The organism is Flavobacterium frigidum, from assembly GCF_048286795.2.
In genome coordinates this window covers 1-57671 of the sequence record NZ_JBLVPT020000010.1, presented here as the reverse complement: position 1 = coordinate 57671, position 57671 = coordinate 1, and the positions used below count along the sequence as shown (strand labels likewise).

General features: G+C 34.1%; 42 protein-coding genes and 1 pseudogene (1 of these 43 running past the window's edge). 17 read left to right on the top strand and 26 right to left on the bottom strand.

The features are described 5' to 3' along the window. Nucleotides 1-2096: the 5' portion of an ATP-dependent helicase gene (locus tag ACNQGB_RS11025; RefSeq protein ID WP_417943885.1), read on the bottom strand. The gene continues 241 nt to the left of window position 1, outside the view; only the first 2096 of its 2337 coding nucleotides appear in the window; it begins with the start codon at nucleotides 2094-2096; the stop codon falls past the left edge of the window. Nucleotides 2097-2221: 125 nt separating this feature from the next. Then, nucleotides 2222-2992, bottom strand: a complete 771-nt coding sequence (locus tag ACNQGB_RS11020) for a sulfite exporter TauE/SafE family protein (protein WP_417943925.1) — start codon at nucleotides 2990-2992, stop codon at nucleotides 2222-2224. 131 nt (nucleotides 2993-3123) lie between these two features. Between ACNQGB_RS11020 and ACNQGB_RS11015 the strand changes: the two genes are divergently transcribed. Continuing rightward, on the top strand, nucleotides 3124-3645 hold the full coding sequence (locus ACNQGB_RS11015; RefSeq protein WP_417943886.1) for a DUF7935 family protein: 522 nt from the start codon (nucleotides 3124-3126) through the stop codon (nucleotides 3643-3645). Nucleotides 3646-3748: 103 nt separating this feature from the next. Here the strand turns inward: ACNQGB_RS11015 and ACNQGB_RS11010 are convergent, their stop codons facing one another. Then, nucleotides 3749-5812 carry a M1 family metallopeptidase gene (locus tag ACNQGB_RS11010; protein WP_417943887.1) on the bottom strand — a complete coding sequence of 688 codons (2064 nt, stop codon included), beginning with the start codon at nucleotides 5810-5812 and terminating at the stop codon, nucleotides 3749-3751. A gap of 103 nt (nucleotides 5813-5915) precedes the next feature. Between ACNQGB_RS11010 and ACNQGB_RS11005 the strand changes: the two genes are divergently transcribed. Beyond that, complete coding sequence (locus tag ACNQGB_RS11005) at nucleotides 5916-6686, top strand: Dph6-related ATP pyrophosphatase (RefSeq protein ID WP_417943926.1); 771 nt, start codon at nucleotides 5916-5918, stop codon at nucleotides 6684-6686. Between the two features lie 13 nt (nucleotides 6687-6699). On the opposite strand, the gene ACNQGB_RS11000 is transcribed toward ACNQGB_RS11005, so the two are convergent. From ACNQGB_RS11000 to ACNQGB_RS10985, 4 genes are all read right to left on the bottom strand, one after another. Beyond that, the gene (locus ACNQGB_RS11000) at nucleotides 6700-7902 is read right to left on the bottom strand and encodes a sensor histidine kinase (protein WP_417943888.1); all 1203 of its coding nucleotides are present in this window, start codon (nucleotides 7900-7902) and stop codon (nucleotides 6700-6702) included. A 292-nt stretch (nucleotides 7903-8194) separates the two neighbouring features. Further along, entirely contained in the window at nucleotides 8195-9679 is a 1485-nt protein-coding gene (locus tag ACNQGB_RS10995) for an aminopeptidase P N-terminal domain-containing protein (RefSeq protein ID WP_417943889.1), read from the bottom strand. A gap of 251 nt (nucleotides 9680-9930) precedes the next feature. Next, a complete protein-coding gene (locus tag ACNQGB_RS10990) occupies nucleotides 9931-10356 on the bottom strand; it encodes a hypothetical protein (RefSeq protein WP_417943890.1) in 426 nt (141 codons plus the stop codon). 209 nt (nucleotides 10357-10565) lie between these two features. Next, on the bottom strand, nucleotides 10566-11111 hold the full coding sequence (locus tag ACNQGB_RS10985) for a DUF1697 domain-containing protein (RefSeq protein ID WP_417943891.1): 546 nt from the start codon (nucleotides 11109-11111) through the stop codon (nucleotides 10566-10568). A gap of 219 nt (nucleotides 11112-11330) precedes the next feature. On the opposite strand from ACNQGB_RS10985, the pseudogene ACNQGB_RS10980 reads away from it, so the two are divergent. Continuing rightward, nucleotides 11331-11540, top strand: a pseudogene (locus ACNQGB_RS10980) (ATP-dependent DNA helicase RecG); the annotation flags it as partial. Nucleotides 11541-11888: 348 nt separating this feature from the next. Here ACNQGB_RS10980 and ACNQGB_RS10975 read toward each other — a convergent pair. Genes ACNQGB_RS10975 through ACNQGB_RS10965 form a run of 3 tightly spaced genes read right to left on the bottom strand, consistent with a single transcriptional unit; the run spans nucleotide 11889 to nucleotide 13401 of the window. Further along, nucleotides 11889-12524 (bottom strand): nitroreductase family protein, encoded by a 636-nt coding sequence (locus ACNQGB_RS10975; protein WP_417943892.1) that lies wholly within the window; start codon nucleotides 12522-12524, stop codon nucleotides 11889-11891. A gap of 14 nt (nucleotides 12525-12538) precedes the next feature. Then, a complete protein-coding gene (locus tag ACNQGB_RS10970; RefSeq protein ID WP_417943893.1) occupies nucleotides 12539-12973 on the bottom strand; it encodes an organic hydroperoxide resistance protein in 435 nt (144 codons plus the stop codon). Continuing rightward, on the bottom strand, nucleotides 12970-13401 hold the full coding sequence (locus ACNQGB_RS10965; protein WP_309756573.1) for a MarR family winged helix-turn-helix transcriptional regulator: 432 nt from the start codon (nucleotides 13399-13401) through the stop codon (nucleotides 12970-12972). Before ACNQGB_RS10965 ends, ACNQGB_RS10970 begins: the two co-directional genes overlap by 4 nt. Nucleotides 13402-13917: 516 nt before the next feature. Here ACNQGB_RS10965 and recG point away from each other — a divergent pair. The 6 genes from recG to pheT all read left to right on the top strand — a co-directional run bounded on the left by recG (nucleotide 13918) and on the right by pheT (nucleotide 25375). Continuing rightward, nucleotides 13918-16050 (top strand): ATP-dependent DNA helicase RecG, encoded by a 2133-nt coding sequence (recG, locus tag ACNQGB_RS10960; RefSeq protein ID WP_417943894.1) that lies wholly within the window; start codon nucleotides 13918-13920, stop codon nucleotides 16048-16050. A gap of 253 nt (nucleotides 16051-16303) precedes the next feature. Next, nucleotides 16304-17362, top strand: a complete 1059-nt coding sequence (locus ACNQGB_RS10955) for an efflux RND transporter periplasmic adaptor subunit (RefSeq protein WP_417943896.1) — start codon at nucleotides 16304-16306, stop codon at nucleotides 17360-17362. A gap of 67 nt (nucleotides 17363-17429) precedes the next feature. After that, a complete protein-coding gene (locus ACNQGB_RS10950) occupies nucleotides 17430-20525 on the top strand; it encodes an efflux RND transporter permease subunit (RefSeq protein WP_417943897.1) in 3096 nt (1031 codons plus the stop codon). A gap of 90 nt (nucleotides 20526-20615) precedes the next feature. Further along, a complete protein-coding gene (locus ACNQGB_RS10945; protein ID WP_417943898.1) occupies nucleotides 20616-21929 on the top strand; it encodes a TolC family protein in 1314 nt (437 codons plus the stop codon). A 28-nt stretch (nucleotides 21930-21957) separates the two neighbouring features. Beyond that, entirely contained in the window at nucleotides 21958-22821 is an 864-nt protein-coding gene (locus tag ACNQGB_RS10940) for a bestrophin family protein (protein WP_417943899.1), read from the top strand. A 133-nt stretch (nucleotides 22822-22954) separates the two neighbouring features. Continuing rightward, entirely contained in the window at nucleotides 22955-25375 is a 2421-nt protein-coding gene (gene pheT, locus ACNQGB_RS10935) for a phenylalanine--tRNA ligase subunit beta (protein ID WP_417943900.1), read from the top strand. 56 nt (nucleotides 25376-25431) lie between these two features. On the opposite strand, the gene ACNQGB_RS10930 is transcribed toward pheT, so the two are convergent. The 4 genes from ACNQGB_RS10930 to ACNQGB_RS10915 form a co-directional block, all read right to left on the bottom strand. Beyond that, complete coding sequence (locus tag ACNQGB_RS10930; RefSeq protein ID WP_417943901.1) at nucleotides 25432-27561, bottom strand: OmpA family protein; 2130 nt, start codon at nucleotides 27559-27561, stop codon at nucleotides 25432-25434. Between the two features lie 10 nt (nucleotides 27562-27571). After that, entirely contained in the window at nucleotides 27572-28507 is a 936-nt protein-coding gene (locus ACNQGB_RS10925) for a PorP/SprF family type IX secretion system membrane protein (protein ID WP_417943902.1), read from the bottom strand. A 28-nt stretch (nucleotides 28508-28535) separates the two neighbouring features. Further along, the gene (locus tag ACNQGB_RS10920) at nucleotides 28536-31178 is read right to left on the bottom strand and encodes a gliding motility-associated C-terminal domain-containing protein (RefSeq protein WP_417943903.1); all 2643 of its coding nucleotides are present in this window, start codon (nucleotides 31176-31178) and stop codon (nucleotides 28536-28538) included. Between the two features lie 177 nt (nucleotides 31179-31355). Beyond that, nucleotides 31356-31910 (bottom strand): fasciclin domain-containing protein, encoded by a 555-nt coding sequence (locus ACNQGB_RS10915; protein WP_417943904.1) that lies wholly within the window; start codon nucleotides 31908-31910, stop codon nucleotides 31356-31358. A 199-nt stretch (nucleotides 31911-32109) separates the two neighbouring features. Between ACNQGB_RS10915 and ACNQGB_RS10910 the strand changes: the two genes are divergently transcribed. After that, a complete protein-coding gene (locus ACNQGB_RS10910) occupies nucleotides 32110-32634 on the top strand; it encodes an ExbD/TolR family protein (RefSeq protein ID WP_417943905.1) in 525 nt (174 codons plus the stop codon). Nucleotides 32635-32908: 274 nt separating this feature from the next. Here ACNQGB_RS10910 and rpsA read toward each other — a convergent pair whose 3' ends face one another. The 5 genes from rpsA to lon all read right to left on the bottom strand — a co-directional run bounded on the left by rpsA (nucleotide 32909) and on the right by lon (nucleotide 40874). After that, a complete protein-coding gene (gene rpsA / locus ACNQGB_RS10905) occupies nucleotides 32909-34687 on the bottom strand; it encodes a 30S ribosomal protein S1 (protein WP_417943906.1) in 1779 nt (592 codons plus the stop codon). Between the two features lie 359 nt (nucleotides 34688-35046). Beyond that, nucleotides 35047-36423, bottom strand: coding sequence for a nucleoside permease (locus ACNQGB_RS10900; RefSeq protein ID WP_417943927.1), 1377 nt, complete (start codon nucleotides 36421-36423; stop codon nucleotides 35047-35049). Between the two features lie 75 nt (nucleotides 36424-36498). Next, nucleotides 36499-37191, bottom strand: a complete 693-nt coding sequence (gene cmk, locus ACNQGB_RS10895) for a (d)CMP kinase (RefSeq protein WP_417943907.1) — start codon at nucleotides 37189-37191, stop codon at nucleotides 36499-36501. A gap of 61 nt (nucleotides 37192-37252) precedes the next feature. Further along, nucleotides 37253-38275, bottom strand: coding sequence for a type IX secretion system protein PorQ (gene porQ, locus ACNQGB_RS10890; RefSeq protein WP_417943908.1), 1023 nt, complete (start codon nucleotides 38273-38275; stop codon nucleotides 37253-37255). Nucleotides 38276-38423: 148 nt separating this feature from the next. Next, complete coding sequence (gene lon, locus ACNQGB_RS10885) at nucleotides 38424-40874, bottom strand: endopeptidase La (RefSeq protein ID WP_417943909.1); 2451 nt, start codon at nucleotides 40872-40874, stop codon at nucleotides 38424-38426. Nucleotides 40875-41183: 309 nt separating this feature from the next. On the opposite strand from lon, the gene ACNQGB_RS10880 reads away from it, so the two are divergent. From ACNQGB_RS10880 to ACNQGB_RS10860, 5 genes are read left to right on the top strand one after another with little or no spacing between them, the layout of a single operon-like run. Next, on the top strand, nucleotides 41184-41738 hold the full coding sequence (locus tag ACNQGB_RS10880) for an RNA polymerase sigma factor (protein WP_417943910.1): 555 nt from the start codon (nucleotides 41184-41186) through the stop codon (nucleotides 41736-41738). Next, a complete protein-coding gene (locus ACNQGB_RS10875; protein WP_417943911.1) occupies nucleotides 41735-42271 on the top strand; it encodes an anti-sigma factor in 537 nt (178 codons plus the stop codon). Before ACNQGB_RS10880 ends, ACNQGB_RS10875 begins: the two co-directional genes overlap by 4 nt. Beyond that, nucleotides 42255-43319 carry a hypothetical protein gene (locus ACNQGB_RS10870; RefSeq protein ID WP_417943912.1) on the top strand — a complete coding sequence of 355 codons (1065 nt, stop codon included), beginning with the start codon at nucleotides 42255-42257 and terminating at the stop codon, nucleotides 43317-43319. The genes ACNQGB_RS10875 and ACNQGB_RS10870 overlap by 17 nt, the downstream gene beginning before the upstream one ends. A 16-nt stretch (nucleotides 43320-43335) precedes the next feature. Next, complete coding sequence (locus ACNQGB_RS10865; protein WP_417943913.1) at nucleotides 43336-43503, top strand: hypothetical protein; 168 nt, start codon at nucleotides 43336-43338, stop codon at nucleotides 43501-43503. Continuing rightward, nucleotides 43491-44069 (top strand): head GIN domain-containing protein, encoded by a 579-nt coding sequence (locus ACNQGB_RS10860; protein WP_472777114.1) that lies wholly within the window; start codon nucleotides 43491-43493, stop codon nucleotides 44067-44069. Before ACNQGB_RS10865 ends, ACNQGB_RS10860 begins: the two co-directional genes overlap by 13 nt. Nucleotides 44070-44105: 36 nt before the next feature. Here ACNQGB_RS10860 and ACNQGB_RS10855 read toward each other — a convergent pair whose 3' ends face one another. From ACNQGB_RS10855 to ACNQGB_RS10830, 6 genes are all read right to left on the bottom strand, one after another. Continuing rightward, nucleotides 44106-45431, bottom strand: a complete 1326-nt coding sequence (locus ACNQGB_RS10855; RefSeq protein ID WP_417943914.1) for an MFS transporter — start codon at nucleotides 45429-45431, stop codon at nucleotides 44106-44108. Nucleotides 45432-45605: 174 nt separating this feature from the next. Further along, nucleotides 45606-46421 (bottom strand): M48 family metallopeptidase, encoded by an 816-nt coding sequence (locus tag ACNQGB_RS10850; protein ID WP_417943915.1) that lies wholly within the window; start codon nucleotides 46419-46421, stop codon nucleotides 45606-45608. Nucleotides 46422-46509: 88 nt separating this feature from the next. Next, nucleotides 46510-48909 carry a glycoside hydrolase family 31 protein gene (locus tag ACNQGB_RS10845; RefSeq protein WP_417943916.1) on the bottom strand — a complete coding sequence of 800 codons (2400 nt, stop codon included), beginning with the start codon at nucleotides 48907-48909 and terminating at the stop codon, nucleotides 46510-46512. A gap of 188 nt (nucleotides 48910-49097) precedes the next feature. Then, nucleotides 49098-51005, bottom strand: a complete 1908-nt coding sequence (glgB, locus tag ACNQGB_RS10840; RefSeq protein ID WP_417943917.1) for a 1,4-alpha-glucan branching protein GlgB — start codon at nucleotides 51003-51005, stop codon at nucleotides 49098-49100. A gap of 63 nt (nucleotides 51006-51068) precedes the next feature. Continuing rightward, nucleotides 51069-52349: a glucose-1-phosphate adenylyltransferase gene (locus ACNQGB_RS10835; protein WP_417943918.1), complete on the bottom strand. Its 1281-nt coding sequence runs from the start codon at nucleotides 52347-52349 to the stop codon at nucleotides 51069-51071. Beyond that, nucleotides 52346-53767, bottom strand: coding sequence for a glycogen synthase (locus ACNQGB_RS10830; RefSeq protein WP_417943919.1), 1422 nt, complete (start codon nucleotides 53765-53767; stop codon nucleotides 52346-52348). The genes ACNQGB_RS10835 and ACNQGB_RS10830 overlap by 4 nt, the downstream gene beginning before the upstream one ends. A 163-nt stretch (nucleotides 53768-53930) precedes the next feature. On the opposite strand from ACNQGB_RS10830, the gene ACNQGB_RS10825 reads away from it, so the two are divergent. Together ACNQGB_RS10825 and msrB are read left to right on the top strand one after the other, a co-directional pair. Beyond that, nucleotides 53931-54797 carry an alpha/beta fold hydrolase gene (locus ACNQGB_RS10825; protein ID WP_417943920.1) on the top strand — a complete coding sequence of 289 codons (867 nt, stop codon included), beginning with the start codon at nucleotides 53931-53933 and terminating at the stop codon, nucleotides 54795-54797. A 23-nt stretch (nucleotides 54798-54820) separates the two neighbouring features. Beyond that, nucleotides 54821-55210, top strand: a complete 390-nt coding sequence (gene msrB, locus ACNQGB_RS10820; protein ID WP_417943921.1) for a peptide-methionine (R)-S-oxide reductase MsrB — start codon at nucleotides 54821-54823, stop codon at nucleotides 55208-55210. 279 nt (nucleotides 55211-55489) lie between these two features. On the opposite strand, the gene ACNQGB_RS10815 is transcribed toward msrB, so the two are convergent. Then, entirely contained in the window at nucleotides 55490-57115 is a 1626-nt protein-coding gene (locus ACNQGB_RS10815) for an amidase (RefSeq protein WP_417943922.1), read from the bottom strand. Nucleotides 57116-57671 lie beyond the last annotated feature (556 nt).

The window sequence follows — 57671 nt, the reverse complement described above, 5'->3', positions numbered from 1 at the left end:
GGTTCATTATCTGAACTATATTTGGTCGGCGGCGTTCCGTTGGCCGGTTTTGCCAGACGCAATTTAGATTTGTCCACATCTCCAAAAATATCACTATCAATCATTGGCTTAAACCGGTAATTGGACTCGGCTGGCGTTAGATATTCTAAATACTGTGCGTCAATTTCCTCAATAAATCGCGAAGGTTCGCTATCAGTCAATTTGCCCCAACGGTAACGTGATTGTGCATATGTCAAATACGCCTGATGCTCCGCACGCGTCAAAGCCACATAGAACAAACGACGCTCTTCTTCGAGTTCACTTCTTGTACTCATACTCATTGCGCTCGGGAACAAATCTTCTTCCATTCCCACCACAAAAACATGAGGAAATTCCAATCCTTTTGCTAAGTGAATCGTCATTAAAGCCACGCGGTCTTCATCACTAGTGTCTTTATCTAAATCTGTAGCCAATGCCACATCTTCCATAAACTCAGACAAGGCGCCTCGAGCACCATCAATTTCTTTTTGACCTTCGGTAAAATCTTTGATACCGTTCAATAATTCTTCTATATTTTGAATTTTTGCCATTCCTTCCGGAGTAGCATCCTTCTTTAATTCTTGAACCAATCCTGTTTTTTTGGCCACATGATCGGTGATATAAAACGCATCTTGATTTTGATCAATAACCTGAAAACTCTGAATCATCGTTACAAAATCTTGCAATTTTTGTTTGGTTCCCGAATTCAGTTTTAGGTCAATTTTATCAATATTTTGCATCACTTCCCAAATGGAACGTTTGTAGTGATTGGCAGCAATCGTAAGTTTTTCGACTGTTGTATCTCCAATTCCACGAGCCGGATAATTGATGACACGCACCAAAGCTTCTTCATCTTTTGGATTGATAACCAATCGCAAGTAACACAATACATCCTTGATTTCTTTCCTTTGATAAAAAGACAAACCACCATAAATGCGATACGGAATATCTCTTTTTCTAAGTGCATCTTCCATAGCACGGGATTGCGCATTGGTACGATATAAAATAGCAAAAGAGCCGTTACTAAGCTGGTTCTGCATTTTTTGTTCGAAAATCGTACTGGCTACAAAACGCCCTTCTTCGGCATCGGTCATGCTGCGGTGCACTTTTATTTTTGGACCAAAATCATTCGCAGTCCAAACTATTTTATCCAGCTTTACCTTATTCTTATCGATAATGGTATTTGCTGCTTCTACAATATTTTTTGTTGATCGGTAATTTTGTTCCAGTCTAAAGGTTTTCACACCATCATAATCTTTTTGAAAATTCAAAATGTTATTGATATTCGCACCTCGAAAAGCGTAAATACTTTGCGCATCATCACCCACCACACAAATATTCTGAAATTTATCAGACAATGCACGAACAATCAAATATTGAGAGTGGTTCGTATCTTGGTACTCATCGACCAATATATAACGAAAACGGTTTTGGTATTTAGCTAAAACTTCTGGAAAACGAGTCAACAATTCATTGGTTTTCAACAACAAATCATCAAAATCCATGGCACCAGATTTAAAGCATTTATCAACATAATTTTGATAAATTTCTCCTAATCTTGGCTTTTTAGCCATTGCATCCGCTTCTTGTAATTCAGGATTATTAAAATAGGCTTTTACGGTAATCAAGCTATTTTTATAACTGGAAATTCTGCTTAAAACCTGTTTTGGTTTATAGACATCACGATCGAGTTGCATTTCTTTGATAATGCCCGAGATACAACGCAATGAATCTTGGGAATCATAAATTGTAAAATTCGAAGGATAACCCAAATGATCGGCTTCGGAACGTAAAATTCTGGCAAAAACCGAGTGAAATGTCCCCATCCAAAGGTTTTTGGCCTCACTTGCTCCTACAATTTGGGAGATTCGGGTTTTCATTTCCCGTGCCGCTTTATTGGTAAACGTAAGCGATAAAATATTAAAGGCATCAACGCCTTGATTCATCAAATAAGCAATTCTAATAGTCAACACACGCGTTTTCCCAGAGCCCGCACCAGCGATGATAATCATTGGCCCGTCTTTTTGAAGAACAGGTTCACGTTGGGCTTCGTTAAGTTGATCGATATATTTATGCATGGAAAAATTTAAAATTTATTATGCAAAAATAAGAATTTAAGATTTAGAAACAGGTTTAAATTACAATCATAATGAGTTCTGATTTAACCAAAAATTCACTTGCTACAGAGCCATTAGCAAAGTTGCTAATCTTTAAAAAATACATCGTATGCAAAACGGATTAAAGTCCCCACAACTACGACCAAAAAGAAAATTCGGATAAAACTATTTCCTTTATTGATGGCCAGTTTAGCGCCAATCCAACCGCCAAGAGCATTACTGGCAGCCATTGGAATAGCAATTGCCCAAATGATTTTACCTTTCAATATAAAAAGGCAGATAGAGCCAAAATTAGTCGATAAGTTTACCATTTTGGCATTTGCGGAAGCATGTAAAAAATCGAATCCCATGATGGCTATAAAAGCCACTACCAAAAAGCTTCCCGTTCCTGGACCAATAAACCCATCATACAAACCAACAACAAAACTGATTGCAATCGCATTCCAAATTTGAGTTCTTGGAGAATGATTTTTTTCAATGTGTTGCCCAAAATTTTTCTTGGCGTAGGTATAAATCACTAAAAAAGAAAGAACAACCAGTAATAACGGTTTCATGAAATCATTGCTCACATACGTCAATAAAGTAGAGCCTAAAAATGCCGATGGAAAGGCCAAAAGCATCATAATCGACAATAGTTTCCAGTTCATATCTACCTTTTTCAAATACTGATACGCTGCAAAAGATGTCCCACTAAAAGCAGGAACTTTCAAGGTTCCTATAACTGTTGAAACAGGCAAATTAGGTAATAAGATCAATCCCATGGGGGTTTGTATCAGTCCTCCACCGCCAACAATAGCATCAATAAATCCTGCCGCAAAGGCAGCCAAACAAAGTAAAACTAGAACATAAGTCTCCATTATGGTATTCAATTTTAAATAGTGCTATTACAAGGGACAAAAATACTATTCAGTTTGATTTATTGCTAGTAAATAGAAATTGATTTGTTCCTAAAAAAGTATATTTTTGCGCCTATAATTTTTATAATAAAATGGATTCAACAAAAATCATAGAAATTCTCGCTTACACGCTTCCTTCAATAATTACGGGCGGCGTAGCCTACTATTTATTTAACTCTTATTTCAAAGATCAGCAAAATACAAGGCGCTGGTTGTTACAAAAAGAGGTTCAAAAAGAGGCCTTACCACTACGTTTACAGGCATATGAACGAATGTCTCTGTATTTGGAACGCATTAATCCCACTAAGTTATTAATTCGGATTGCTCCAATTTCTAACGATAAAAACGATTATGAAAATCTGATAATTGCGCATGTCGAACAAGAATTTGAACATAATTTAACACAACAAATATACATGTCAGATGAATGTTGGACAATTATTGTTACAGCAAAAAATGCAACAATCCAAATGATTAGAAAAGCGAATATGAGTGATCGTGTTGACAATGCTGATAAATTGCGTGAAGTAGTTTTAAGCGATTTGATGGAAAAACAATCGCCTAGCAACGCTGCTTTAGCTTATATCAAAAATGAAGTGAGTATGATGTGGTAAAACATTGTACAGCCATAAAAAATGCTCAAATTCACTAATTTCTAAAAGAATTATCGATTGAAATTAGTGAATTTGCGTTTTTAAATCCCTGTTGATTTATGACTTATTCTTTCAATAATCGATTCAATTGAAATTGTTCCGCTTCATCTAAATCAGGAACTATTCTTTCCAAAGAAACTCTCATTACCGGGTTTGTCAATAATTTTCTTAAGTTATCTCTACCAAATTTAGTGAATTGCCACATGTGATGCGTAGTAGCATTTACGAGATTTTTCAAAACAACGTCATTTATTATTTTGAAAGCGATTAATTTCTCTAAAGCATTTTGTCTGGTATTCGCTTCATAATTTATGGATGAATAGTGTATTAATTCGGTTTCCAAAGCTTGTCTGTCATCCGTATAATTTAGTGTCGAAAGTGCTAAAGTTAGCCACATAGTCCTTAAATTATAATCATTAAAACCTATCCAAATTTTTGATTTATCCAAATACTGACTGCGTTGCTCTGGAAAATTATTCCATAAATTATACAGCGCCAGTTCTTGTGTTTGATATGATTTATCGTCTAATAAAGTTTCATATTGCGTTCTGAAACTTTCCGGAATTTCATTCAATGTTGCTACAACTGTTTGGCGCAATTGCACATTTTTAGTTTCTAAAGCTAAAATAAAAAGACTCTTTTTATCTTCCCATTTTTCATTTATCAATTGATTCAGAATCGCTTCTTTTACCGAAAAATAAACGTCAGATTGCATTATTTTTTCAAGAAAATCTCTTTTCTCTGATAACGATTTGTTTTTTAACTTATCAACTTCAAACAGAATCTGAATCGCTTTGTTTTTAAGCAATAACCTATTGGCTTGTAGCGTATTAAAAACACTAGATTCAAGCCATACTTTACTAAAATTATTCAAATCATAGTTCGATTTTTTTTCGATTTCAATAAAGAAAACCTCTGTATTCACATTCTGAAATGCATGTTTTTTCAAATAGTTTGATACCGCTTTTTTAAATGCCTTATCTCCTATTTCTTCGTGTAAAACAAAAAGTGCCCATGCGCCTTTTTGATAGAAAGTCAATGAACTGGCTTTGGCATTCAAAACTGGAATGGTATCCGTTTGAGAAGCAAATTTTAATTGTGAAGCCGACTCATATAATTTTGAATAAAAATGATCTTCACCATAGATTTCCTTTTCGGCCAGCAACGCATAATAGGTAGCGAAACCTTCCTGCAACCAATGGTGTTTTCCGCTTTCGGCAGTGACTAAATTCCCAAACCACTGATGTGCTAATTCATGTGCATTGACATTTGTGTAACTTCTGTCTTCAAAACCTATAGAATCGACCACATAGCGCGTGTTGAAAAGTGTTGCCGATGTGTTTTCCATTCCGGCATACAAGAAATCTCGAACTGGCGCTTGTTTATAAATTCCCCAAGGAAACTTCACTCCTATTTCCTTTTCTAAAAAATCAAACATCCGTTTTGAATCCCTATATGTTGGTTCAACTTTAGTTGCGTCTTTTGGTTCCAAATACATTTCTAAGGAAATTCCTGATTTTGATTTTTGACTGATTTTTTCAAATTTTCCGATGGCAAGCATCAATAAATACGAACTCATTGGTTTTTGCATTTGGTATTGCCAAACCGAAAGTCCATCAATTGTAGATTTAAATTTCAAAATTCCATTCGAAATTACCTGATAGTCTTTATTATATTTTACATTTAAATTAAAAATCACTTTCTCATTCACATCATCAAAACTCGGAAACCAATAACTGGTATATTTTCCTTGTCCTTGCGTCCAAATTTGAACATTGTCATTTGATTCTGAACCAACGAAATACATGGTTTGTTTTGGCTTAGCCAAATAGTGAAAAGTCAGGTTATTTTTTCCTTTTTTGAACGGAAATATGATTTGTAATTGTTTTTGAGTATTGATATAATTAATCGGTTTTCCGTCTAATTTCAAATCCGAAAACTCCATATTTTGTGCATCAATTTTAATCGTGTCAATAGATTTCAAAACATCAAAATCATAATTAACATCTCCTGAAACTGTTTTTTCAATTGAATTTACGGTAATTTTTCCCTGAACCGATTTAAAATCAACAAATTGGGTTTGTTGGGCAAATGTGAACGTAGAAATAAAAAAGAAGAGGTATTTCATTATCATGGCATTTAATGCTGCAATTCTCAAAGTTACAAAGGTTTCCCAAACTAATCCGACTAATTTTGTAAGTTTACCTCCAGATAATCAGAAGATAATTACATTGAAAAAGAAAGCCTTATTTAATTGGAGCAGCGGAAAAGATTCGGCACTCGCCTTATACAAAACCCTACAAAATCCAGAAATTGAAATTGCCTGTTTACTGACTAATGTAAATGAGCAATATCAGCGTATTTCGATGCATGGCGTGCGAGTGGAATTATTGCAACAACAGGCCGAAAGCATTGGATTACCACTTGAAATTATGCAAATTCCTGAAATGCCCACGATGGAAGTCTATGAAAATGTAATGCGCGAAACATTGGCCAAACTAAAAAAACAAGGTGTCACGCATTCTATTTTTGGAGATATCTTCCTCGAAGATCTGCGTAAATACCGTGAAGATAAATTAACCGAAATAGGTTTTGAAAGCATTTTTCCGCTATGGAAAATACCAACTCACGAACTCATTCAAGAATTTATTAGTTTAGAATTTAAAACGATTGTGGTTTGTGTCAACGAACGATTTTTAGATCAAAGCTTCGTTGGTCGCGTTATCGACCAAGATTTCATCAATGATTTACCTGAAAATGTTAATGTTTGTGGCGAAAACGGCGAATTTCATACTTTCACTTTTGATGGGCCCATATTCTCAAAACCAATAACTTTCGAAATAGGAGAAGTCGTATACCGTAAATATGAAAAACCCGAGAAAGAAGACGCCTCAGATACCGCTTGCGATAGTAGTGCAACTGATGCTTTTGATTATGGATTTTGGTATTGTGATTTACTACCACTTCCTGAACCTAAAATTTATGGAAGGCAACAACACTAATTGCGCATTTTTATTAGTGTGCAAGTGTCATAATAAATTTTGTTCCTATACCCATTTCCGACTCAACTTTGATAGTGCCATGAAGCGCTTCAACTAACTTTTTAACAGTAGCTAAACCAATGCCAGTTCCGCGATCTCCAAATTTATCTGTTGCCGTTGCTACCTCAAATAGCTCAAAAATAGATTCTTGGTGTTCCTTTAATATCCCAGGTCCATTATCAATTACGGTGATGGTATAGAATTTCTCTTTGTCTAGAATTTCAATTTTTATATTCGTTTTTTCTTTATCGTTGTATTTTATTGCGTTTGAAACTAGATTAATTAACATCTGTTCAAAAGCTGTTTTGTTAATATTTAAAGCAGTACCATTCGAATTGATAACAATAGAAACATCAGTATTAAAAGCAAAAAGTTGTTTCAATTCATGCTCTAAAACTGAAATATTTAGTAGGCTAGTTTTTACTTTTTCAATTGTATTTGATTTACTGAAAGTTAGCAAACTATCGATCATTTCTTTCAACTTGTCTGAAGAACTCTTAATCAAGTTTAAAATTTCGTTTACTTCATGATTCATTGCATCACTATAATCAGAAATTAAAAGGTCACTTAATCCACTTATGTTCGCCAATGGTGATTTGAGATCATGAGCTGCTATGTACGCAAAACGTTCCAACTCTGTATTCGTTTTTTCTAACGATTCTAAAGTTTTTTCTAGATTTAATTTATTCAGTCGCAATTCTAATAACTTCATCGTTTGTTGAGACAATGCTTTTAAGGAAGCTATTTGGACATCTGTCAATGTTTTGGGCTTGTTATCTATTACGCACAAGGTTCCTAGCGGTATTCCCTTATCATTTACGAGTGGTACACCAGCGTAAAAAACCACGTTAGCTTCACCAGTAACTGCTGGATTGTCAAAAAACCGAACATCATTTCTAGTATCTGGTACAACCATAACATTTGAAGGATCATTTATGGCGTGACCACACATAGACAAATCACGCTCTACTTCTGTCATATTTAAACCCATCAATGATTTAAACCATTGTCTTTCAGTATCGATAAAACTAATAAAAGCAATGGGTGTATTGCATATTTGTGAAGCTATCATCGTCAAATTATCATATTCCTCCTCAGGCAAAGTATCCAAAATTGCATATGATTCAAGTAGATTTAATCTTTCTTCTTCATTTAGGGATTTTTCAGGTTTGATCATTTTTGGGGTATTTTTGTGCTTTATTTCTGAAAATTTAATTTTAGATATTTTCTGTATTACATCATAAGGAATGTTCGATTATAATGATGCGAAAAGGAAATAACAGTACAATAGTACAAATTTTAGTATCCATAAATTTTATACCCTTTTTATTTTATGGAAACTTTAATAATCGATAGGAAGCTGTCATTATTATTTTGTCATTCAACAAACAATATTATGATGTTTCAAATTATTATCAACAACATAAAAAAAATTCATAATTATTCACTGACAAAAACAATTAACACTCTTAGTCTAAAGAAGGTAACGTAAATCCATCCAACATACTTTTTTCTTGCATAAGCTGTTCAATAGCGTCTGATTTTCTGGGTGCTTCTGCCGACAAATTTACGGGGCCATTTGCAGTAATCAGAATATCATCTTCGATTCGAACCGCAATTCCCCACCATTTTTTATCACAATCACTACCAATTGGTATGTAAATTCCAGGCTCAACTGTCACAACCATATCGGCTTCAAAAGCATTATACAAACCTGAATCGTGAACATCTAACCCAATGTGATGCGAAGTTCCGTGCGGAAAGTATTTTCGAGATTCGTTTTCATTTTTAACAATTCCTAGTTTAACTAAACCAACACTTATTATTTTTCGTGCTACAGCATCAGGAGCATTAAAATTATTACCAATTTTTGCGGCAGCAATTCCCGCTTCTTGAGCTTCGTAAACCAAATCATAAATTAGTTTTTGCTCCATGGAAAATTTTCCGTTAGCAGGAATGGTTCGAGTTACATCAGCAGTATAGCCATGATATTCAGCTCCTAGGTCCATTAGAACCAATTCGTTTTCGACTTTCATTTTGCTGTTTTCAATGTAATGTAACACACAACCGTTGTTCCCTGCGCCTACGATGGAAGGATATCCCTCAAACTCGCTACCGTATTTTTTGTATACAAATTCGTGAATACCTTGGATTTCTGATTCAGACATTCCCGGATGCATTGCTTTCATAATTTCACGTTGTCCCATTGCCGAAATTCGAATCGCTTTTGTTAACAAAACCAACTCCTCTTTGGTTTTTTTCTCACGCAAACTCGCCATGTACGTCAAAATCGATTTGGTATTTATTGTTGCTTTTTTTGAAGTAATGCTTTTTTTACCATTAAGTTCTTTTTGCACATTCGAATCTATTTGAGACTTTACTTTTTCGTTGTAGCCGATTTGGGATTTAAACGCTCCAATTAATTTGTATAAATCCGCTTTATCATTTTTTAAATTTCGGGTATCCTCTTCAAATTCCTTAAAGCAAACAGTATCAAAACTGGCATAATCAATCCCCGAATTTAAAAACGCTGATCCATTAAATACATTTTCAAAACCCAGCTCTTTTTTGGCGCCTTCCGTTCCTAAACGCACTCCTGTCCATTGCTCCGCTCTAGGATTTTTCTCCTGAACATATAATAATTCGTTGTAAAACTTTCCATCACTTTTTTGTTGATTGTTCGAAAAGAGTACTAAAACTGCATTTGGTTCTTTATATCCTGTCAAATAATAAAAATCAGGATCTTGGTGAAAAATAAAGTCTACATCATTGGCTCGATTTCGAATGGGATTGCTAAAAAATAGTACAACACTATTTTGAGGTAATTTGGTACGCAATGCCGCTCTTCGCTCTTTATGAAACTGAGCCGATAAATAATCGTTTGGATTTCCGTTTTGCGCCATTGAAACACAAACAAAAAACACCGTAAAAACAAAAGAAAGTTTTAAATTCATAGCACAAGATATTTGAGGTTTTACATCCTAAACCCGAGGTTGTATTTGCATTAATCAGTAAGTAAATATAATTTTTTTTGTACTTATCCTTCAACTTTTATTGCTGGAGCACTTATCTTTTAGACTAGAAATAGAAAAAGAGCATCAAAAGTTTTTCAACTTCAGACTACTCTTTAGCAAAAGTGCTTTATCATTCTATAATTAACCAAAACTAAATTTTATGAAAATGCTTTTCAATAACCACTTATGATTTACTTTTTATATTTTAACACGGGACCATCGCAATAACTCCATGTACTGGACAAGGAATTATTGGCATCTAAAAACAGTCCTTCTTTACGATTTCCGTAACAACTGCCTATAATTTCGCTGTCATTGGGATATGTTAATTCAAAAGATGTTCCGTCAGATTGAGTTGTTGTCGTGTAGGTTCCCGAAATGGAAGTTTTAACCGAATTTCTTTCTCTGGATTTTGTAAATGTTCCATTAGTGTTGAACAAATAAAATTCCTGCCATTCCATTGCTGCGCCCGTAGTTTCAGAATTTGGAATAGAACCCGACATTGAGACCAAAGTCCATTTTCCGTAATAACCAGTACTATCTATTTTTACAGCATCACCCTTTGAACAAGAACTTAAAAAAGAAAAAAAAGCAACAAGAATAATTAGTTTTTTCATATACCAGATTTTAAACCTACTTTTTAGATGCTACTTCTTGCAAAAGGTTGCGTAAAAGTATAATTATTTTTTTCTAAAGTTAAAAATTGATTCTGAAACATTGTTCTTTTGACTATAAAAAAAAATAACGCTAATTCTCAAATTTAAAATGAGTTAACCCAATTAAAAAAAATACGCAAATTATCGGTTAAACCAGACCTAAAGCCTTATTATCTTTCCTCGTACATTTTTAGCAATTGCGTGACTGTATTCCAATTGCGAATTGTTGCTATTACATTCAATTTTTTCTCTATATATTTTTGATCAAATCGAGTTTTTCCGGCACCAACAGCATATTTTATAAAGATTTTATTGCCGTCGATACTGGCTTCGTCTGGTTTGAATTGGCTAATTTTCAAATCATTCATACTGGTACTTTGAAGGGCAGTAGAAATAAATGCTACATACAATTTTTTAGTGTCAATTTCCTTTTCCTTCAAGAAAGGATTGTTCTTGAAACATGCTTCTAAATCAGCGGAACCAATAACCACAACAGGTACTTCATGACCAAATACCTTAAAAATTTCCTGCTTAATTTTGAATCCAACAGCAGCCGCATTTTCCTCCTCTGAATCTACAAAAACATTTCCGGATTGAATATAGGTTTGCACATTTTGAAAACCAATGGCTTCCAAAGTCGTTTTTAGCGCGTCCATTTTTATCATACTGTGACCGGAAACATTAATACCACGGAGTAATGCGAGATGAGTTGTCATTGTTTAAGCTTTTTATTTTTGCGAAGATATTGTGTTTGATAGTAATTTCACAATTTACTTAAATTTTAACTTTACATTTTTAATAAAGCATTTTAGAATCAACCACAGTTTTATAATTTCCAAACAAAAAACTATATTCGCTTTATCAAATTAAAAACCTGTCTCAATCCGCGTTTTTGCTTTAGCAAATCCGTGTTATCCGTGTCCAACAATATCTAAATTCAAAGCTTCCTACTCACTCCCATCGAATACCTCAAAGGCGTTGGTCCCAATCGGGGCGATTTGCAGCGTAAAGAACTGGGGATTTATAAGTATGTGGATTTGGTAAATTCTTTTCCAAGCAGATACATTGACTGCACACAGTATTATAAGATTAATGAACTGCAAAATAATAGTGCCGAAGTTCAGATTATTAGTAAAATCATCAATAACTGCTTTGTGACTCGAAACTGTACTATTGGTTACATTGAAAAAATTAAAAAAATAAAATAATGATTGCTTCATCTTTTTTATAACATGAATTTAAATTATTATCCTTATTGAAGTTTCTTTTAATTTCGACCAATGCAGACCTCTAAAGTCAATATATAAAGAGCTATTAGCAAGATAATTTATGTCGCACGGAATTTAAAATGAACGATTCCAAATATACTAATTCATAAAGAATACCCCATTCGGTATCGCGTGAATACCAAAAAACCTAAAACAAAATATGATTTTGATTTAGGCTTTTTGTTAGTAGCCATAGTATTGTATGACTGAACTTGATGCATAATTTTACTTGTATGTTACTACAAACTCTTCTGTTGGTACTCTAACTTTTTTCATTGGAGCAATCCAGTCGTTTGGAGTATCAGCATAACCAACATACATTAGAGAAACACTTTTTAGCCCTAATTTATCTAGTTCTAGTATGTCATCTACTACACTGTTTTCAAATCCTTCAACAGGTGTACTATCAACTTTTAGCTCTGCTGCTTGAGCCAACGCCAAGCCTAATGCAATATAAGTTTGTCTGGCAATGTGCACAAAGTTCTCTTCAGCTGCTTGTCCCAAATAAATTTTCTTTAACATATCGGTATAACTATTAAATCGACCTTGTGACAATCCTCGCTCAGTGGTAGTAAAATCGTATACTTTATCAATTCGTTCTGCTGTGTAACGATCCCATCCTGCAAAAATAATTACATGAGAACAATTGCGCATGCACTCTGGATTAAGCGCACCTGGTACTAATTTTTCTTTCAACTCTTGATTTTCAACAACCAAAACCTGAAACGGTTGCAATCCTGATGAAGTTGGTGCCAAACGAGCCGCCTCGATAATCTTATCAATTTTGTCCTTGCTTACTTTTTTTGTAGGATCATATGCTTTTACAGCATGTCTCCAATTTAAATCCTCTATTAAAGCCATTTTTTTATCTTTTTTTAGTATTGAACTTCTTCATTTGATACTGTTAATATCACTTCCATATTTCCTCTTGTAACATTAGAATAAGGACAAACCTGATGTGCTTTTTCTATTAAGTCCTGAGCAATCTCTAGTGTCACACCCGGAATATTGGCGTGCAAAGCAGCTTCGAGAGCAAATCCTCCAGTTGTATTTGGACCAATTCCTATCGTGGCGCTTACGCTTGTTTCACCAGTTTCGATTTTTTCTTTTTTGATTACTAAATTTAGAGCACTATCAAAACAAGCGGCATAGCCTGCTGCGAATAACATTTCGGGATTCGCAAAATCATCGTTTGCTCCGCCTAAGGCCTTTGGATATTGAACCGCCAAGTCTAAAATTCCGTTTTCGCTTTTTACTTGTCCATTTCTGCCTCCTAGAGCAGTTGCTTTAGTGTTGTATATTGTTTTCATTTTTTATTATTTTTATTTGAAATTTTTGAAATAATGTTTTTTAACTCTTGTAATTCCTCAACTGTTACATTCATGGCTTCGATGAGTTGTGTGGGGATATTTGATGCTTTTATTTGCAAAGCTTTACCATTTTGCGTCAAGGCAATGTTTACAATACGCTCATCACTGCTACTTCTAGTGCGTGTTAATAATAATTTTGCTTCCATACGTTTTAGCAAAGGTGTGAGTGTACCACTGTCTAGTTTTAATTTTTCGCCTAATTGATTTACGGTTTGCGACTCAAATTCCCACAAGACTAGCATTACTAAATACTGGGGATAGGTCAATTCAATCGCATCTAATAAAGGGCGGTATTGGTTGATAATTTCCTTTGCAAAAGCATAAATAGGAAAGCAAACTTGCTGACTTAAAATTTGTAGCTTTTTCATGTTTTAGTTTTAATGATACAAAGATATAAGTTAAATAAATTGTACACAATTTAATTGTATGCAATTAATATTAATTTAACATTTGAGTAATAATGCACAAGAATCTGCTTTTGAAGAGTATGATTGTAGAAGGTTCTGAAAATAACAAGCAGCGGGATATTCAAAGTATACTTTTACGCAAATATCTTTTAGACTTGACAGCAATGAAAAGCCTTTGTGAGCAAAAACCATTTTTTTAGACTTGTGATAACGCTATCAAAAAAAGCTACTGAGACAAGCTCGTAAAAGGTTTTGCCGTAAAACTTGTTATGCATAGCTGGAACGGCTCCTAAACAGATAGGAAAGCACCACGTTGCGAATCCAGCTGCGAATGAAACTTCATAGAGTATTTTTGCCCGTCCTATTTTGTCAATTTTCCAAACAAAAAACTATCTTCGCTCTATCAAATTAAAAATCCGTTTCAATCCGCGTTTCTGCTTTAGCAAATCGGTTTTATACGTGTCCAACAATATCTAAATGCAAAACCTCCTACTCACTCCCATCGAATACTTGAAAGGCGTTGGTCCCAATCGGGGCGATTTGCTGCGGAAAGAACTGGGGATTTATAAGTATGTGGATTTGGTTAATTTTTTTCCAAACAGATACATTGACCGCACACGGTATTACAAAATTAATGAACTGCAGAACAACATTGCCGAAGTTCAGATTATTGGTAAAATTATCAACATTAAAACAGTCGAATTTGGCAGAAACCAAAAACGATTGGTGGCGACTTTTGTAGATGATACGGGACAAATGGAACTCGTTTGGTTTCAAGGCCACAAATGGATTCGGGAGAGTTTAAAGCTGAATGAAATATGTGTAGTTTTCGGGAAATGCACCTCTTTTGCAAGTACTTTCAACATGGCACATCCTGAAATTGAACTGATGAGCGAACACGAACAAAGTTTGCGCTCAGCGATGCAACCCGTTTATCCTTCGACCGAAACCTTAACGAATCGCGGGATTTCAAACCGAGTTATTAATAAATTGATGCAACAATTGTTTCTGGAAACGCAAGCGTTGTTCACCGAAACTCTGCCAGATTATTTACTTCAAGAATTAAAGTTGATTCCAAAGAAAGTAGCTTTATTTAACATTCATTTTCCTACGAGCGCTGAAGTTTTGGCAAAAGCCAAATTCCGTCTAATATTCGAAGAATTGTTCTTTATTCAGTTGCAATTAATCACGAAAAACAGGATTCGAAAACACAAAATAAAGGGATATCCATTTGCAACTGTGGGCGAAAATTTCAATGATTTTTATCAGCATCATTTGCCTTTTCAATTGACCAATGCTCAAAAAAGAGTGATCAAAGAAATACGAACGGACATGGGCAGCAACGCCCAAATGAACCGTTTACTTCAGGGCGATGTAGGTTCTGGGAAAACAATTGTGGCTTTTATGAGCATGCTTTTGGCACTTGATAATGGTTTTCAAGCCTGTTTGATGGCACCAACGGAAATCCTTGCCAATCAGCATTTTATTGGATTGTCTGAATTGGCTCAAACTTTAAATATAAATATCAGAATTCTAACGGGTTCTACAAAAATAGCACAACGCAGAATTATCCATGAAGAACTGGAAAACGGTACGTTACATATTCTCATCGGAACGCATGCTTTATTGGAAGACAAAGTAAAATTCAAGAATTTAGGACTGGCAGTGATTGATGAACAACATCGTTTTGGCGTAGAACAACGGTCAAAATTATGGAAGAAATCCACCCCTGACCCCTCCAAGGGAGGGGAAATAATTCCGCCACACGTTTTGGTAATGACCGCCACACCTATTCCGCGAACATTGGCGATGAGTTTATATGGCGATCTAGACATTTCAGTAATTGATGAATTGCCTCCGGGACGAAAACCAATTCAGACCGTTCATCGTTTTGACAGCAACAGATTAAAAGTTTGGAAATTCTTACGAGATGAAATCGCTTTGGGACGCCAAATTTATATTGTTTATCCGTTGATTCAGGAATCGGAGAAAATGGATTTTAAGGATTTAATGGACGGTTACGAAAGCATTTCAAGAGATTTTCCGCTGCCTCAGTATTCCATATCTATTTTGCATGGTAAGATGAAACCTGCTGACAAAGATGCCGAAATGAAACGCTTTTCAGAAGGAAAAACCAATATTATGGTCGCTACAACCGTTATTGAAGTTGGTGTGAATGTTCCAAATGCTAGTGTAATGATTATTGAAAGTGCGGAACGCTTTGGTTTGTCACAGTTGCATCAGCTTCGCGGTCGCGTAGGACGTGGTGCGGAGCAAAGTTATTGCATCTTGATGACGAGTCATAAATTGAGTGCTGATAGCAAAACCCGAATGGAAACTATGGTTCAAACGAATGATGGTTTCGAAATTGCCGAAGTAGATTTAAAACTACGTGGTCCCGGTGATCTAATGGGAACCCAACAAAGTGGTGTGCTTAATCTTCAAATTGCAGATTTGGTTCGGGACAGAGATACTTTGGCATTAGCCAGAAACTATGCCTTGAAATTACTCAAAGAAGACTCAGGCATGCAAAAACCAGAACATGCAACGTTGCGTTCTATTTTTATAGAAATGACTAAAAAGAAAAACATCTGGAATTACATTAGTTAGAATTTACTATTTGATACATCTGCAAAATATACTGTAATACCACTTGGCTATTTGAGTTTTTAATCTGTTTTCTATATTTTTTTTAATACTCGGTTAAACCTTTTGTCCTCGAAATGGTCTAATGAAAAATGCGTATTGATATTTGTATGTACAAACGTTAAATATAGATTAACAAAATCTCAAATTTCGTTTGTATCAACTAAATTTGCTTTAACCATAATTTTTAAACCTTAACCTACTTTACTTTTTACTTATGAAAATTAAACATATAGTTTACGCCTTGTTAACCATAGCAATTATTGGATTTATTGGCTATAGAATCACCGAAAACAAGAGTGCAAATACTGATTCAAAAGATCCAAAAGCAAAAGGGAAATCGATTAATGTGACAGGAATTGTGGCAACTCCACAAACATTTGATAACAATTTATCACTTTCTGGCTCTATTGAAGCCAATGAACAAGTAGAAATTCGCAGTGAAGTATCTGGAATTGTAGAAGCTATTTATTTTCAAGAAGGCAGTACTGTGAGTAAAGGACAGGTGCTTTTTAAAGTAAATGATTTAGAATTAAGAGCACAATTGCGACAAACTTCCACCAGAGAAGGATTGGCATCAGAAAACGAAAGAAGAGCCAAATTATTATTACAAAAAGAAGCCATCAGTCAGGAAGAATATGATTTGGCACGAGCTGATTTAAAATCGGCGCAAGCCCAAAGCCAGTTGATTAGAGCACAAATTGCCAAAACAGCTGTCAGAGCTCCATTTTCAGGAAGAATAGGTTTGCGTTCTATTTCACCGGGTACCTACATTACACCAGCCATATTAGTAGCAAAACTAGTAAATACTGGAAAATTGAAAATCACTTTTTCAATTCCAGAAAAATATGCCACTCAGGTAAAAACAAATACCAATATCACGTTTACCATTTCTGGATCTACTGAAAAATTTACTGCAAAAGTGTATGCTATTGAGCCTGAAGTGGCTGTAGCTACCAGAACATTACAAGTTCGTGCCATTACTGATAACAAAAACGGAAAACTGTTGCCAGGCACATTTGCTGATGTAGAATTACCGTTAGACATCATTAAAGATGCCATTGTAGTTCCTACAGAAGCTATAATCCCAGTACAAAATGGTAAAAAAGTTTTTATTTCTAGTAACGGTCAAGCCAAAGAAGTGATGATAGAAACCGCAACACGAACAGATGCTTCAATCTTAGTGCTTTCTGGTTTGAAAGCTGGTGATACCATCATTACTAGTGGTGTAATGTCTTTAAAAAATGAAACTCCGGTTACTGTTAAAATTAAATAGTTGAGAAATTAGATTTCTTCGAAAACATTAAAAATCTAAAATCAGCAATCAAAAATCTAAAATCTAAATGAGTTTATCCACAACAAGTATTAGAAGACCCGTATTTACCATTGTAATCAATTTATCGATTGTATTATTTGGATTAATTGGGTACAGTTTTCTGGGTGTACGAGAATTTCCATCTATTGATCCTGCTCAAGTGTCTATTAGCACACGATATGCTGGTGCAAATTCAGATATCATTGAATCCCAAATCACCGAACCATTAGAAAAAGCAATCAACTCTATCGATGGTATTCGAAACGTTACTTCATCGAGTGCACAAGGAAGTAGCAACATCACTATCGAATTTAATCTGGATAAAGATTTAGAGGAAGCTGCTAATGATGTGCGGGATAAAGTCTCACAAGCCGTTCGAAACCTTCCACAAGATATTGATTCCCCACCTGTTGTGTCTAAGGCAGATGCCAATGGTGAAGCCATCATTTCAATGACGGTTCAAAGTGATACTAGAAACGCATTAGAATTAAGTGATTATGCCGAAAATGTAATTTCACAACGATTAGAAACTATTCCGGGAGTAAGTGGAGTCCAAATTTGGGGACAAAAACGATATGCCATGCGTTTGTGGATCGATCCTGTGAAACTGGCCTCCTACGGTTGCACTGTTTCTGAAGTGAGAGCTGCTTTAAACAAGCAAAATGTAGAATTACCATCAGGTAAACTAACAGGAAATAATACGGAGTTAACGGTGAAAACAGTGGGAAACCTTTCTACTCCCGAAGAATTCAATAACATCATTATTCGTACCGAAGGAGAAAAAGTAGTACGTTTTAGCGATGTTGGAAACGCAAGTCTTGGTCCAGAAAACACCGAAACCAAAATGACACAATCTGGAACGCCATTAGTTGGAGTTGCAATTGTACCGCTTCCTGGAGCTAATTATTTAGATATTTCTACCGCTTTTTACAAAGAGTTTGCACGTTTAAAAAAGGATTTACCCAAGGATATCAAACTGAATATAGCCATTGACAATACCGTTTTTGTTAAAAAATCGGTAATTGAAGTTGCAGAAACACTGGGAATTTCAATTATTTTGGTAATTTTAATTATCTATTTATTCTTTAGAGATTGGGCCATTGCGTTTAGACCTTTAATTGATATTCCTGTTTCGTTGATTGCTACTTTCTTTATTATGTGGCTTTTTGGTTTCTCCATCAATGTATTGACTTTATTAGCAATCGTTCTGGCAACAGGCTTGGTTGTTGATGATGGAATTGTAGTCACCGAGAATATTTTCAAAAAAGTAGAAGAAGGGATGTCGCCTATTGAGGCAGCTATAAAAGGATCTAATGAAATATTTTTTGCGGTAATTTCGATTTCTATCACATTAGCAGCGGTGTTTTTGCCCGTGATTTTCCTCGAAGGATTTGTCGGGCGATTGTTTAGGGAATTTGGCGTCGTCATTGGCGCTGCAGTATTAATTTCGGCTTTTGTATCGTTGACATTAACACCTATGTTGAACGCTTATTTGATGAAAGGCGGCGAACAAAAAAAATCTAAATTCTATATTCGTACAGAACCTTATTTTCAAAAATTAAATAGTGGATACGCTAGTTCATTAAGTCGTTTTATGAAAAAGAAATGGTTGAGTTTCCCTATTTTGATTGCATGTTTTGGTTTAATATATTTATTTTTCAATCTTTTACAAAAAGAAACGGCACCCTATGATGATCGTAGTGGTTTTGTATTGCGAATGTCTACTCCCGAAGGTTCTTCTTATGAATACACCGATCGATTCATGCAAGAAATTTCACAGTTGGTAGATGACTCCATTCCGGGTAAGAAAGTTGCTTTAGTTATTACCTCTCCTGGTTTTGGATCTTCCTCTGTAAACAGCGGATTCATTCGAGTTTCTTTGGTACAACCCAATGAGAGAAAAGAATCTCAAAAAGAAATTGCGGAGAAATTGACCAAATGGACCAAACAATACCCCGATGCCAAAACCTCTGTAATTGAGCAACCTACTATCGCTGTGAACAGACGAGGTGGATTGCCAATTCAATATATTATTCAGGCACCTAACTTTAAAAAACTAGAAGAAAAAATTCCAGTTTTTATGGATGAAGTTTCAAAAAATGAAACATTTGCCATCAGTGATGTGAATTTAAAATTCAATAAACCAGAGGTAAATGTTACTATCGACAGGGAAAAAGCCGAAAGTTTAGGAATTTCAGTTATTGACATTGCGCAAACCTTACAACTGTCATTAAGCGGACAACGTTTTGGTTATTTTATGCAAAATGGTAAGCAATATCAGGTTATTGGGCAATTTGATCAAAAAGACCGCTCGAAACCATTGGATTTAACCTCGATGTATGTCAAGAATAGTATGGGACAACTCATTCAAATGGATAACGTAGTGACTATTGAAGAGAAAAGTAATCCGCCACAGTTGTACCATAATAATCGCTATATGGCCGCAACTATTTCTGCTGGTCTTGCTCCAGGCAAAAGTATAAGTGACGGAATTGATGCAATGAACGACATTAAGGCTAAAGTTTTAGACGATACTTTTACCACAGATTTAGGTGGAGAATCTCGAGATTTTGTTGAAAGTAGCTCAAACACCGCTTTTGCTTTTGGATTGGCTTTGGTATTAATATTTTTAATTCTTGCAGCACAATTTGAAAGCTTCATCGATCCTTTCATCATCATTTTGACCGTTCCTATGGCAGTAGCTGGCGCATTATTCTCCCTATGGTTGTTCGACCAAACTTGGAATATTTTCAGCCAAATTGGAACCGTAATGCTTATAGGTTTGGTAACCAAGAACGGAATCTTAATTGTCGAATTTGCTAACCAGCTTCGAGAACAAGGTAAACCTAAACTAGAAGCAATTTTAGAAGCTTCGGAAGCGCGATTACGACCTATTCTAATGACAAGTTTGGCTATTTCATTGGGAGCTTTACCTATTGCAATGTCTCTTGGGGCTGCTTCTACAAGTAGAATCGGAATGGGAGTTGTAATTGTAGGTGGAACTATTTTCTCTTTAGTTTTAACATTATTTGTAATTCCAGCCATGTATTTAATGTGGTCTAAAGCCAGAAAACACTATCCAGAATTTGATCATATCGAAGAATACGAAAGAGAAGTTAAATAATTTTGAATAAAACGTTGATGCCATAAATACCAAAAATGAAGCTTAATTTTAAAAGTTCACTTTAATATTTCTAGGCAAATAAATACAATTATGAAACATACTAAACGAATATTGTTGCCTTTTGCTTTTCTCTTATTTGGAGTTGTAACATCGAATGCGCAAGAAATTTTGACATTAGAAAATGCAGTAAAAATTGCTTTGGAAAACAATTACGAAATAAAAATTGCTACCAATACGCTATCTATCGAAAAAACAAATGTGGCAATTGGAAATGCCGGAATGTTGCCTACAGTTACTGCAACCGTTCTGGATAACAACAGCATTCAAAACAGTTCCCAGATACGTCAGGACGGAACAAAAACTGAATTAGATAATGCCAAAAATAATAGTTTAACCTATGGTGTAGGTTTAGATTGGACCGTTTTTGACGGAATGCGCATGTTTGCCAGACTAGATCAGTTAAAGGAATTAAAAAAACTGGGTGAAGCGCAATTAAAATTAACCGTAATCACGCGAATCAGTGATGTGAATGCTGCCTATTACGATTTAGTGCAACAGCAACAACAATTAGCCGCTTTGGATACAACAATTGTGATTTCAAACCAGCGATTGACCTTGGCACAAAACAGATTTACTATTGGAAAAGCCTCCAAACTTGAAGTTTTGAATGCCCAAGTCGATTTAAATACAGATCAAGTGGCATTGTTGCGACAAAAAGAATTGTATGCTAACAGTAAAATTTTATTAAATCAGCTAATGGCCAGAGATGTTGCTACAGATTTTAAAGTAATTAATGAACTTGAAGTAGATGCATTATTACTACTTCCTGAACTAAAAGCTTTGGCCGAGAAACAAAATCCCCAATTAGAAGCACAGATTATTAATAAAAGAGTAGCTGAACTAGAACTCAAGCAAATTAAAGCGGCACGCTACCCTACTGTTCGAGTAAATACCGCTTATAATTTTTCTGAAAGTCAATCCAGTCTTGGTTTTGTGGCACAATCCCAATCTAGAGGTTTGAACTATGGTTTTAGTGCTTCATTAAATCTATTTGATGGTTTTGCACAAAATAGAAATGAAAAAATTGCTAAAATTCAAATTGAAAACTCTAAACTTAATATAGACCAGCAAAGTTTAGCTTTAAATACGCAATTGGCAACTTCGTATCAAACGTATATGACTAATTTAGAGTTGATTGCTTTAGAAGAAAAAAACGAAGCTATTGCCAAACAAAATTTGAATATTACTTTAGATAAATTCAGAATTGGGACTATAACAACTTTAGAATTCAGGACAGCACAATTGAATTATGTGAATGCCAAAGTGCGTTACAGTAATGCGCAATTCCAAGGGAAATTATCTGAAATTGCACTTCGCGAGTTGGCAGGAAATCTTATTTTTTAATTTACTTTTGCTAAAAAAAGTATCTTAAATGGTTTCATACAATACAAAAGATTGGTTTACATTTATTTTTCGTTTTCACAAAGCGGACACGTTTAGAACATTGATGCCAATAATGTTTGCTATTGGAGTTTACTCTGGAGTTATTGGTTATTTAGAAGTTGAATATTGGAAGTTAGCCGATACTAGTTATGTGAAAAATATTACCATCATGCACGGAATGCTTGGTTTCGTGATCTCGCTTCTACTCGTTTTTAGAACTAATACCGCTTATGATCGATGGTGGGAAGGACGAAAAATGTGGGGTGCATTAGTAAATAATAGCCGTAATTTTGCCATTAAATTATCTGCAATTTTACATGACGAAAAAGATCGCAAATACTTTCGAAAAATGATTCCCGGTTATGCTTCCATTTTACATAATCATTTAAAGGATGAAGAGACAAGCCAGCAGTTGTTTGATGGTGTTGATTTAGAGATTGATCATCACAAACACAAACCCAATCAAGTCGCAAAAATGTTATTTCAAAAAATTAATGATTTGTATGATTCCAAAAAAATAACTGGCGATCAACTGATTATTTTAAACGAAGAAGTAAAATCATTTACTGATATTTGCGGTGCTTGCGAACGAATCAAAAACACGCCTATCCCCTACTCTTACAGCGCTTTTCTTAAAAAATTCATTTTCTTTTATGTGATGACATTGCCTTTTGGATATTCTTTTAATTTGGGTTATTATGTAGTGCCGGTTGTGGTGTTTATTTTTTATGTATTAGCAAGTTTAGAGTTAATTGCTGAGGAAATTGAAGATCCTTTTGGAAGCGATGAAAATGATTTACCAACTCATAAAATTGCTGAGAACATCAAAAAACATGTGGAAGAATTGCTGTAAAATTGCCTAATTCTGCTTTAAAAAGGTTTTAAAACTTTGTTCTCTACTCACTTTGAACCTCAAGAAACATTAATTATATTTGCATCCGAGACTTAAGGTCGAACTGACGATGTACTCTCATTAAAATTGACAGATGAAAATATCTTATAACTGGTTAAAACAATTCATTAAAATAGACTGTAAATCGGAAGAAACAGCAGCTTTACTAACTGATTTAGGTCTGGAAGTAGAAATTGTTGACAAATACCAATCGGTAAAAGGCGGCTTGGAAGGAATTGTTGTAGGACATGTACTTACTTGCATACAGCATCCAGACGCCGACCGACTAAAAATAACTACCGTAGATATAGGAAATGGTGTTCCTGTACAAATTGTTTGCGGTGCTACTAATGTGGCTGCAGGACAAAAAGTACCTGTTGCAACAATAGGAACTATTTTATACGATGCAACTGGTGCTGCTTTTACAATAAAAAAAGGAAAAATTCGTGGACAAGAAAGTCATGGAATGATCTGTGCCGAAGATGAGTTAGGCCTTGGTGAAAGCCATGACGGAATTATGATTTTGGACGAAACATTAGCACCGGGAACTCCTGCTGCAACGGTTTTTAAAATAGAAAATGACGAAGTTTTTGAAATTGGATTAACACCCAATCGTGCCGATGCGATGAGTCATTTAGGAACTGCTAGAGATTTAAGAGCCGGGATGCTACAAAATGGCGTAAATGTAGAGCTTATCACACCTTCTGTTAGCAATTTTAGAGTAGACAAAAGAACGCTCAAAATTGATATTGACTTAAAAGAACCTAAACTTGCACCGAGATATTGCGGGGTTACCATCTCAGGAATTGAAGTAAAACCTTCTCCAGCTTGGTTGCAAAACAGGCTTAAAGCCATTGGATTAAATCCAAAAAATAATATTGTCGATGTAACAAATTATGTTTTACATGAATTGGGACAACCACTGCATGCATTTGATGCTTCGAAAATTAATGGTAAAATAGTAGTGCAAACACTACCTGCAGGTACAAAATTTACTACACTTGATGACATTGAAAGGACACTTCACGAGGAAGATTTAATGATTTGCGATGAAAAAGGACCTTTGTGCATTGCTGGTGTTTTTGGTGGTAAAAAATCAGGAGTTTCAGAAAATACCAATGCTATATTTTTAGAAAGCGCCTACTTTAACCCAGTAAGTATTCGTAAAACAGCAAAGAGACATCAATTAAATACTGATGCCTCGTTCCGTTTTGAACGCGGAATTGATCCTAATATTACGGAATATGCGTTGAAACGCGCTGCTCTTTTAATACAAGAAGTAGCTGGCGGAGAAATAACGTCAGATGTAGTCAATGTATACCCAAAGAAAATCCAAGACTTTTCTGTGTTTTTGAACTTTAGTAAAGTAGCCAAAATCATTGGTCAAGAATTACCAAAAGATACCATTAAAAAAATATTAGTTTCACTGGACATTAAAGTCAATAGCGTTTCTGATGCAGGATTAGGATTGACTATTCCATCGTATCGCGTTGACGTTCAGAGAGAAATTGATGTGATTGAAGAATTATTACGAGTTTACGGATACAACAACATTGATTTTTCTAAAAAATTGAATGCTACAGTTTCTAAGTCACCTCGAAATGAAGATTATAAAATACAGAATGTGATTGCCTCACAATTGAACTCTCAAGGTTTCAATGAAATGATGGCAAATTCATTAACATCGGCTTCTTATGTAGCGCTTTCGGAGACTTTAAATCCAGCAAACAATGTGACCATGTTAAATCCTTTAAGCGCTGATTTAGCTACGATGCGTCAATCTTTGTTATTCTCTGGGCTTGAAGCGATCTCGTATAATATCAATCGTAAAAACTCCGATTTGAAGTTATTTGAATTTGGAAAAACATACCACAATTATCTTGCAGGTTATGAAGAGAAAAAACATTTGACTTTATTTCTATCTGGTAACAGAACACAGGAAAATTGGACTAATGCACAAAAGCCATCTGATTTTTTTATGTTTAAAGGATATGTAAATGGAATTCTATCTAGACTTGGCATCCAAAAAACACAAAACATGCCCGTAACTTCGGATGTTTTCTCGGAGGGAATTGCAATTAGTGTTGGGACGGAAATAGTGGTTGAATTAGGAGTAGTAAAAAAATCGATAGGTAAACATTTTGGAATCAAACAAGAAGTATTTTTTGCAGATTTTAACTGGAATTTAATTTTAAAATTAATAGCTACCAAAATAAAATATACTGAGATTCCAAAATATCCAGAAGTTCGAAGAGATTTAGCACTACTAATTGATCAAGCCGTAACGTATGATAGTATTTATACAATTGCGCGTCAAACAGAAAAAACGCTTTTAAAAGACATCAATTTATTTGATGTGTACGAAGGGAATAATCTTCCGGAAGGAAAAAAATCATATGCTTTGAGTTTCACAATCCAAGACAGTGCCAAAACACTGACTGATGTGCAAATTGATAAAATTATGAACAAATTACAAACGAATTTTGAAACAGAACTTGGTGCTGTTTTGAGGTAGTTATTTCATTAAAAGTAAAATCCCGATACTCTAAATTAAAGTATCGGGATTTTTATTTACAAGCTTCTAATGACAAATTCACTTCTTCGGTTGAGCTCATGCTCCTCCTCGGTGCAGCTTTCTTCGGGAATACATTTTACAATTTGAACTGATTCTCCGTAGCCTTTTGCAAAAATTTGTTTTGGTGAAATTCCTTGCTCTAAAAAGTAATCTCTAGTAGCCTGTGCTCTTTTTTGGGATAAATCTTTATTAAAATTTCCATTACCTCTGTTGTCTGTGTGGGAACCTATTTCCACTATCATTTCTGGATATTTTTTCATCAAAGCAACAACTTTATTCAAGATAGTTTTAGAGTCTTTTCTGATGTACCACAAATTATAATCAAAATAAATAGGATCAGTCTTGATTATTAAGCGTTCTCTATCTTTTACAACATCTTTTTCATTTGCTAAAATAGTAGCAACTTTTTCAATTTTTTTAGCTTCAACTAATTCTTGATTTCTTTTTACAGTTAGTGCAATGCTTTTTATTTTCTCAGCCTGAGCTACTTTTTCTTTTTCTTGTTGCAAAGCCAAAGCAGTCAGTCTATTTCTTTCTTCTTCCTCTAAAACAAGTTGTTGCTCTCGTTTAATGGCCTCATTTGATTTAATTTGCATGGAAGCATCATTGTTTTTTTTGCGCTCAGCATTAATTACTATTTTTTTGGATGCGGAAGTATAATTGTCCTTTTCTGCAGTAATTTTATAAGTGACTTTACATAAAACTTCAAAACTTAATTTACCTTCGCTAGTTGTTATGCTGCGTTGTACTATTTCACCATCAGCGTTTTGTAATTGAACCACAACATTATCTAATGGTAATTTAGTATCAATATCAGTAATGATTCCGGTTATATACTGCTTACAATCTTCAATAATCAATGGTTTCTCCTCTGTAAAAGAATAAATATCGTCGCTTCCTTGACCTCCTAAGCGGTTAGAAGAGAAAAAACCCTCCTTTGTATCGGAATTGATAAAAAAAGCAAAATCATCATATCCTGAGTTTATGGGTAACCCAACATTTTCAGCTCGTGTAGGAACTCCATTTTGCAAAGCCGAAACAAATATATCTAATGCACCATACCCTTCATGTCCATTTGACGAAAAATACAATTTGTTGTCTTTTGAAACAAATGGAAATTGCTCTTTTCGAGCAGTATTTACCAAATTGCCAAGATTAACAGGTACTCCAAAAGTATCTCCGTAAATTTCTACAGAAAAAATATCAAATGAACCGAGTGTTCCCGGCATGTCTGAAGCAAAATACAATGTTTTTTCATCAATGCTTAATACTGGATGTTCCGTTGAATAATTATCATTATTAAAAGGCAAAGAAATGATATTTGTCCATTTTCCGTTATTCCATGAAGCCCTGAACAACTGTAAATTGGAAACTTTATCTTTATTTTTTCCGCGTCTGCCTTTTTTATAGTTATTTCTGGTGAAAAACATGGTTTTTCCATCTTTTGTAAATACAGCATTAGATTCATGCATAGTTGTATTTATTTTACTGTCAAAACTAGTGGCTATTGAGTCCACTGCGTTTACATTGCGTAACGGAATTGTCATCAAATCAAGATAGGATTCTCCATTCCATTTGAAACGTTTATCAAACATACCCATTTTAGATTTGACACCAGCAAAAACAAATGTATCGTTAGTTACAAAACCTCCAAACTCGGTGTTTGGTGTGTTTATTTTTAGATTTTTAATTTGATATCTTTCACCTATCGCAGTAACATTTTCAAGAACTTGAAGCCCTTTTTGGTATCGAATCAAAATGTCTTTATCCGATAAGGAAGCATAATATTTTTGCAATACAGCACTAGCATCATTATACTTCCCAGATGCTTTTAAAGTTTGTGAATATTTAAAATAATATTCATCTCCAATTTCACTTCCAAAATTTGTGATTAAAAGTTTGTAATAGTACTGAGCAGTGTTAAAATCATTGGTATAATAGTAGCAGTCAGCAAGGTTTTTAAGTACAATTTGCGAAGTATTATCTTGAATAATTGATTTGTACAATGGAATTGCTTCATTGTAAAAAGTGCGTTCAAAAAGTCGGTTAGCTCTTTTTAGATTGTCGTCTTGAGCCTGTAATAATTGGATGGAAAATACCAATAGTAGCAAGTATATTTTTTTCATAATTTATGTCTTAGAAAAATCGTGGAGATTTATCGTATCCTCTACTGGATAAATCAAAATTAAACAATACAAAAATCTCATGGGTTCCCGAATTGAATTCTCCTAGGCTAGAGGTGTTGTAATCATAAGCGTACCCAACACGAATACTGGGCGTAGCTTTTACATTCATCATTGCACTTACAGAATCTCCAAGTCGATATGCTGCTCCAAACTCAAATTTTTCATTGTACAAAACATTTGCAGTGACATCAAGAGATATTGGCGCACCTGAAACGTATTTTGACATAAGAGCTGGCTTAAATTTGAATTGTTCTGATACTTTAAATACATATCCAGCTGTTAGGAAAACATGGGTGTTTTCTCTGCTAAAGGAATTGGTACCCGACCTATTTTCAAATTGTTTTGTTGCTAATAAATTTGGGGCAGATAAACCCACATAATAATTGTTTGTAAAATAAAATGCTCCGACACCTACATTTGGCATGATATCATTTCTGTTTTCTGAAAAAGCATCATCTGTTCCTAGATTACCACTTTCAAAAACAAAGCCATCAAAATTAGTTTGCAAATTGGTAAACCCTGCTTTTACTCCAAAGGATACTTTGTGATTGTTATTAAACTCTAGCAAATAAGCAAAATCTGCAAAAAAATTATTCTCTTTTTTCACTCCTCCACCAATATCATCAGATATTAATGAAAACCCTACTTCTACTTTTTTATTGACTGGCATGTGAGCAAATAATGTCAATGTTTTCGGCGCGCCCACAGCGCCCACCCACTGGGATCTGTACAAGGCACCCAAATTTAAATCAGACTCTATGCCTGTAGCATAAGCAGGATTCAAAACACTCATATTATACATGTATTGGGTATATTGAGGGTCTTGTTGTGCTGTTAATTTTGTAATTATCAAGAAAAGACTTGAAAGTAGTATGAACTTTTTCATGTACTATTTTTTAAAAAATAAAAGATTGTTATCTATTCAAATAAAAACGTCCTTGCTTAGGGGAAATGCTTCCTTTATTGAAATGAATAACATAAAAATAAACTCCTTCAGGCGCTTTTCCGCTGCTACTTGTTTTGGAGTCTGATGAAGTACCATCCCATCTTGGCTTGTTTTTATTAGCCGTATACATGAGACTTCCGTATCTGTTGAATATTTCTAATACATAATTGGGATAAATAAAATCAATATCTGGAATAGAAAAAGTATCGTTTATGCCATCTCCATTGGGCGAAAACCCATCAGATATAAAAAATTCTGGAGTTGCATCACAATTGGTAAGTGAAACTGTTACTTGTAAAGGAGTTGTTGAAAAACAACTGTTTGCATTTGTTGAATCAAAACCATAATAAATTCCATTATCTCGCAGTAATGCTGTGTTAGATAACAAATTTCCTCCCGTAGCAGCATCATACCATTTTACAGTTCCATTTAAAGTTACATTATTGGATAAACTTTGAATAGTAGGCAGATCTAACCCACAAAATTTTTCTCCATTTTGAAGTAGTACAGGTGTTTGCAATTCATTTATAACAACTTGTGCTAGAGCCAAACCAGATTCACACCCTGTAGTTGCATTTACCTCTTTTACATAATAATTTCCTGATTGTAATACCGTTGTGGCAGGCAGTGCAGTAGTACTCGTTATAGAATTATACCACCTGTACTGAGAGCCATTAGGTACTAGATTAGCTATGGTTGCATTTTGCACTTTACAAAATTCTTGATTACTAGTCGATGGTACATTTGGCAAGGCATTAATTACGATATTTTTAGTATTGGTATTCATCGCAGCAGAACAGCCTGTACTAGAATCTGAAAAACTTATTAGGTTAAATGATGAAATCCCTGAATTTGGGATAAATGAACTAGGAATGGTATAACTTGTCCGCCCAGCATTTACCATTAAAGGAACCATTTGAACCCCAATATTATTTGCACCAGATAAAGAATAATTAATTGTAATTGCAGTTAAAGCTCCTAATCCCGAGAGCTCCACTACAACTGGCTGACCTGCACAAACTTCCTTTATACTTACAATTAAATTACTACTATCAGGCAGGGCTTTAACCAAGAAAGATTTAGACAAAGTCGCTGAATTGGTACAATTTGTGGCCAAATTAGTAATTCTGGTAATTGTAAAGTTGGTAGTTCCCGCATTAGGAATTTGAGATGAAGGAATTTGGAACGATGCAACTCCTGCAACTACCGAAATTGCAATAGTTTGATTAACAAGACTATTACTTCCAGATAGAGTATACACAATACTATAATCCCCATCTGTTAGATTCCATGGTCCCGATAATACTACATTTGCATTTGTTAATTGACATACAGGGTCAATTTGAATAGTAGCATTATTAATTTGCGGAATAGGATTTATTCGCACTACCCCAGAAATAGTAGGAAGTATATTAGTACAAATTCCTAATGAAGATTCACTTACTATATTTGAAATGGAAACGGTATAATTACCAGATGTGCTAAAACTACTTGCTGCTAAAGGAAAAGTAAAAACGTTATTAGTAAAGTTTTTAGTTGTTGAAAAAACATTGGTATTACCAGAAATGGTATAGGTTACCGTATAGTCTCCATTAGGAATATTAACTACATCTCTAATTGATGCTGTAAATGAGGTGGAAGCTAATTCGTTTTCACAAATTGGAGCATTTACTTGCAAAGTGGCGCCTGTATAATCCAGTTGCTTTTCTAAAGTAATAAATAAAACAGACGTTTGATCGTCACAAACATTATTATCTGAAAAAACAGTATAGGTAAATCGATACAAACCGGGACCACGTGTATTGTAAATGTTTTGAATATCAATAATAGAATCGGTATCATCATTATTGTCTAGTTCATCCGTACTATTCTCTTTCCATAAACCACCTGCATCCTCGCCTGTAAGACCATCAAAAAGATTATAACTCCTATAAGAATTCAACTCGTTTGAACACAATTTTACTTCATCGGGGATTCCAGCAATAGGAGAACGATAAATAGTTACAAATATTTTTACATCAGGTGGAGCTGGACAAGAGCCTATTGCTGGTATAGAATAGGTATATTCATACGTGCTACCTGGAATTAAATTTGTGGTATTTAGGGTATTATTTGATAAACCAAGATTAGTGGTATTTCCTACCCAAGTACCTCCTATTTGTGGAGGTAGAAAATCTCCATTAAACGCTTCAAATAAATTATAAGCGGATTCTGTATTGCAAATAGAGGAATTGGCACCAGGAACTCCCGTATATCCGCCTATGTTTACCGTTATGATAGCAGTATCACTGCAACCTGATGTACTTGTTACTGTGTAGGAATACCTATATGTTCCGCTACGGCGAATTAATTGAGCATTTAAAATCCCAGTGGTTCGATTTAGTCCTCCAGATCTATCCTCATCTTTCCAAATTCCGCCAGATGTATGCAAACCTAGTTGCGCATTAAGATCTATGCTTTTACTAGATACATTTGTAATATCACAAATATCTAATGCTACATTGTCAGTACCAGCTATTCCATTACATTGACTATAAGAAATATGTGTAGCTGCAAAAAAAAAGAAGAAATAAAAAATTTTATAAATATCGAAAGGTAATTTTTTATTCATGTTTAAAATGTTTAAACAAAATTACACTTTTTTTTAACATTTTTTTACAAAATGTTTATTTATAAGAAAATAATGCTAAATTTCATTAAACTAAATTAAAAATTTAGATCTATAAAAAAGCCTATACAAAAGTGTAGGGCTTTTCAAACTAATCAAACATCAACTTTAAACCAACTTTTATTGTTTTGGTAATACAACTGTATCAACCACGTGAATCACTCCGTTAGATTGGTTTACGTCTGCAATTGTAACTTTAGACTTTCCACCGTTCTCATCAGTAATAATTAAATCTTTTCCTTGCATCATTGCTACCAAGGTTCCGCCACTTACTGTATTTAATGTTGCTTTTCCTTTTCCAGCTTTAATTGCTTTTGCAATATCTGAAGCATTCATTTTTCCTGCAACAACATGGTACGTCAAGATAGTTTGTAACGTTTTTAAGTTTTCTGGTTTTAATACTGTTTCTACAGTACCAGCTGGTAATTTATCAAACGCTGCATTTGTTGGGGCAAAAACGGTGAATGGTCCTTTACTTTGTAATGTTTCTACTAAACCAGCTGCAGTTACTGCTGCAACAAGCGTAGTATGATCTTTAGAATTTACAGCATTTTCAACAATATTTTTAGAGGGATACATTGCTGCTCCGCCTACCATTACTGTTTTTTGAGCGTATGATGTTGCTCCAAATACTAAAGCCATAAATGCAATTGATAAAAATTTTCTAGTTTTCATAAAATTTGTTTTTATAAGTTATATAAAGTCATTTACGCTCCTTTTATGATTATGGTTTTAATAAAAAATACAATAAAAACCTATATTGAATTCAAAATGCTAAAAATCAGTATTTTATAAATTAAATACGAAAAAAAATTAGGACTTTATTAACAACCGTTACCTATTTTTAATACCTTAGAATATCAATTTTAAAGCTATGAAAAACCTACCTGAAAAAATTAGAAGTAAAAAATTTGAGTCTAGAGTAGATTTAACCGCTATGGTTAGTGTGTCATTTCTTTTGATAGTGTTTTTTATGGTCACTATTGATTTGGCAAAGCCTAAAGGTATTGGTTTGGGTTTACCCGATAAAAATCCTGAATGGGATGGTAGAATAATTTGTGGATCAGGTACAGAAATACGTACGATAACCATTTTAATAGACAACAACGACAAGTTAATAAGCTATCAAGGCTTTTTATCCTACCCGATTGAAAAACCAAAAACACTATCCTACGACGAAAATGGAATTCGTCAAGAACTTCACAATAAAAAGAAATCAATTCAAGAGTTTTACGGTAATACTTCAAGAGGACCAATTGTTATCATAAAACCGAGTAAAAAATGCAACTATAAAAATCTAGTTGATATTCTGGATGAAATGGCCATTGCTAAAATTGATACCTATAGCATCATTTACGACTTTACACCTGAAGAATCTCAGTTATTAGCCGCTAACTAGAAGTATGTTACAATTATTTATCTCAGAAATTTAAAGACTATCTACTATAGTTGACAACTGAAAACTCCTTTCCTAGCCCTGATAGCAGCGTAAATCCTTTCTCTTCCTGAACTTGTTTCAGGATCCTGAAACAAGTTAAGAACGAAAAAGATTGTAGCGAATAGCAGGGCACGAGCGATAGCGAACTGACGAAGTAAAAAGCTCTTAGAAATATTAACGCATAAAAAAAGTCCCACATTGCTGTGGGACTTTCTATTTATAAAAAAACGGAGAATTATTTTTTCTCTGATTTTTCCATTTTAGCTTTCAATGCAGCTAACATATCATTGTTATCTCCTAAAGTTGCAGCTGGTGCATTTGTAGAAGAGTTAGATGATGTGTTTTCTGAAGCTGATTTCACATTTTTCTCTTCTTCTTCACGGAAGATAGCAGTGTGAGATGCAACTACTCTTTTGAATTCTTTGTTGAATTCAATTACTTTGAAATCAGCAGTATCGCCTTTTTTCAATTTCTTTCCGTCTTCTTTTTCAAGGTGACGAGTTGGAATGAAAGCAACGATATCATCTCCGAATTCTACAGTAGCTCCTTTGTCAACAATTTCAGAAATTTCACCATTGTGGATAGTTCCTACAGCGAATGAATCTTCGTACTGATCCCAAGGGTTAGCAGTAGTTTGTTTGTGACCTAAAGATAATTTACGTCCATCAACATCCAACTCTAATACTACAACGTCAAGTTTTTCACCAACGTTTACAAATTCAGATGGGTGTTTGATTTTCTTAGTCCAAGATAAGTCAGAGATGTAGATTAATCCATCAATTCCTTCTTCTAATTCTACGAAAATTCCAAAGTTTGTAAAGTTTCTAACGATACCTGTGTGCTTAGAACCTACTGGGTATTTAGCAGTGATATCAGTCCAAGGATCTTGAGACAATTGTTTGATACCTAATGACATTTTACGGTCATCTCTATCTAAAGTTAAGATAACAGCTTCAACAACATCACCAACTTTTACGAAATCTTGAGCAGAACGCAAGTGCGTAGACCAAGACATTTCAGAAACGTGGATTAAACCTTCAACACCTTCAGCAACTTCGATGAAAGCACCGTAATCAGCGATTACAACTACTTTACCTTTTACTTTGTCTCCAATTGCTAATTTAGCATCTAGAGCATCCCAAGGATGAGCGTTTAATTGTTTCAATCCTAATTGTATTCTTGTTTTTTCGTCATCGAAATCAAGGATTACAACATTTAATTTTTGATCTAATTCAAGAACTTCAGATGGGTGGTTGATTCTAGACCAAGAAAGGTCAGTAATGTGAATCAATCCATCAACTCCACCTAAGTCAATAAAGACACCATAAGAAGTAATGTTTTTAACAACACCTTCTAATACTTGTCCTTTTTGTAATTGACCGATGATTTCTTTTTTCTGGATTTCGATATCCGCTTCAATAAGCGCTTTGTGAGATACAACTACGTTTTTAAATTCGTGGTTAATTTTCACAACTTTAAATTCCATCATTTTGTTTACGTACACATCGTAATCTCTAATCGGCTTAACATCAATTTGAGATCCTGGTAAGAACGCTTCAATTCCGAAAACGTCAACGATCATACCACCTTTAGTTCTGCATTTTACAAAACCATTAACGATTTCTCCTGTTTCGTTAGCCGAAATAACTCTATCCCATGATTTGATAGTACGTGCTTTTCTGTGAGATAAAACCAGTTGACCAGTTTTGTCCTCACGGATGTCGATTAATACTTCAACAGTATCACCTACTTTTAATGCTGGGTTGTAACGGAATTCGTTTAATGAAATAACACCTTCCGATTTTGCGTTGATATCAACGATAACGTCTCTATCTGTAATTCTAACAACTACACCATCTACCACTTCTTCTTGATCAGTAGCGATAAATGTTTTTGAAACTAGTTCTTCGAATTCTAATAAGTTTTTCTCATCAACAGCATCAATACCTTCTTCGAAATTGTGCCAGTTAAAATTTGCTAAAAACTCTTCTTGTGATTTTACTTGTTCAGACATGCTGATTAAAAATTTGTATTCTGTATTCTCTCGAGTTTCTTAATGTGCTAGAAAACAACAGAAGTTGTTTGTATAACTAATTAAACCCTTAAGGAAACTCTTATTCACCAAAAGGACTGCAAAAGTAACACATTTATATCAAATTGCAAAATAATTATGCAGCGATAATTGTTTGAAAATCAGGAGCAAGCATTTTTGATGTTTTTATGACGATTACTCCCGCTTTTCGTTACAATCTCCCGATAAAATCGGGAGGATTTCCACTTCACTCGGGGCTATTTAGCTTCAATTGGTTTTTCAGCATAAAAAAACCCGATATCTCATAAAAAATATCGAGTTCAATTTAGTTAAATCCAGTCTTAATGACTAACATTTTCAACATCTATAGGATTGTGTTTGTGCTTGAACAAAACAGCAAAAGCAATTGCAATTACTAACGCGTAAATAGCAAAAGCCAGCCAAATGGTATGCCAGTCCTTCATTAAAATTACTTTGCTGAACAATCCATCAGCTCCAATTGAATTACCTTGACCAGTAACAAACTCTACCATTTTTGAATTTGTCGTTTCAGTTTCCAGAAAACCAGCTAACTCAGTAGTATTGTTAAATGATTTAGTAAAGTATTTATCAATTGCCCATCCCGAAGTAAAACTTCCCAAAACGGCACCAAAACCATTGGTCATCATCATAAACAAACCTTGCGCTGAGGAACGATTTTTTGGATCGGTATTCGTTTCAACAAATAAGGATCCTGAAATATTAAAGAAATCAAATGCCATTCCATAAACTACACAAGACATAATAATCATCCATAATCCGCTTGTTGGATTTCCGTAAGCAAACAATCCAAAACGCAATACCCAAGCCAACATACTAATCAACATTACTTGTTTGATTCCAAAACGCTTTAAGAAGAATGGAATCGCAAGAATAAATAAAGTCTCTGAAATTTGAGAAATTGACATGATAATCGTCGAATATTCTACAACAAAGGAATCAGCATATTTGGGGAAATTCTTGAATTCATCCAAAAAAACATCTCCATAAGCGTTCGTTAGTTGTAACGCTCCTCCCAAGAACATCGAAAAAATAAAGAACAAAGCCATTTTATAATCAGCAAATAATTTAAAAGACTCAAGTCCTAATGTTTCCATAATGGAAGCATTTTCTTTAGACAATCGTTGTGGTTTACATTTGGGTAATGTGAAAGAATAAATCCCGAGTACAACTGCGGCTAAACCTGCAATGTAAAACTGATATTCAGTCGCTTTATTCCCCGTTAGATTTGTGATCCACATCGCTACAATAAAACCGATTGTTCCCCAAACCCTAATTGGTGGAAAATTCTTGATTACATCCTTATTATTTAATTTCAATGCATTGTAGGAGATAGAATTGCTTAAAGCTATAGTAGGCATATAAAAACACATTGCCAAAAGCATAATATAAATAAAGGTTTCAGGAGTAGCTACTTGCGGAATATAGAATAAAACCCCAGCATATAAAATGTGTAATACTCCGTATAATTTTTCAGCATTAATCCATCGATCTGCAATAATTCCAGTTAATGTTGGCATGAATAAAGATGCAATTCCCATAGTTCCAAAAACCAATCCAAATTGAGTTCCGTCCCAACTTTTTGTGCCAAACCAATAATTTGCAATGGTAATCAACCAAGCTCCCCAAACAAAAAACTGGAGAAAACTCATTATGATCAATCTATTTTTAATTCCCATGAGATGAATTGTTTTTTTCACTTTAAAAAATTTACAAGGCGTAAATCTACCATTAAAAATGATATCTGCAAATAATTATATAGTTTTAGTGATTTCATTGACCAATTCTAAAACTTGTGCGAATTGTTCCTCACGGCTCAAATATGAATTGTCAATTTCAATTGCATCTGCCGCCATCACCAATGGTGAATCTTCACGGTGCGTATCTATATAATCGCGTTCTTCTACATTTTTGAGTACTTCATCATATGTTACGGCGTCACCTTTGGCTACCAACTCATCATATCGTCTTTGTGCTCTGGTACTTGCGCTTGCAGTCATAAATATTTTAAGTTCCGCATCTGGAAAAACTACGGTACCAATATCTCTTCCGTCCATTACAATTCCTTTGTTTTTACCCATTTCTTTCTGTTGCTCCACTAGTTTGGAACGAACTTCAGAAACTTCTGCAATTTTGCTCACAAAACTAGAAACTTCAATAGTTCTAATTTCTGTTTCAACACTAACCTCATTCAAATACATTTCAGCAAAACCCAAATCACGATTAAATTTGAAATTTAATTTTATACTTGATAAACTATTGATTAAGGTTTCTTTGTCAAAAAAATCGGTAGTTATGTATCCGTTTTGCATCGCAAATAAAGTTACTGCACGGTACATTGCTCCGGTATCAACGTAAATATATCCTAGTTGATTTGCGATCTGTTTGGCTAACGTACTTTTTCCCGTAGAGGAAAAACCGTCAATTGCAATGGTAATTTTTTTCAAAATAATGTATTTAATTTTTAATAATTAATCAACTCGACTTGCCATTGGTTGATTTAAGCACTTATTCTTGAAAGTTAATGGTTAAACCAAAAAGACTTGTGTTTCCAGCTAATGTGTATCTGGAATACGAATAATTAAATTTTAACTTATTCAATTTAAGTCCGAAACCTAGCGAAATCCCCGAAAAATTACGTTGCTCTTCCAAGCGCAATTCCTCAGCTCTTCGAAAATTATATCCCAAGCGCAAATTAAATGCTTTTTTGGGAAAAAGCTCCACTCCTACAATGACATGTCGCAACGCATTATTCACAAATGAAACCTTCTCTTCGGTTGATTCTCCATTAAATGAAGAAGTAGTTCTAGCTGGATTTGAAAAAGCAATATTCCATTGCTGTACGTTTTCTAGTGTAAGATGCCAACGAATAGGTACATTTTCTAGTTCTTGCGAAACTCCAGCAATTATCTCGAGTGGTAATTTTTCACGAGCACCATTGTAAGTAGAAAATTGAGTTCCTATATTTCGAATTGCCAAACCCCAATTGACATCATTTTTTTCATCAATAAAAAGCGCTCCAACATCTATAGCACCTCCTAATGAATTATAACTTTCTAAAGTTGATGAAATTAATTTGGCACTTGCTCCTACATGAATGTCGGTATTCGGAATATTGTAAGCATACCCAAAAGACAACGCTATTTCACTACCTGTAAAGCCTGATGTAGCCTGACCATTTTCATCGTAGCCTTCAAAATTACCATAATTTACATAATTTACTCCAGCTTGAAATGTTTGCAAATGCCGGTCGTATGTATAGGCATACGATGCCGTTCCATAAGTTACTTCCTTATAATAACTTCCGTAATTTAATGCCAAATGGTTGTCCATTTCAGGATTTATTGTCGCAGGATTAAAATGAGCTTGATTGACATCATTATCATAAATTGTAATTACTTTTCCGCCCAGCGCTGCTTGCCTAGGAGAAGTTACTAGGTTTAAAAACTGATACGTATACTTGCCTCCTATTTGACTGTAAGTCACAGAGCAAATGAAGATTATAAGGTATAATAAAAGTTTTTTCAACATGCTTTAAGGTCCAACTTGTGTGAGGTAAAACGCAATTGCGAAGATAAAATTATAAATTTAAAAAAATCAAAAAAAGAAATTCCAAATTCCAAAACTTAAAAGTCAGTATTGGAATTTGGAATTTAAGAAGTTGGAATTTAGTTTTCTCCTAAAGCGTTTTTGCATTTTTAACCTTTTGATCGGTTAAAGCAAATTGCAATACTTCGCTCATTTCTTTTACATAATGAAACGTAAGCCCATCAAGATACTCCGATTTTATTTCATCGATATCACTTTTATTTTCGTGACACAAGATAATTTCTTTGATGTTGGCTCTCTTCGCAGCAAGAATTTTCTCTTTAATTCCGCCAACTGGCAACACTTTTCCACGCAACGTGATTTCACCTGTCATGGCTAAGTTTTTCTTCACCCGTTTTTGTGTAAACAAAGAAACTAATGAAGTTAACATGGCAATTCCAGCACTTGGACCGTCTTTTGGTGTAGCGCCTTCTGGAACGTGCAAGTGAATGTTGTATTTAGAAAGAATCTCGGAATCTAATCCTAAAAGCTTCGCATTCGCTTTAATATATTCCAAAGCTATTGTTGCTGATTCTTTCATTACTGTTCCTAAATTTCCAGTAATGGTCATAGATCCTTTTCCTGGAGATAGCAATGATTCTATGAACAAAATATCACCGCCTACTGATGTCCAAGCCAAACCTGTAACTACTCCAGCAACATCATTGTTCTCGTATTTATCTCTTTCTAATCTTGGAACACCAAGTGTTTTTACAATATCCTCGTCTGTTACTTTCTTATTGTACTCCTCTTCCATAGCAACTGATTTAGCTGCATTACGAATTACTTGAGCAATTTTAGCTTCAAGACCTCGAACACCAGATTCTCTAGTATATCCTTCAACAATTTTTTCTAATTGTTTTTTTCCAATAGTCAAATCCTTGGTCGTTAAACCATGTTCTTTTAATTGTCTTGGAAACAAATGCTGACGTGCAATTTCTACCTTTTCTTCAATTGTATAGCCTGACATTTTGATAATTTCCATTCTGTCTCGCAAAGCAGGTTGAATGGCCGCCATATTATTAGACGTTGCAATAAACATTACTTTAGACAAATCATACCCCATTTCTAGGAAATTATCATAAAAAGAATTGTTTTGTTCCGGATCTAAAACCTCTAGCAAAGCCGAAGAGGGATCGCCTTGATTGCTATTGGATAATTTATCAATTTCATCCAAAACAAAAACTGGATTTGACGTTCCTGCTTTTTTCAAGCTTTGAATAATTCGTCCGGGCATTGCACCAATGTAGGTTTTTCTGTGTCCACGAATCTCTGATTCATCACGCAAACCACCCAATGAAATACGCACATATTCTCTACCTAAAGCTTCTGCAATAGAACGACCAATAGAAGTTTTACCAACGCCTGGAGGTCCTGTTAAGCAAATAATTGGCGATTTCATATCGTTACGCAATTTTAAAACTGCAAGATGTTCAATCATTCTTTTCTTTACTTCTTCCAGTCCAAAATGATCTCTGTCTAAAATTTTCTGCGCACGTTTTAAGTCGAAAATATCTTTAGAGTATTCGTTCCAAGGTAAATCTAGAAACAACTCTAGGTAATTTCTTTGAATACCAAAATCAGGAGCCTGCGGATTCATGCGACGCATTTTTGACAATTCTTTATCAAAATGCTTTTTAGTTTTATCATCCCATTTTTTGGTCAAAGACTTTTGTAGCATTTCGTCCATTTCTTCCTCTTGGGAAACACCACCTAGCTCTTCTTGAATGGTTTTCATTTGCTGATGCAAGAAATATTCACGTTGTTGTTGATCTAAATCAAAACGAACTTTTGACTGAATATCATTTTTTAATTCAAGTTTTTGCAACTCGATATTCATATATCTTAGCGTCTCTAAAGCGCGTCCTTTCAACTCATTAATAGCCAACAAGTCTTGTTTTTCTTTAACAGACAAATTCATGTTAGAAGTAACAAAATTGATCAAGAAGGATTGGCTCTCGATATTTTTGATAGCAAAGGTCGCCTCACTAGGAATGTTTGGACTTTCTTTGATAATTTGAATGGCTAACTCTTTAACTGAATCCAAAATAGCCAAAAACTCGGTATCATTTTTTTTCGGTCTTTTCTCAGGAACCTCTTTAATTTTTGCTGTTAGATATGGTAGTTCCTCAATAACAGTATCAATTTCGAATCGCTTTTTACCCTGAAGAATAACCGTAATATTTCCATCAGGCATTTTTAAAACTCGCAAAATTCGAGCAACAGTACCTATGCGGTGAATGTCATTTTTAGTTGGATCTTCGTCTTCTTCGTTAATTTGTGCAACGACACCAATTGTTTTTCCAGCGGCATTGGCGTCATTAATTAATTTGATTGATTTATCGCGTCCTGCAGTAATTGGAATAACAACACCAGGAAATAAAACCATATTTCGCAACGGTAAAATAGCCAATAATTCGGGTAAAGCCTCGTTGTTCATTTCCTCCTCATCTTCAGGAGTCAATAGTGGAATTAAATCTGCTTCCGAATCAAATTCTTGAAGTGACAGATTGTCAATAGTAAGTATTTTATGATTTGACATAGTATTATTTAAGTCTTTTTGTCATTAAAAATTGCAACTTTTAAGCAAATATAAGGTTTCAGAATATTCTTTTTAAATAAAATCATTGTTTACTTCTTATAATTTGCAAAACTCTAAAATAGTCAATCACTGTGCCAAAACACAATCACTTTGTGCTATATCCCATTCAAAACAACTTTTTTTGGTTGTAGCAAGAGCAACCAAATAAAACAATTTTAAACAGGTTAAAAGAAAAAATGTACATTAGTTTTATAAAACTGTAACAAACGAGAAAATAACAAGTCCTTACAATAAACTAAAATAAACTGTTTGAGTTTCACCAACTACACCATCGAAAAATTAATTGTGCTTTGCCAGCAAAAAAATCAAAAAGCACAATGCGAGGTTTACAATCGCTACGCAAAAGCGATGTTTAATGTTTCGCATCGAATTGTAAAAGATGTACATTTTGCAGAAGATGTTATGCAGGAAGGTTTTTTAAAAGCATTTACTAAAATAAATGATTACAAAAAAGAAGTGGTCTTTGGGGCTTGGTTAAAAAGAATCATCGTGAACTGTAGTATTGATTTTTATAAAAAAAACAATCAATTTAAACCCGAAGATTTTGATACTACGCTTTATAAAATTGAAGAAAATGATACCGCTTCAATAGAAAGTTCAAATTTTAATGAACTCAAAGTAAAACAAATTTTAGAGACTATTAATACACTAAAATACAATTACAGAATGGTTTTGACCTTGTTTTATATTGAAGGATATGATCAAGAAGAAATAGGCGAAATTCTAAATATTAGTTATGCCAATTGCAGAACTACACTAAGTAGAGCCAAAGATTGTTTACGTAAAAAACTAGAGGAAATATGAAAAAGGAAAATAAAAAACTGGATCAATTATTTGAAAAATATGAAAATGAATGGGACATCGAAATCCTTGAAGCCAGTCATGAAAAACGATTTCTAAAAAAATTGAAGCCTGAAAAATCAAATTGGAAACGCTTTGTTTCTATTGGTATCGCGGCTTCTATAATTATCATGCTAGGGCTTTCTATTTTCAATACTACACCTAAAAAAATGGAAGACTTGCGATTTGCATCACAAGAAACAAAACAAACCGATTCTATTTTTACAATTTTAATAGAAAATGAATTAGAAAAAATTAAGGAAAAAAAGTCTCCAGAAAATGAAAGAATAATTGCAGATGCACTCCAGCAAATGAGAACTTTAGATAGTGATTATACCAAAATAATTAAGGAATTAGAAACCAATGGCGAGAGCAAACAAATTATTTATGCAATGATTAGCAATCTTCAGACGAGAATTTCTTTTTTACAAAATGTTCTGTTACATATCGAAAACACTGAAAAATTAAAAACCATATCAGATGAAAAAACAATTTAAAATAGTCCTATTATTGGCTTTAATACCCTTTTTAGGATTTTCAAATGAAGCTGACTACATTCATTCTAAACAAAAAATAATCAAGAAAACGTATTTCGTAAATTCGGATGCGGGTCTTTACATCGATAATTCATACGGTACTATTTCTGTAAGCACTTGGGACGAAGATAAAACCGAATTGGATATTGTAATAAAAGTGAGTGGTGACAACGAAAATTGGGTGAACCAACGCTTAACCGATATTAATATTGATATCGTTGCGCTGAAAGGATTGATTACTGCAAAAACAATTTTGGGAAACTCCAGTTATAAAAGTAATGGTAAAAACAATAATTTTCAGATTAATTATACCCTAAAAATTCCAAAAAATGGAAGTGTAAAATTGCATAATAAATACGGGAACATCACTACCTCAGACTTGTTTTCTGAGGCAGAAATTAAATGTAAATATGGTAAAATTGCATTAGGTAGTTTATCTGGAAACTCTAATAATGTACTTGTAGAATATTGCTCTAACTCGACTATTTCATATCTAAAAAATGCCAACATCGTTGCAAAATATTCGAACCTAAAAATTGGAGAAGTCATAAAACTTGACTTGACTTCTGATTATACTGATATCGAAATTCAAGAAAGCGATGCTATCAAATACAGCAGTAAATATGGAACTATCAAAATTCAAAATGTAAAATCCTTGGATGCAAGCGGCAATTATTTAACGCTCAAAATTGGTGAACTATCCAATACTTTAAAACTGTCGACCAAATACAGCAATGTAACTATTGGAACTATTAGTGCAAAAGCCAATAGTATAGCTATTGCAGCGGGTTACACAGGATTAAACATTGGTTTTGATGCTAATTTTGCTTTTGATTTTAATGTATCTGTAAAATATGCTAGTTTTAAACATGACAATGAATTAGAAATAGATTCAAAAGAGGACTCTAATAACTTGAAAAAATACAGTGGTTTCTACAAGAAAAAAGGAGTAAACAACATCACTATAATATCAGATTACGGAAATGTAACACTCCTAAAAAAACAATAACTCTAAAACTTTAATCATGAAAAAATCAATTAAATTATTTGTTAGTTGCTCGCTATTACTGACTACTATGACTTATGCACAATGGTCATCCAATCAAAAAATAAAAGGAAACGGGAAATTTATTACTGAAAATAGAAGTACCGCTTCTTATGATGAAATCGCAATTACAGGATTTTTGATGTAGAATTAGTTGCAGGAAAAGAAGGAAATATAACTGTAAAAGGAGAAGAAAATTTAGTACCATTCATAAAAGTTGAAGTAGTCAATCAGGTATTGAAAATTTCAACTGAAAAGAACAAATACTTTACCTCTAGCAAAGGAAAGCAAATTGTAATTGTTGTTCCCTTTGAAAGCATAACTCAGGTTTACTTGACTGGTTCAGGCGATGTGATTACTAAAAACAGTATTAAATCCAAAACATTTGCAGTCAAACTAATAGGTTCGGGTGATATGAAGTTAGGAATAGAATCAAATGATATTGAAATTAATTTGAGTGGTTCTGGCGACATACAACTTAGTGGAACCACAGTAAATTTAGATACGAATCTAAATGGATCTGGAGACATTGATGCAGCCAACCTGAAAGCAACAAATGCTAAAGCAACTGTATCTGGATCAGGCGATACCATTATTTATTGTAGCGATAGCCTTTACGCCAGAGTTTCAGGTTCAGGAGATATTGATTACAAGGGAAACCCAACTAAAAAAGATGTTAAGGTGAGCGGCTCAGGAGCTATTTCAAAAATATAAATTAGCAAATAGTTCAATTACTTAAAAGGTGTTTCATTAATTTAAAACACCTTTTTTTGGTACTCTCTTTAATAAAAAAACTGCAGTCACAAAGAATACACCAAGAAATACAATTGCTAACCTTGGGCTTCCCGTAATTTGATCAATTACTCCATATACAACCATTCCAATAACAATTCCGATTTTTTCAGCAACATCATAAAAACTAAAAAAGGAAGCGGTATCTTGTGTTTCCGGTAATAATTTAGAATACGTTGAGCGTGATAAAGCTTGAATTCCGCCCATTACAAGCCCAGCTATACTTGCCATAACATAAAAATGGATTGGTAAAGTAATAAAAAATGCAAGTGCGCAAAATATTGCCCAAATACAGTTAATTACAATTAATGTTGGAATATTTCCAAATTTTTCTGAAGCTCTTGAAGTAAGAACTGCACCTAGAACCGCAACTAATTGTATTATCAAAATACAAATGATTAAGCCTGTTGTGCTTTCAGCTTTTGATGACCAAGCTATTTCTTGTGCACCAAAATAAGTGGCGACTAACATCACCGTTTGTACAGCCATACTGGACACAAAAAAACTTCCTAAATATCGTTTCAATGCAATGTTTTTGTTCAATAAGTTCCAAACTTTCTTTAATTCTTTAAATCCATTAAATACGACATCACGAGTAACTTTACGATCGCTATTTTTATTTCCTTTTGGTAAGAAATAATAGGAGTACTGACTGAAAAGTACCCACCACACACCAACCATTACGAAGGAATAGCGCATGGCTTTCATAGCGGCTTCGCCATCTGTTCCTGTGATACCAAAAAGTTTTGGTTTCATAATCATGCCCAAATTAATCACTAATAAAATGACACTCCCAATGTATCCTAGCGAATATCCTTTTGCACTAATACGATCTTGCTGTTCTGGATAAGCTATATCAGGTAAGTAAGAATTATAAAAAACGAGGCTTCCCCAATACCCAATCAATCCAAAAAAGTAAAACGTCAATCCGATGTAAATGTTTTCCAAATTAAACCAGTACAAACCCATACAAGACAAGGCTCCTAGGTAACAAAAAAATTTCATAAATGATTTTTTATCTCCAACATAATCTGCAATTCCGGACAATAAAGGCGAAAGAAAAGACACAACAAGAAATGCAAGAGCCGTCACAAAACTTATTAGGGCTGAGTTTTTGAGGTGCATACCAAAAACATCAATGTAATGATCTCGCTCTGAAAATAAAGCTTCATAAAAAATAGGAAAAACTGCAGAGGCAATGGTAAGGGTATAAACAGAGTTGGCCCAATCATAAAAAGCCCAAGCGTTCAATAATTTTTTACTTCCTTTTTCTAATGTAGCCATATTATTTTTTTTGCTACGAATTTATTTATTTTTTAGTTAAAATGAATTAAAAACTAATGATTAATATGTTAACAAATAATATAAGGAGAATTAGTCTTTAATTAAGTCTAAATCAAAAAAAACAGGCTATTCTCATAAAGGATAGCCTGTCATTAAATAATATTGTTCTGTAAATTACTTGTAAATAACTCCAACCTTAGCCGCTAAAGCTTTAGCTTCAGGTATTAATACTTTTAAGTTAGCCATTCTTGTTGCATCTGAAGGGTGCGTACTCATAAATTCTGGAGGTGCTTGCCCTGAAGATTTTGCTGCCATTCTAGACCAGAACGTAATTGATTCCTCCGGATTGTATCCTGCAATTGCCATCAAAGTAAGACCAATTTTATCTGCTTCGGTTTCGTGATTTCTACTAAAAGGTAGCATTACACCAAACTGAGATCCTAATCCATATGCTTGACCCCATATTTGTTGGGTTTGTTCACTTTTACCTCCAGTAGCTACTGCTACTCCTACAGCTCCTACTTGTTGCAATTGTGAAGCACTCATTCGTTGCGCACCGTGATCTAGCAATGCATGCGAAACTTCATGTCCCATTACAGTAGCCAGACCAGAATCATTTAATGTCACAGGCAAAATACCGGAATAAACAACAATTTTTCCTCCTGGCATACACCAAGCGTTCACTTCTTTATTGTCAATCAACTTATATTCCCAACGGTAATCATTTAAATATTGCGTCTCTCCTAAATACTTTAAATATTTTTCAGCAGCAGCTCTAATTCGCATTCCCACTGCTTCTACTTTTTTAGCTTCAGCAGTTCCAGTAATTACTTTATTTTCCTTTAAAAAAGTACCATATTGTTGGAAAGAACTAGGAAACAATGAAGCATTAGAAACAAAATTCAGACTTTTTTTACCTGTTATAGGATTTGTTGCACAAGAATAAACTAAACCTAATGCAAAAATCCCCACTATAAAATGCTTTTTCATAATTTTATTATTTGTTATTTAACAAAAATACTTTTATTGGAAACATTTATACTTACATAATTAAATGTAAAAGTATCAATTTTATTTGTTATTCTCCAGATATGTGCAAAGCCGTAAACTCCTTATCGACAATTAAATATCCTGATATTTCTAAAGTATTTACATCAAATGATACTTCTACATTATCGATTTCGATCATTTTGACTTTAAAGGGTAAACCAATTAAATTGATCTTATACTTCGAATAATTGGTGTCGTACTTCCCTTCTTTATGCAACTGAATATTTAATTCCTTTTCTTTACCTGTCGCTTGGAATGACAGGAAGCTATACCTTCCTTTTTTGTAGTCATATCCATCTTGTGCATCTTCATAAACTACAGATTTTTCTTTTCCTTCTTTGTAATAAACATCTAAAGTAAGCTCTTCAAACTCTAATTCTCCAACGTATTGCTGCACTGGATATTTAGGAATAACAGCTCCTGCTTTTACAAAAATCGGAATCTGGTCAAATTTTGTATCCACCCAAATTTCCTTACCACCTTTTACCTGTTCATTGGTCCAGTAATTATACCAAATACCACGAGGAAGATACATTCTTCTACCAACTGCATTGGGTTCTAAAATAGGACATACCAAGATTTGATTCCCAAAAATAAATTCATCATTTCTATAATGTGTTTGAGTATCTTCTTGATCGAAATATACTAACGGTTTTAGCATTGGAATTCCTTCTTCAATATATTGCCAAAACATGGTATACAGGTAAGGCAACAATTGGTATCGTAAGTTGACAAACTTTCTTGTAATGTCAATCACTTCCTCATCAAAAGCCCATGGTTCTTGGTCTCCATGATCGCCTGAAGAGTGTGTTCTACAAAAAGGATGAAAAACACCCAATTGAATCCAACGTGCATACAATTCCCCAGATGGTTGTTCTGCAAAACCTCCAATATCAGAACCCGTAAAGCCCATTCCTGAAATTGACATACGTTGCATTTGAATATTGGCTATCCACAAATGTTCCCAAGTAGCTATATTATCTCCAGTCCAAGATGATGAGTAGCGTTGCGCTCCTGCATACGCTGATCGCGTAATGACAAAAGGTCTTTTAGGATAGGCAAAACGTTTTACACCATGGTATGTTGCTCTGGCCATTTGCGTACCGTAAATATTATGCGCTTTTCGATGGCTACAAGGATTTCCATCATAATCATGGCGCACATCCATAGGGAATGTTTTGTTGGGAACTTCCATTACTGCGGGCTCATTCATATCATTCCATACTCCTTTTACACCAATATCTGAAATAAGTTCTTTGAATAATCCTGCCCACCATTCTCGTACTGCTGGATTGGTGTAATCTGGAAAGTTACATTCTCCTGGCCAAACTTTGCCTTTCATATAAGGTCCATCAGCTCTTTTACAAAAATAATCTTTCTCTAAAGCCTCTTTATAAACGGAGTATTCTTTATCGATTTTTATTCCTGGATCAATAATTACAACCGTTTTAAAACCATCTTCGGCTAATTCAGCCACCATTCTTTTCGGATCTGGAAAATAGTCTTTGTTCCAAGTAAAACATCGGAAACCATCCATATAATCAATGTCTAAGTACAAGGCATCGCATGGGATTTTTAATTCTCTAAATTTAGCCGCAATGGCTTTAAAATTACTTTCTGGATAGTAGCTCCACTTACATTGATGGTAACCAAGTGCCCAAAGCGGCGGCAATTCTGGCTTACCAGTCAAATCAGTATAGGTTGTTACTACATCTTGCATTTGGGGTCCGTAAATGAAATAATAATTCATTTCTCCTCCTTCTGCCCAATAACTAGTTACGTTTCTTCTTTCGTGACAAAAATCAAAATAAGTCCTAAAAGTGTTATCAAAGAAAATACCGTACGATTGCTTGTTTTGTAATCCTATATAAAAAGGAACCACTTTGTACAACGGTTCCTGATCTTTTTGAAACGCATATTGATCGGTCGCAAAATTTTCCAGTCGCTTCCCTTTCAAATTCATTTGTGTAGCTTTATCGCCAAGACCATAAAAGCATTCTCCATCTTTTGATGCTTTACTCATTTTAACGATATTTCCACCGTACTCATAGCTTTCTTCCCAATGAAAGCCCAATTCATCCTCTAAAATAATAGCATCTTTTAAATCAAAAATAGACAACCTCATGTCTGATTTTTGAATGCAACATTTTACTTTACTAGTTTTAATTTGGTAATATTCTTGATGCTCAGTAACCTCTAGAAAATTGTAACCATGAGAATGACTTTTATCAATTGCGTAAGAAAAATCAGTACTAAAATACCCTTTGGTAGTAAACCGAAAACGAATTAAACTGTCTCTTAAAACCGTAACCTTCAATATTACGCTGTTATCAGTATGGAAATATATAGAATCTACATCATGTTCAAAAGAAACAATTTTTGTGGGATACAAGTCTCCCTTATATTCTAATTCTGTATTAGTTATCATATTTAATGGTATTTATTTAATCTCTTTATCAAAACCAAACTTACAAAAATACTTTGTAAACGGTTATTAATGCTGGTATTATTACCGAAATCGTTGTAGTTATATTGTAAATTTCATTGTTGCTTAAAATGATTTAATTCAGAAATAGATGCCATTGTTTCCAATTTGAAATCCATAAATAATATAATTTATACCCATTTAAAAACTACAACACTTAAGGCAGGTAGTACTAAAGTTATTGAATGACTTCTTCCGTCATAAGGTATTTCTTCTGCAGTTGCTTTATCTGCGTTAAAAATTCCGCTACCTTCATAATTTGCCGCATCACTATTAAAAATTTCTATTAGCTGTCCTTTTTTAGGCAAGCCAATGCGGTAATCTGAACGAACTACTGGAGTGAAATTACAAACAACAATTAGATGCTCGTTTGGATCGTTTCCTTTTCTAATAAATGAAAGTACCGCGTTTTGATGATCTGAATAATTAATCCATTCGAAACCATCTAAACTAAATTGCTTTTCGTGTAATGCTGGGTGCGTTTTATACAATGTGTTCAAATCGGTAATCAATTTTTTCACACCTGCATGATACGGATACTGCAGCAAATGCCAATCTAGACTTCCTTCGAAATTCCATTCATTGCTTTGTCCAAATTCGCTACCCATAAACAATAATTTTGTTCCAGGATGTACAAACATATATGCATACAGTAAGCGCAGGTTGGCAAACTTCTGCCATTCATCTCCCGGCATTCTTCCTGCAATAGATTTCTTTCCATAAACCACTTCATCGTGTGATAGTGGCAACATGAAATTTTCAGAAAAAGAGTATGTCATGGAGAAAGTCAAGTCATTTTGGTGGTATTTTCTGTACACGGTCTCTTTTTGAAAATACTCTAGAGTGTCGTGCATCCAGCCCATCATCCATTTCATTCCAAAACCCAAGCCACCCATGGAAGTTGGTCTTGAAACCATTGGAAATGACGTGCTTTCCTCCGCAATGGTTTGAACGCCTTCATAATTTGAATAAACCGCCTCATTGAATTCTTTCAGGAAACTGATGGTGTCTAAATTTTCTCTGCCACCATAAATATTAGGTTCCCATTCTCCTTCTTTTCTTGAATAATCTAAATATAGCATCGAAGCCACAGCATCAACTCGCAATCCATCGATATGATAATGATGCAACCAAAATAGCGCATTACTAATCAAGAAGGAGCGTACCTCATTGCGCCCATAATTGAAAATTAAACTTTTCCAGTCTGGATGATAGCCTTTTTTTCGATCAGGATGTTCAAATAGATTGGATCCGTCAAAAAACCCTAATCCATGCGCATCATCAGGAAAATGAGAGGGTACCCAATCCAGAATTACTCCAATTCCTGCTTCATGTAATTTATCAATTAAGTACATGAATTCCTGTGGATTCCCAAAACGAGATGTTGGAGCAAAATAGCCCACGAGTTGATAACCCCACGACGGATCATACGGATATTCCATAATAGGCATGAATTCAACATGCGTAAAACCAGTTTCTTTGACATATTTTACTAAATCGTCCGCAAATTCTAAATAAGTCAGAAACCGATTTTCTTCTACATGTCTTTTCCATGAACCTAAATGCACTTCATAAACGGAATAGGGCTTATCTAAACCATTGTGATTCTTGCGCGTTTCCATCCAGTTAGTATCTTTCCATTGGAAATCTAAATCCCAAGCTATGGAGGCCGTGTGAGGTGGCTTTTCGCAGTAAAAAGCAAAAGGATCTGCTTTTTCTGTAATGATGTCATTATTGGTAGACTGTATTTTATATTTATAGGTAGATCCTTGTTCGATATTCGGAATAAATCCCTCCCAAATTCCAGAAGAGTCCCAGCGCACTTCCAATTGATGTTCACCTTGTGTCCAAAAATTAAAATCTCCAACCACAGAGACAGATTGTGCCGTAGGAGCCCAAACTGCAAAATAAACGCCGTCTACTCCGTCAACTGTTAAGAGATGAGAGCCCAATTTTTCGTACAATCGGAAATGTTTTCCAGACTTAAATAAGTCGATATCAAAATCAGTAAAAAGGGAATGCGAAATAACTTTACTCATAAAAAAAACGGTATCTAGCTACTTGATAAAAAATAGAGGATTATTAAAAAAACTGCTTGCAAATTATTTTATAACATAGTTATCTGGTATTACTGCACCTTTTTTAATAACCACAATTCCATCTTTTATGGCATATATTTCATTAGAAAAATCTTCGAGATGTGGACCACCGTTTATATAAACATCATTGCCTATCCTACAATTTTTATCGACTAGTGCATTTTTAATAAAACATCTTTCGCCAATACCTACTAATTGATTGCCGTTGTTAACATCTTCATTCATGTCATCAATATTTTGATAGAAATCATTACCCATAACATAGCAATTTTGAATGATTGTACCTTCACCTATTCTGGATCGAATTCCTATTACTGAGGTGGTAATTTCTTTCGCATTTAAGATACATCCCTCTGAAATTAAAGATCGCTCCACCATTGTTTTTTGAAATTTTGATGGCGGTAATAATCGAGGTCGGGTAAAAATTTTATTTTCGTTATCAAATAAATTGAATTTTGGCAAATCTTCGGTTAAACCGATATTAGCCTCAAAAAACGAATCAATGTTACCGATGTCTGTCCAATACCCTTCGTATTGATAACTTAATATTTTTTTATGTCCTACAGCTTGCGGTATGATTTCTTTACCAAAATCTTTCGTTTCTTTATTAGACATGATATCAATCAACAGTTTTTTGTTGAAGATGTAAATACCCATGGAAGCCAAATAATTTTTACCTTCACGCTTCATTTGCTCACTCACATCTGATTCCCAGTCTGGAAGCAATTCTTTTGCTGGTTTTTCGATAAAAGACTCAATGCAACTTTCAGCATTTGTTTTTAAAATCCCAAATTCAGGAGCATCTTTAGCATTTACGGGCAAAGTAGCAATTGAAATATCGGCTTCATTTTTAATATGCTCTTCTAGCATATCGTTAAAATCCATTTGATACAACTGATCGCCTGATAGAATTAAAGCATAATCAAAGTCATGGTTCAAAAAATGTGGCATACATTGTCGCACTGCATCAGCAGTACCTTGAAACCATGTTGGATTATCAGGAGTTTGCTCAGCGGCAAGAATATCTACAAAAGCATGACTAAAAATACTAAAATTATACGTGTTTTTTATATGTGCATTCAAAGAAGCCGAATTAAATTGCGTTAAAACAAACATTCTATAAATGTCTGAGTTCATACAATTTGAAATAGGAATATCAACTAATCGGTACTTGCCACCTATGGGCACAGCAGGTTTCGATCTCGATTCAGTCAACGGATACAATCTTGAACCTTGTCCACCTCCTAAAATTATTGCAATTACATTTTTCTTTTTAGCTTTCATTTTTTGTTGATTAATAGTTGGTACATTTCTATATATTCTTGGCAAACCCGCTCCCAAGAATGGTCGGCGTTCATACCTCGTTTTATAACTTTGTTTAATTGTTGTTTGTCCCCATATAAATGTATCGCTCTTTGAATAGAGTAGCAAATGTCGCCAACCGTTGCCTGATCGTGACAAATTCCATTTCCATCATCTCCAAAATCAATAACGGTATCGCGTAACCCTCCCGTTCTTCTCACAATAGGAATTGTTCCATAGCGCTGCGAATACATTTGGTTCAAACCACAAGGTTCTACTCTCGAAGGCATTAACAAAAAATCAGAACCAGCATAAATTAGGTGCGCTAATTCTTCATTGTACCCAATAAATGTGTTGTAATTTCCTTTATGCTCTGATAATAAGCCATTCAACTGATTTTCAATTCCTTCATTTCCGGAACCTAAAATTAAAATATTAATCTGCTGAAAATTTTCTGACAAAGCTAACTCCGAAGCTTGTGGTAATAGATCGCCACCTTTTTCTTCTAATAACCGACCTATAAAACTAAAAAGAGGCTTGGTGGGATCTAAATTAAAAAGATCACATAGTTTTGCTTTGTTCTCTTGTTTTCCTTTTTCAAAATTATTTATTGAATAATTAGTTGAAAGCATAGCATCATTAGCGGGATCCCAAACTTCAAAATCAATTCCGTTCAAAATTCCCTTGGACTTGTAGCGCACTAAATTAAACAGTGATTCCAATCCGTTGGCCGAATTATTAATTTCATTCAAATAACTTGGTGAAACTGTAGTTACACTTTGTGCACACTTTACAGCAGTTGCCAATGAATTGATACAATTGTCCCATTCTAAAATTTTTACATGAGCCAAATCAAATTCAGGTAAATAAAACAATTTATCAAAGCCAAATTGTCCTTGATACAAGCCATTGTGAATAGTAATAATTGAGGGAGTGTCTTTTAATTTTGCATATTTATGACCATAAAGCATCATAAAAGGAATTAATCCAGTGTGGTGATCGTGGCAATTAATGACATCCGGAACGTCGGGTCGAGTTAAAATCCAATCCAGAGTAGCAATTTGAATAGATAAAAATCGCTCAATATCATCTTGGTATCCATATACATCTTTCCTATCAAATAACTCAGGAATTTCTACCAGATACAATTCAAATCCTAAAATATCTCTTTTTTCTTTTAAAATATGGAATGGAAAATTAAAACTTCCCAATTTTACATGTCCTAAATGAACACTTTCAAAATCATTTTCTCTTTTAAACTTGGTGTCATAACTTGGTACTACTACTCGAACTTTATGTCCCGCATTATTTTGATATTTTGGTAATGCACCTACAACATCAGCTAAACCGCCTACTTTTGCAACAGGATAACACTCTGCACTGATATGAAATATTTCCATTTATGAAATTTTGATAGTTTTTATTTACTTCTTTATTTGATCTTAAAATTTAATTCAATTGTGTTAATACTTATAAAACCATCTGTAAAAAATACTACTTTTATGTTTTTTTAAATTTACTAAAAAAATTACAAAATAATCACTCGGTTGAAAATTTATTGAAATGACAAAAAACAGTTCTAATACTATACAAACTTTAAAAATTCCTAAAATTATAGTACTAACCAGTAAAGTAATCGCTTTAATATCAACAAAACTAATTACTTTATTTGCCGCGAAACTCTTTACAACGCCTATTAGACATAAAATTCCAAAAAGAGAATTAGGCATGGATCAAAACACGATTCAAAAATTAATTAAAATTCCAGCAATTAATAAAGAAGTTGTTGTTTACAAATATGGTACAAGTGAAAAAAAAATTTTATTAGTGCATGGCTGGTCCGGGCGTGGTACTCAGTTGTTCAAAATTGCAGATGAACTCCTAAAACAACGATACTCAACAATTAGTTTTGATGCACCTGCTCATGGTAAATCTCCTGGTAAAACAACAATCATGGTCGATTTTATCGCTTCAATTCTAGAAATTGAAAAGCAATTTGGACCTTTCGATGCTGCCATTGGACATTCATTGGGCGGAATGTCAATATTGAATGCGATAAAAAAAGGTTTGAAGGTAAATCATGCTGTAGTCATTGGAAGTGGAGATATTGTAGAAGATATTATAGATGATTTTATAGCTAAATTAGAATTAAAACCAACAATAAGTACACTTTTAAGTTTACACTTTGAGAAGAAATACAAAGAAAAAATGAATGATTATTCTGCGTTTTTAGCTGCCAAAGTAACCACCATTCCCGTTTTAGTAATTCACGACAACAACGACGTAGAAGTTCCTGTAAAAGCTGGAATTCATATTCATAACTATTTAAAAAACGGAACATTATTTTTAACAGATGGTTTAGGACATAGAAAAATTTTAGGAAATCAAAAAGTTATAGAAAAAACAGTACAATTCATTCAAAACCTATAAACAGAATTTTAAATTAGAAAATTATGACATATCCTATCGAAAAAACAGAACAAGAATGGAAAGAGCAATTAGGTGAGGAACGCTACAAAATTCTTCGTCAAAAAGGAACCGAATACCCGCATACAGGAACCTATAATTTGCATTTCGAAAAAGGAAGCTATTGTTGTGGTGCTTGTGGAGAGACACTATTTGAAAGTAATTCAAAATTTGATGCTCATTGTGGTTGGCCGTCATTTGATGAATCCATACCAGGTAAAGTACAATACATTTCTGATGTGTCGCACGGAATGAAACGTACAGAAATTTTATGTGCCAATTGTGGAAGTCATCTGGGACATGTGTTTGATGATGGACCAACAAAAACAGGACAAAGGTACTGTGTAAACTCTTTATCTGTAGATTTTAAAGATTAGTACTATTTGATTTTATAACTTTTAATATTAGTTTGAAAGTTTGATTAATCGCTATCTAGAAATGTAAATTTACATCAACAAATAAAGATTCGTATTTACATGCGTTTTCAAAAGCTGTAATAATTTGAGTTTACTTTATCGTGTATTTAGCTATTAATCAAATATTAAGTATATAATTGTATTTGAATTCACTTTTCATTAAATACTCCTAAATAGGTTTAACGATTTAGGAGTATTCTATTTTATAAAAAACGCAGTACATAATTATGGATGTTGAACTTACAATAAAAAGGAAGCTTTTAATGCAGGGATCGATCTTTTTTTTGATACTTGCTCATAAGCAAATCCTAATCCAATCAATTCACCTTCCGTATAAGGCAGTCCAAAAAAAGATAAGCCTACAGGTAAATCATATACTTGTCCACAAGGAATTGTAATATGAGGATACCCGCTTGTCGCAGCTGGTGAAGTCAAAGAATATCCTCCCCACCGATCACCGTAAATAACATCAATACTGCACGCTGGACCCATGGTAATTCCGCAAATAGCGTCAAGTTTATTATCCTTAAATACAGTATTTAAAACGCTTTTACTTCCCTCAAAACTTGCATTCAGTGCTTCGATATATTCTTTACTGTCTAAACCTTTTTTGGCATCAGAACTCTCCAGAGTTTCCTGTTTAAAATATGGCATTGCTTTATCCGCGTTAGCAGTATTAAAGGCAATAACCTCGTTTAAATTTTTTACTTTTGCATTGGCCGAAGATAAATAGCTATTAATACCCTCTTTAAATTCATATTGCAAAACTTCAAATTCTGCTTGACCTGAAGAGTTAATTTTCTCCAAATAGTCTATTTGTACAATAGTAGCACCTTGTTTTTTAAGCAGGTTGATTGCCTCTTCTAAAAGTGCATTGATATATTTATTGTTCCCTTGTGGCTTTTTTTCAATTCCGATACGTTTCCCTTTTAAAGCATTAACTTCTAAAAACGAAGTATAGTCCTTTTGAGTTTTTCCTTTGCTCTCTAGTGTCACAGGATCAGATTCATCAATTGCTGCAATTACACCCAATAATATTGCAGCATCTGTAACAGTTCGCGCCATTGGTCCTGCAGTATCTTGAGTTTTTGAAATAGGAATAATTCCAGATCGACTAACCAAACCAACAGTAGGTTTAATTCCAACAATTCCATTTACCGAAGCTGGACACACAATAGAACCATCTGTTTCTGTTCCTATAGCAACTACGCAAAGATTGGCAGAAACTGCCGTACCAGAACCAGCACTAGACCCACATGGATTATGATCCAAAATATAAGGGTTTTTAGTCTGACCACCTCTGCTACTCCACCCAGAACACGATTGCGTTGAACGGAAATTAGCCCATTCACTCAAATTAGTTTTCCCAATGATAATTGCACCAGACTCTCTCAGCCTTTTTACTAAAAAGGCATCTTTTGAAGCAATATTTCCTGACATTGCTAATGAACCAGCAGTAGTTTGCATTTTATCGGCAGTATCAATATTATCTTTTATTAAAATTGGAATTCCATGTAAAGGTCCTCTATTTTTACCTGCTTTTAATTCTTTATCCATTGCAACTGCAATCGCAATTGCATCTGGATTTACCTCGATAACTGAATTTAGTTTAGCGCCATTTTTATCTATGTTTTCAATACGTTTTAGATATAGGTTCACCAATTGCACGGAGGTATATTCGCCTGAGATTAATTTTTTGCGCAGTCCCTCAATAGTTTCCTCTTCTAGTTCAAATGTTGAGTTCGAATCTTTATCAGAATTTGAATTTTCATCTTTTTTTGCACCTAAGGTGCAACTAGCTATAGATAATGTTGCGAGACCTGCGGAAGCTAAAGTTGCAGTAGTTAAAAATGATCTTCTTTTCATATAAAACATTTGATTTTAATTAATCATACTAAAATACTTTTTTTAAATGAAAGAACAATAAACTTAAATCGGGGTGAGTGTTAAATTTTAATTTAACACCGCTAAGCATTAGTGATATAAACTGAAAAATTAAATTTTTCAAAAATTGCTTTTAGCTAGATTCAAAGAGATCAAAACTTATTTTTGTGAAAAAATATTAAAATCTAATATTAGTAATTCTAAATTCTACACAATATTAAATTCTTTTATCGACCTACTGAAATTTTTAATACATTAGATTACAGTAGACTACTTTGAACTAACTAATATTTATGCTTAATTTTTGCTTCCCCACAGGTTTTAGGATTGATCCCTTTTTAGACTAACTAATATTTATGCTTAATTTTGCTTCCCCACAGGTTTTAGGATTGATCCATTTTCAGTCCATTGCTCTACCATCTGAGCTAAGGTACCATACTTTTAAAAAGTAAATTATACAAAAAAGCCTATCATTTCTGATAGGCTTTTCAAAGAAAGGCGACGACATACTCTCCCACATAACTGCAGTACCATCTGC

What these genes read in the sequence shown, in the direction of transcription:
- pheT (WP_417943900.1), top strand. Translation starts at nt 22,955, where the DNA reads ATGAAAATATCTTATAACTGGTTAAAACAATTCATTAAAATAGACTGT.
- ACNQGB_RS10815 (WP_417943922.1), bottom strand. Translation starts at nt 57,115, where the DNA reads ATGAAAAGAAGATCATTTTTAACTACTGCAACTTTAGCTTCCGCAGGT.
- ACNQGB_RS10950 (WP_417943897.1), top strand. Translation starts at nt 17,430, where the DNA reads ATGAGTTTATCCACAACAAGTATTAGAAGACCCGTATTTACCATTGTA.
- ACNQGB_RS10825 (WP_417943920.1), top strand. Translation starts at nt 53,931, where the DNA reads ATGACAAAAAACAGTTCTAATACTATACAAACTTTAAAAATTCCTAAA.
- ACNQGB_RS10835 (WP_417943918.1), bottom strand. Translation starts at nt 52,349, where the DNA reads ATGAAAGCTAAAAAGAAAAATGTAATTGCAATAATTTTAGGAGGTGGA.
- ACNQGB_RS10945 (WP_417943898.1), top strand. Translation starts at nt 20,616, where the DNA reads ATGAAACATACTAAACGAATATTGTTGCCTTTTGCTTTTCTCTTATTT.
- ACNQGB_RS11000 (WP_417943888.1), bottom strand. Translation starts at nt 7,902, where the DNA reads ATGATCAAACCTGAAAAATCCCTAAATGAAGAAGAAAGATTAAATCTA.
- msrB (WP_417943921.1), top strand. Translation starts at nt 54,821, where the DNA reads ATGACATATCCTATCGAAAAAACAGAACAAGAATGGAAAGAGCAATTA.
- ACNQGB_RS10830 (WP_417943919.1), bottom strand. Translation starts at nt 53,767, where the DNA reads ATGGAAATATTTCATATCAGTGCAGAGTGTTATCCTGTTGCAAAAGTA.
- ACNQGB_RS10925 (WP_417943902.1), bottom strand. Translation starts at nt 28,507, where the DNA reads ATGAAAAAGTTCATACTACTTTCAAGTCTTTTCTTGATAATTACAAAA.
- glgB (WP_417943917.1), bottom strand. Translation starts at nt 51,005, where the DNA reads ATGAGTAAAGTTATTTCGCATTCCCTTTTTACTGATTTTGATATCGAC.
- ACNQGB_RS11010 (WP_417943887.1), bottom strand. Translation starts at nt 5,812, where the DNA reads ATGAAATACCTCTTCTTTTTTATTTCTACGTTCACATTTGCCCAACAA.
- ACNQGB_RS10930 (WP_417943901.1), bottom strand. Translation starts at nt 27,561, where the DNA reads ATGAAAAAAATATACTTGCTACTATTGGTATTTTCCATCCAATTATTA.
- ACNQGB_RS10920 (WP_417943903.1), bottom strand. Translation starts at nt 31,178, where the DNA reads ATGAATAAAAAATTACCTTTCGATATTTATAAAATTTTTTATTTCTTC.
- ACNQGB_RS11015 (WP_417943886.1), top strand. Translation starts at nt 3,124, where the DNA reads ATGGATTCAACAAAAATCATAGAAATTCTCGCTTACACGCTTCCTTCA.
- ACNQGB_RS11020 (WP_417943925.1), bottom strand. Translation starts at nt 2,992, where the DNA reads ATGGAGACTTATGTTCTAGTTTTACTTTGTTTGGCTGCCTTTGCGGCA.
- ACNQGB_RS10875 (WP_417943911.1), top strand. Translation starts at nt 41,735, where the DNA reads ATGAAAAAGGAAAATAAAAAACTGGATCAATTATTTGAAAAATATGAA.
- ACNQGB_RS10855 (WP_417943914.1), bottom strand. Translation starts at nt 45,431, where the DNA reads ATGGCTACATTAGAAAAAGGAAGTAAAAAATTATTGAACGCTTGGGCT.
- ACNQGB_RS10955 (WP_417943896.1), top strand. Translation starts at nt 16,304, where the DNA reads ATGAAAATTAAACATATAGTTTACGCCTTGTTAACCATAGCAATTATT.
- ACNQGB_RS10850 (WP_417943915.1), bottom strand. Translation starts at nt 46,421, where the DNA reads ATGAAAAAGCATTTTATAGTGGGGATTTTTGCATTAGGTTTAGTTTAT.
- porQ (WP_417943908.1), bottom strand. Translation starts at nt 38,275, where the DNA reads ATGTTGAAAAAACTTTTATTATACCTTATAATCTTCATTTGCTCTGTG.
- ACNQGB_RS10900 (WP_417943927.1), bottom strand. Translation starts at nt 36,423, where the DNA reads ATGGGAATTAAAAATAGATTGATCATAATGAGTTTTCTCCAGTTTTTT.
- ACNQGB_RS10845 (WP_417943916.1), bottom strand. Translation starts at nt 48,909, where the DNA reads ATGATAACTAATACAGAATTAGAATATAAGGGAGACTTGTATCCCACA.
- ACNQGB_RS10870 (WP_417943912.1), top strand. Translation starts at nt 42,255, where the DNA reads ATGAAAAAACAATTTAAAATAGTCCTATTATTGGCTTTAATACCCTTT.
- lon (WP_417943909.1), bottom strand. Translation starts at nt 40,874, where the DNA reads ATGTCAAATCATAAAATACTTACTATTGACAATCTGTCACTTCAAGAA.
- ACNQGB_RS10990 (WP_417943890.1), bottom strand. Translation starts at nt 10,356, where the DNA reads ATGAAAAAACTAATTATTCTTGTTGCTTTTTTTTCTTTTTTAAGTTCT.
- ACNQGB_RS10910 (WP_417943905.1), top strand. Translation starts at nt 32,110, where the DNA reads ATGAAAAACCTACCTGAAAAAATTAGAAGTAAAAAATTTGAGTCTAGA.
- ACNQGB_RS10985 (WP_417943891.1), bottom strand. Translation starts at nt 11,111, where the DNA reads ATGACAACTCATCTCGCATTACTCCGTGGTATTAATGTTTCCGGTCAC.
- ACNQGB_RS10915 (WP_417943904.1), bottom strand. Translation starts at nt 31,910, where the DNA reads ATGAAAACTAGAAAATTTTTATCAATTGCATTTATGGCTTTAGTATTT.
- ACNQGB_RS10995 (WP_417943889.1), bottom strand. Translation starts at nt 9,679, where the DNA reads ATGAATTTAAAACTTTCTTTTGTTTTTACGGTGTTTTTTGTTTGTGTT.
- ACNQGB_RS10865 (WP_417943913.1), top strand. Translation starts at nt 43,336, where the DNA reads ATGAAAAAATCAATTAAATTATTTGTTAGTTGCTCGCTATTACTGACT.
- ACNQGB_RS10970 (WP_417943893.1), bottom strand. Translation starts at nt 12,973, where the DNA reads ATGAAAACAATATACAACACTAAAGCAACTGCTCTAGGAGGCAGAAAT.
- ACNQGB_RS10965 (WP_309756573.1), bottom strand. Translation starts at nt 13,401, where the DNA reads ATGAAAAAGCTACAAATTTTAAGTCAGCAAGTTTGCTTTCCTATTTAT.
- recG (WP_417943894.1), top strand. Translation starts at nt 13,918, where the DNA reads ATGCAAAACCTCCTACTCACTCCCATCGAATACTTGAAAGGCGTTGGT.
- ACNQGB_RS10975 (WP_417943892.1), bottom strand. Translation starts at nt 12,524, where the DNA reads ATGGCTTTAATAGAGGATTTAAATTGGAGACATGCTGTAAAAGCATAT.
- rpsA (WP_417943906.1), bottom strand. Translation starts at nt 34,687, where the DNA reads ATGTCTGAACAAGTAAAATCACAAGAAGAGTTTTTAGCAAATTTTAAC.
- ACNQGB_RS10940 (WP_417943899.1), top strand. Translation starts at nt 21,958, where the DNA reads ATGGTTTCATACAATACAAAAGATTGGTTTACATTTATTTTTCGTTTT.